Genomic DNA, 57,671 nt, shown 5'->3' with positions numbered 1-57,671 from the left:
AACTGGTCCAACTAGTTCTGATGACTTGACTGTAACGCCATAGCTTTCTGCTTCACTCTTGATAGTTTCAAAAACTCTGTGGATAGGTGTTAATTCATAATTAACTAAGTTCATTGATACTTGAGTGCATTTTTGATCTTCGATTGGTAGAGCTATAGCTCTTACTGCTGTGTATCCGCCAGTCTTTGCTCTAACTGATCTCATAACAGCTTTAGCGATTTCCATATCTTCAGTATTTAAATAAACGTTAAAAGCAATAAGTGGGAATCTTGTTCCAGTTACTGTTGCTCCGCTCTTTGGATTGAATTTTCTTTCGCCTTCGTCTGGTGTCCAATTTTCAGCGTCTTTAAGTCTTTCTTCAAGGCTTTCGTACTCGCCTTTTCTTAGCTTAACTAGTGATTTTCTGTCTTCTCTAGTAGCTGAGTCTTCATAGTAAAATACTGGAACGCCTTTTGAGCCAACATATTTACCAAATGCATGAACTACTTCGTTCATTTCATCTGTACTCATGTCCTTAACTGGTACCCAAGCTGCTACGTCAACAGCTCCTTGACGAGGATGTGATCCATGTTGAGTAGTCATATCAACTCTTTCAAAAGCAACATCTACAAGTCTTTTAGCTGCTTCTAGAGTATCTTCAACTGAACCCTTAAAAGTGAATACACTTCTGTTGTGGTCACTGTCGTAGTTAAGGTCAACCATAGTAACCTTGTTATCTTTTAGCACGGCTTCTTTGATTGCTTCGATAGTATCCATGTTTCTTCCTTCAGAAACATTGATTTCCGCCATAATTGTTTTCATAATTTACCTCCTAATATTTAAGACTAGCATATAATTTAGTCTCATCTTTAGAAAAAAATCTAAAATTTGCCTCACCATCATTGATTTCGTAGGCAATTTCAACATCTTCTCCCAAAAGACACTGCTTTACATACTTAAGTCTTATGCTCTTTATATCTTGATTTAATATTTTTATAATTTCATCTATATATACTGCATTATTAACATGGTGGTATGAGTCAATATATTCTTTCTTTATACAAAAGCGTGATATATTAGCTTTTCCATCGTATTCTTCAAGCTCAAGGTCCTCATCATCAAAAAGCTTTTGAAAATCATCTCCAAAATCATTTGTCCTAATGGGTCTCATGCTGGATTTATCCACATAGATAATCTCACAAGTCGCCTTGATTATGCTCTTGCCACTCGCTTCAACGATAAATTGTCTATATGAAAAGAAGCGATTTACTCCAGATGGCGTTGTATGAACTGTGATAGCGTCATAGTCCATATTATAGAATTCATCCATAAAGTCTATGCGCCACTTATATATCATCCAAGCTACTTTATCGTCTTTAATCCCATGGGCATAAAGCTGAGCAAAGGCCGCATCGACCATAGACTCAACTGCTTTTTTTATACTTTTTTCCTTAAATTTATAATCTTTTGTATATACTTCCATGATATTCCTTATGTAAAGCCCTTAAAAAAGGGCTCTTAATTACTCATTTAAAGCTTTCATCAAGCGTTCTAGATCAAGTCCGTGAACTTGGCAAGCTTCTTCAATTGATTCCATTTGGCTTGAAGGGCATCCAACGCATCCCATACCGTGTTCCATTAGGATGTATGCTGCTTCTGGTTTTGCTCTTAGTAAATCTCCTATTAGCATGTCTTTTGTTATTTCCATAATATCACCTCTCTTTGTATATACCCAAATTGCTTTATTTATTTTTATTTATTTTCTAGTTTGTCAGCAACTTCATCTGCTATTTGACGAAGTTTCATGTAGTCATCCATAGTAGGCGCACTCTTTGTTTCAACTGTTGTTTCAACTTTATCCATAGCTGATGCGTCTCTAAATTTTTCAAGTGCTTTTAATGCTCCACCTGACCAGCTATATGAGCCGAATACAGCTATGATTCTATTTTGTAATTTGTTCATATCTAAAACATTGACTAAATCATGCATTAGTGGGAACAAATCGTTATTGTATGTGCATGAGCCAAGTATAAGCGCTTTATACTCCCAAATCTCGTTTAAGATGTAGGACTTGTGTGTCTTTGATACGTCAAACATCTTTATATTTTTAACGCCTCTTTCAGCAAGTCTTCTTGCGATAGCTTCAGCCATCATCTCAGTATTGCCATACATTGATCCATAAACAATTACTGCACCGTCCTCAGTCTCTTGCTTTGACCACTTGTCATAGCATGCTATAATCTTATCTGGATTTTCTCTCCAAACCGGTCCATGAACAGGGCAAACCATGTTTATCTTAAGATCTGCAAGCTTCTTAAGAGCTGTTTGAACTTGTCTTGAGAACTTTCCTACTATGTTTGAATAGTAACGTCTTGTCTCAGATCTATATAAATCCCAGTTTATCTCGTCATCGAAAATTGTTCCATCAAGCGCACCAAAACCGCCGAAAGCATCTTGTGAGAATAATATGCCTGATTTTTCTTCGTAGCTAACCATTGATTCTGGCCAATGCACCATAGGTGTCTTGATAAATTTAAGTGATACTTCGCCCAAGTCAAGAGTATCGAAATCATCAACAAGGATTAGATTGTCCTTAACACTGTAGAAGTTTTCAAGAAGTTCAAAAGTTTTCTTGTTACCAACTAGTTTAACATTTGGATAAAGATCGATTATAGTTTCAATCGCACCAGAGTGGTCTGGTTCCATGTGATGAATAACTAAATAATCAAGGTCTCTTCCCTCAAGCACTTCTTTTAGCTTTGTCACAAAGTCATCTACCTTTGTTATTTTTACTGTGTCAAGTAAGGCGGTCTTTGTTGACTTAATTATATAAGAGTTATATGAAACGCCTCTTTCAAGTGGCCATTGATTTTCAAATAATTGAGTTTGTCTGTCATTAACTCCGATGTAATATAAAAAATCATTTATTTTTACTGATAACGTGTTCATTAATATCACCCCAATTCATTATATAATAAAGGAAGAATTTTTTCAAGCACTTTATAAGCTTTAAGCTATTATTGTCATAGCTCTTGAAAAAAGAAAGCCTTCGTTATATAATAATAGAAAGATTATTTGTTAGGAGTAAAATTATGTTACTTAAAGATATATTATTGGGCATTTGTGATTATACTGGCGATGAAAGCATAGAAGACATCGTCTACAATAGTAAATATGCCCAAAATGGCACTCTCTTCGTTGCGCTTAGAGGCGCTCTTAGTGACGGCCACAAATACATTAAAGATGCTTATGAAAAAGGTGTTCGCGTCTTTGTAGTCGAGGACGATAGCATGGCACATGCTTATGTTGATGCCACTTTTATAAAAGTTAATGACACAAGAAAGGCTCTTGCCATCATCTCAAGAAACTTTTTTAATAAACCAGATGAAGATATCACAATGATTGCAATAACTGGAACTAAAGGCAAAACTACTACAGCTAATATCATATATGAAGCTCTTAAAAAGATGGGTGCGAAGCCTGGAATCATTGGCACTAACGGTGTTTTTTACGCCAAAAAAGAGGAAGCTGTTGATAATACTACGCCAGAGAGCTATGAGGTCTATAGAATTCTTAATAATATGCGCAAAGAAAAAATCACTCACTGCGTTTTGGAAGCTTCGTCCATCGGCCTCAAGATGAAAAGGCTTTATAGAATTAATTTTGATATCGGCGTATTTACAAATATTTCGCACGATCACATAGGCGGCATCGAGCACCCAGACTTTGATGATTATTTTTCTAGCAAGATGCTTTTGAAAGATATTTCCAAAAAATTTATCTATAATAAAGACGATGAAAAACTTAGAGAGACTATAAAAAATGGAATTAATTTTTCAATAAATGAAGAAAGTGATTATAAAGCCGAAAATATAGTTATTTCTGACGATATATTTAAGATACAGAGTGATTTTGATATAAATGGCAAAGTTTTTGAAGTAAAAAGCATATCTAAATATGATATCTATAATTATCTTGCAGCCATCAGTGTTTTGAAAGAGATAGGATACGATTGGAGCGAAATTATAGACGCGGTTAAAAATATTTCAATTCGCGGCCGCTTTGAAGAGATAAATGTTAATGATAGGCTCTACATCATTGATTATGCTCACAATTATATCTCTTTAAAGTCAATTCTTGAGACTTTGAAACATTTTAAGAAAAATAAAATAATTACTGTCTTCGGCTCTGTCGGTGGAAGAAGCGAAAAAAGACGCGAGGAACTTGCTGAAGTAAGCGATGAACTAGCTGATATAAGCATAGTCACATCGGACAATCCAAATTTTGAAGACCCATCTAAAATCTGTAATGAGATTGCTTCTTTTATAAAAGGAATTCACTATACTGAGCCCGATAGAGAAAAAGCGATTGAATTAAGCTATGAACTTTCTAACAAAAATGACATCATTGTCGTAGCTGGCAAGGGCCACGAAACTTATCAACTAATTAAGGGCGAAAAGGTCCACTACTCTGACAAGGAGTGCATTTTAAAATTAAAGGAGGCGCATGATGCATAAATTTAAACGAAGCATTATAAGTTTATTGATAGCGCTAATGCTATTTACAAACGCGAGCTTTGCAAAAGATTTAGACATAAAAAATACAAGAGCATATATACTCTACAATGTAGAGACTGACTCCATCATATCGAGCTCCGCGAACATTAATGAAACAGTGCCCATAGCCTCGGTATCAAAGCTTATGACCTTTTATATAGCACTAAATAAATTAAAGAGCGGCGATATTCACGAGAGCGATGAAATTGAGATAAAAAAAGAAGACTGCTACCCAACTGGCAATAGACTAGGAATAAAACCTGGAGAAAAATACACTCTTCATAGAATGCTTGAGATAATGATGACAAACTCGTGTAATGATGTTACAGCCGCCATAGCAAGGCACATAGCCGGCAGTGAAGCAGCTTTCGTAACTATGATGAATGAAAAAGCAAAAGAGCTTGGATATAGTGGCGCAATATTTTATAATGCACACGGCCTCCCTCGCCTACCTGACCTTAAGCAAAACTCAATGTGTGCGAAGGACGTACTTGATTTAACAAAGAGAATAATCAAAGAGCATCCTAACTATATTGACTATACCATGACAGTAGCGATCGATTACCCTGAGAAAGATTATCACGATGACAACACCAATCCGCTTTTTGGTCGTGAGGGCGTTACTGGACTTAAGACAGGAACTACGCGTGATGCAGGATTTTGCTTCGTAGCGACTTTTCATAGCCTTGGTGATGGAATAAAAACCGAAGATAACGAGATAATCTTTGTTATGCTTGGCGCTAAGACAAAGGCTTCAAGAGAAGAAAATTCTGCTTATGTATATGAATATGCCTTAGAAAATTATTCAAAAAAGATACTTCTATCAAAAAAAGCAAGCAAAATCGCAAAATATGGTCTTGATGATTATAAGGAAGAAATGCTTGAGATAGAACCAAAAGAAGACTTCGTTCGCTCGCTAAATAATGGCATTAATACCGAGACAAAATTTATTATGGACGCAGATCTTGATTATAGCCGTGTAAAAAAAGATGATAAAGTTGGCGAATATAAAGTTTACATCGATGGTGAAGAAGTTTTTAAGACAGATGCCATCGCTATGAATAGCCTAACAAAGAAGACCATCTTCGATAGAATATATGAGTTTTTTATGAATGTATGGAGCTTTGATAAAGTAAGTACAGCTAAATAAATTTAATAAAAAATAAAATTATAGTCAAAAATATATATGCAATGAAAAATAAATAGATGTAGAAAAAAGTATTTATGATGAAAAATATATTTATGTAAAAAAAGATAATTATATAGAAAAATATTTATACCGATAAATAAAATTAAGGTAGCTAGCAAATTGCCAGCTACCTTTTTTTGCGTCAAAACTATTTGTTATCTTTTAATTTTTCATTCATTAACTTTGCCACCTTTTTATATTTCATGTATTGCGCATACCATAATAAAAAAGCAATTCCAACAGGTACTATAAGCATCTTAAGTATGTCACCTAGTCCGTAGCCTTCTTGTATAAAGCCGAACTTAAGAAAAACTAGTATCATTATCCCTACCCCTGTGCACATATATATGACCGACTTAAGCGCTATGCTCATAGATTTAAGATCATATATAAGCGAAGGTATGCCGTATCCAAGACCTATTAATAATGCTCCAAGCATCGCCTTAGTAAAGCCATATGATCCAAGCTCAAGAACTCCACCTGAGCCCTGCTCTTTGCCTATAAGACCAAAGACCGTAAAAAATAACGCTATCGCTATCGAATATAACGTAGACTTAAATAAATTTTTTAACTTCATAGTAACACCTCATATTCCTAAATAATTTTTCAAAAGAGCGATATAGTTTCTCGTTACATAATCTTTCAGTGAGTTTTCAAGAAAGACTGTTAAGTTGCCACTTAAACCAGCCTCAACACGCTTTAACTTTTCTGCATTGATTATAACCTGCTTTGAAATGCGTATAAAATTCTTAGGTAGCCTCTCTTCGAAGCTTTTTAAACTGTCCTTAGATAGGTATCTATCACTTTCAAGATATATCGCTAGCCCCTCAGCCTCCACTCTTAAGAGATAAATCTCCTCTGGCTTTATTATGATTTTTACATCATCTTTCTTTACTATGATGGGTCTACTAACACTATCAAGCATAGCTACTAATCTATTAATTTCTTCTGTTACTTTGTCTGTACGTATTATTATCTCGGGCTCTCTATATACACTTGATACTTCAATATTAACTTTCACACTATATCCCCCTTTCTTGTTTTAATTATAACATGAGTTTCTATATATGTAGTTGTTTTTCTTCTAAGATACATTTATCAGTGCTTAAGATGCATAAGAAAAGCCCTGAATTACTTCAGGGCTTAGTCTATAAATTTATTTATTTCCTAAATCTTGTGTTACCTTTGCATCTTTTAAGTCTATCATGCCGTTGTCATACAAGTGGCATGCGCAGAAGTGTTCAGGCTTTAACTCCTTAAGTTCAGGTTCAATTTTGTGGCAGATGTCCATAGCATATCTACATCTGTTAACAAATTTACATCCTGGCGGAGTATTAATTGGTGAAGGTACTTCTCCCTCAAGCTTGATTCTATTCTTTGCTGATCCTGCATGTGGGTCTGGTACTGGTATAGCGCTCATCAAAGCTTGTGTATATGGATGAAGTGAAGCTTCATAAATTTGTGAGCTTTCTGCAAGTTCAACGATTGATCCAAGATACATTACTGCGATTCTGTCAGAAATGTGCTTAACCATGGACAAGTCGTGCGAAATGAACATGTATGTTAAACCAAGTTCGTCTTGAAGCTTGTTTAGTAGGTTAACGATTTGCGCTTGAATTGATACGTCTAGAGCTGAGATAGGTTCGTCGCAGACAATGAAGGATGGTTCTACAGCAAGTGATCTTGCTATACCAACTCTTTGTCTTTGTCCACCTGATAGCTCATGTGGGTATCTAAGAGCGTGTTCCTTATTTAGACCAACTTTGTCAAGCAATTCATTTATCTTAGCTTGTCTTTCTTCATGACTATAGTTGAAGTGAACATCCATACCTTCAGCAATGATATCACCAACTGTGATTCTTGGGTCAAGTGATGCATATGGGTCTTGGAAGATATATTGAGCATTCTTCTTAAAATCAATAGCTTCCTTACCTCTAAGTGAGTGAATGTCTTTACCGTTAAATAAAGCTTGTCCCTTAGTTGCTCTATACATACCAAGAACTGTTCTACCGCAAGTTGTCTTACCGCAACCAGATTCACCTACAACACCGAATGTTTCGCCCTTGTAGATATCAAAGTTAACATTATCAACAGCTTTAAGAACTTTACCCTTGCCAACATTAAAATGTTTGCTTAAATTTTTAACTTCTATAAGTTTTTCAGTAAATTTAGCCATTAATATGCTCCTCCTCTCATTGCATCCCAATCAATATCTCCAGCTAATTCATGTTCAAGCCAGCACCAGTTGTGATGTGTTGGAGAAAGTTCAGTCTTTGGAGGATGTACCTTTTTACAGATTTCCATAGCTCTAGAGCATCTAGCTGCAAATGGGCATCCTGGTAATGGTAATAATAAGTCTGGTGGTGTACCACCTAGTGCTCTTAGCTCAACGTCTTTTGCGTGAACCTTTGGTATTGAGTTAAGTAGAGCCCATGTGTATGGGTGTCTAGCATTGTAGAAGATTTCATCTGTAGTTCCTTCTTCAATGATATCACCAGCATACATAACTTGAATTCTCTCAGCAAAGTTAGCAACAACGCCAAGGTCATGTGTTACAAGTATGATGGCTGTATTTAATCTCTTCTTAAGATCTTGAAGTAAGTCAAGGATTTGTGCTTGAATTGTTACGTCAAGAGCTGTTGTTGGCTCGTCTGCAAGAAGAAGCTTTGGATTACATGAAAGTGCAATCGCAATCATAACTCTTTGTCTCATACCACCTGATAATTCATGTGGATAAGCTTTAAGTCTATTCTTTGCTTCTGGTATTTGAACTAGTTCAAGCAAATCAGTAGCAACCTTGTCAGCTTCAGAGCCGCTTAAGTGTCTGTGTATCTTTAATGCTTCTTTAATTTGATCGCCAATTCTCATTGTTGGGTTTAAAGAAGTCATTGGGTCTTGGAATATCATAGATATATCGTTACCTCTAAGGTCTGTTAACTCTTTAGAGTTCATAGCTAAGACATTCTTACCGTTAAATATAATTTGTGATTCTTTTTTTATTTCACTACTATCCTTTGGAAGTAGTCTCATTAGTGATTTTGCTGTAACGCTCTTACCGCATCCACTTTCACCTACGAAAGCCAATGTTTCACCTGGATAAAGGTGGAAGTCTAAACCTCTAACAGCCTTTACTTCTCCAGCGTAAGTATGGAAAGAAACGTTAAGATTTTTAACATCTAATAGTTTTTCTCTGTTTTCCATCATTAGCCTCCTACTTTCTTAGTTTTGGATCAAGTGCGTCTCTAAGTCCATCACCAAGAAGTGTAAAGCATAACATTGTTATGGCTATCATTAGTGATGGGAAGAACATTTGATGTGGTAAGTACATGAAAGTAGCTGTCGCTTCAGAACACATAATACCCCATGATGTTGCAGGTGATTGAAGACCTATACCTAAGTATGATAGGAAGGCTTCTGAGAATATAAATCCTGGAACGTCAAATGTAATACCTACTATAAGTATAGGCATTGCGTTTGGTATTAAGTGCTTTGTAATTATCTTCCATGAGCTAACGCCAAGTGTTCTAGCTGCAAGAACGTACTCTTGTGCTTTTATTCTTAAAACTTCAGCACGAACCATACGAGCTGTACCTGTCCAGCCTGTTATAGTAAGGGCTAAAAGCAAAGTCCATAAGTTTCTTGTTTCAAGTCTGATTTGTAATACGATAACAACTAGTAAATATGGTAAAGATGCTAGAATTTCTAGTATTCTCATCATAGCCATATCTACAATTCCACCAAGATATCCAGATATAGCGCCATATAATAAACCAACTATAGTTGATATCAAAGCACCGGCAACACCAACTATAAGTGATGTTCTACCAGCAAAGAAAACTCTTGTGAATATATCACGGCCGGAGCTGTCTGTACCGAACCAGAATTGTGAGTTTGGTGTTATATCTTTTAATTTTGATTGAATTTTTGTAGGACTATAGCTGTTAAAGTATGGTCCAAATATAATTAAAAATATAAGTAATCCTAATAGCACAAGTGCTAGCATAGCTACTTTATTTTCTTTTAATCTTCTCCATGCATCTTGCCAAAAAGATATTGAAGGTCTAGCAATAAGTTCTGCTTCTTCATCGTTTTTTGGTATCCTTTTGAACATCTCAGGAGTAAGTTTTAAATCTTTTTCTTCCATGTTTACCTCCTGATTAATCTTCTGTAAGTTTGATTCTTGGATCGACTATAACATATAGTACGTCTACAATAAGTGTTGCAACAACAAATAAGAATGCAAAGAATATTGTAGATGAAATAATCATTGGATAGTCTCTATCTTGGATTGATGTTACTAGGAAGAAACCTAGTCCTGGTATAGAGAATATCTTTTCAATAACGAATGAACCAGCGAAGATACCGCCGATTTGTGGTCCAAGTATAGTTAGTGACGGAATGAAGGCGTTTTTAAATACGTGTTTCCTTACTATATTAAATTCACTTACGCCTTTTGCTCTTGCAGTCAAGATATAGTCTGAGTTGATAACTTCTAGTACAGAAGATCTCATGTATCTTGCATAAGTAGCTATAGTACCAAAGCTTAGAGCTATAACAGGAAGAACCGCGTTCTTAACTGAGCCCCAGCCCATAACTGGTAATAATGCTAATTTATTTGCAAAAACATATTGTAATAATGTTGCTAGTACGAATGAAGGTAGTACTATACCTATAATTGCAAGGAACATTACTAGGTAGTCAGGCCACTTGCCTCTATTTAAAGCGGCAATTATACCTAAAACCATACCTAAAACAAAGCCTATAACTAAGGCAGTTCCGCCTAAAGCACCTGATATAGGTGCAGTTTTAAAAATTCTGTCAGCAATCTTTACACCTGGATATGTAATTGATTCGCCAAAGTCTCCTTGAGTCATGTTTTTAAGGAACAATCCGTATTGTTCATACAACGGCTTATCCAAACCATACTTCTTCTCAAAGTTAATTCTAACTTGTTCTGGTAAATTCTTTTGTACTCTTGCTGTCAAAGGATCCCCAGGAATAGTATGCATTAGATAAAATGTTGCAGTAGTGATTATAAAAAGAGTGATGAATAAGTAAATAACTCTTTTTACGATATACTTTATCATATTATCCTCCTAATTTCTTCTTATAATCTAAGAAAAGGGGAGAACTCCCCTTTTCCTAAATTAAATTTTGTTAAAATTACTTTCTTCCGCTTGTGAATATTCTTGACATACCCATTGTTGAGAAGAAGCTGTAGTTAGCGTTTCTGATGTATGATCTTCTAAATACGTTAGCAATTCTGTGAATTACTGGGCTTAGAGCTGCGTCATCATATAGAAGAATCTTTTCTGCATCGTGGAATAATTGAACACGTTTATCAGCGTCTTGTTCAACTTTAGCTTCGTCTAATAGCTTATCAAATTCTTCGTTCTTGTATCCTGTAGGATAAGCAGCTGTTTGTGAATGACAAGTTTCTAGGAAGTTTGATGGGTCGTTGAAGTCTGCACCCCAAGCTAACCATGCAATATCCCAACCTTTACCAGTTTGAACGATATTGATAAATTGTGACCAGTCTTGGTTATCTACTTCTACTTTGCATCCTAATGCTTCTTCTAGACATTGTTGTACGAATTCTCCAGAAGTTCTTCCTTCTTGAGATGTATCTGAACCCATAAGCTTGATAGTAACGCTTGATGGATCTCCTAAACCTGCTTCCTTAACGCCTTCTTCAAATAAAGCCTTTGGATCTGGATTGTCTTCAGCTAATTTCTTAACCCAACCTTCTCCTAGCTTGTTGAATTCTTTACCTTGGCAAGTTACTGCTGGTGGTACGAAGTCAAATGCAGCTGTTGGAACACCGTTGTAGCAAGAATCGATTAATTCTTGTCTGTCAAGTGCTATAGAGATAGCTTGTCTAACCTTGTTATTTCCAGTATTTGAATCTGCGTTGCAGTTAAACATGAAATATGTTGTATCAGGGTTAGCTCTTACTGTGCTGTAGTAGTCAGGGTTATTTAAGAATTCGCCTTTCCACTTAGGATCGCCTACACCTGCGTAGTCGATTTGACCTGCTTTAAGTGCGTTGAAAATAGTGTTTGAGTCTTTGATTATAGATACTTTATATTTGCTTAATTTTACATTGTCCTTATCCCAATAGTTATCGTTCTTAACATAGTTTTGTTCAGAGTTGATAACCCAGTCTTTTAGAATGAATGGTCCACATTGTGGAGCAGTTTCTGGACTTGTTGAGTAAGTGTCTTGGTATTGTTCAACTAAGTCTTGTCTTTGTGGGAAGAAAATTCTTGTTGTTACAATATCGATAAAGAATGGAACTGGATGTTCTAGAGTGATTTCTAGAGTTTTGTCATCTTTAGCTACTACGCCTACTTCTGAATAATCAGGTTCTTGACCTTCAGCTAATTTAGTTTTGTTAACTTTTTCAGCTCCCTTGATATAGTATGTGTTGTTAGCATATGGACATGCTGTTCTTGGATCTATACATCTCTTGATACCATATTCATAGTCTTTTGCAGTTACTGGAGTACCGTCGTTCCATACGTTTCCTTCTCTAACATGGAATGTATAAGTAAGACCGTCCTCAGAAAGATCCCAGCTTTCAGCTCCAGCTGGTACATATTCAACTGAACCCATTTGTCCTTTTACGTCTTGAATTCTTACAAGTGGTTCAAGAATGTTAAGTAATATACCGTTACCATAACTATCGCTTCCCTTAGCAGGGTCTAATGTGTTTGGATGAGCTGTATCAAATGTGTTTATATATTGATCAGCATCTGGTTCACCGTCTGTTGGCATTTCAGTTAAAGCGCCTGTATCTGCAGGAGCTTCTTCCTTGCCTTCTTCTTTTCCTTCATCTGTTGTAGCTGGTTTGTCAGCATCAGCTGGTTTATCAGCTGGCTTACAGCTTGCTAGTACGCTTATAGCCATTACTAAAACTAGTAATAAAGCTAAAAACTTTTTGCTTTTCATTTTAATTTCCTCCTTAAAATAAAATTAGTATCTACATTGACTATTATAAACTCTCTTATCATAAAAGTCAAGTTTTTTGAATAATTATAAATAAATAAAGCCTCGATATTGAACTAATAAATTCATATATCAAGGCTTTATAGACATTCTTATTCTATAAAAATATTTCGTCTACCGTAAATATTATTTCGTTTAGCGTAAAAATTGTACCATGTATTGTTTTAAAATTGTTTCTAATTTATGTTTTATTTCATCTAGATCAAGTTCTCTAGTCCTCTTGTTTACATCATCTAAGAGGTCCCATATAGCAATGATTACCTTGGATGCGTTTGAGCTGTACATTCTTTCAACGATATCAAGTGTTGTGAAATTTTTCTTCATTGTGTAGTCTTCTATCCTTAGCTTCATATCGCTTGATGAATTTAAATACTTATCTAGCTCTTTCATATCAAAGTCTGAACTGTAATATACAGTAGTCTTGTCAAGGTTAAGAGGCAAACTCTTTTCATCTGCATTTATATCAAAGGCATCTTGTATTGTTTTTGACTCAAAAACTTTGCCTTCTTTCATTATTTTTTTAATAATTTTTGAATTGCATCTAATATAATCAGTAAAAACTTTATCTATTATATCATTTTCTTTCAAAACAGCAAAAATTTCTTCTATAGGGTTTTTATCTGCGCTTATAGTGTCCGCGTCCATGGTTTTTGCGTCAACTTTTATTGTTGTTTCGTAATCTTCTATGTCAACTAATCTAATGTAATCAAATAATTTTGAATAGTATCCGTATTTTTCTTTTATATACTCATAGCTGTCAAAGGCGATGAAGTCAAAGCTATAAACCAATCTTTTGTCAATTTTATTTAAGTCCTTATCCTCTTCGATTGCTTTTATGGCATAATTAAGCGGTCTTAGCTTGTTATCAACTTCGAAGTAGTCTTTCTTTGCCCAAGCGTCTGAAGAAAATTCGTTTAGATAAAATGATAAATCACATAAAATTTTCACGCCTAAATCATTTGCATAATTTTTTAATTTTAAATACTGTCTATATAAAAGGAACTGAAGAAACTCTTGGAATTTTGCTTCTTCTTCTATATCCGCATCTAAATTATCCTTATACTTATTAATATTTATCTCTTCTTCAGAAAAATCTTCGAAAGAATTCTTCTTATTATATATAGTCATAAATAAAGCAAAATCTTTTAACCAATACTCGTTGTCTTTAATAAATTCTTGATATATGGCTTCTTTAGTAAAGTCTTGATAAGCTCTTTTATATACAAGCCTAAGCGCTTTAATTTTTTCTGCCTTGATTAACTCTTTGTCATGAGCATCAAATTTTTTCTCGGCTTCTGCATCTAGCTTAAATATTTCTGCAGTGCTAAGTAGACCCATGTTGATGAATTCATCAAGGTCTGCATATATCGGGTCGATGGCAAACTGGGATATGGTTTTATAATTTCTCAAATCTGAATCCATATACATGATTGGCTCTATATGCCAAATTTTTTGAGCTGAGCCATGTAAAAAATCTACTGCCTTCATGGCGTCTTTAAATGTGCCGTGCTTATATTTGCTCTTAAGCATACTTATTGGTAATAGTACACCTGCTTCTCTAAGTGCGTCCAAAAAATCACCTTCTACTTCATATCGTTAATTAAATCATCTATCGCCTTTGACGGATTGAAATAATATTTTGTGCTTCTGATGCTAGCAAAGTTCCAGCCAACTCTTTCCAAAATATCTCTCTTTTCCATTTGGTCGATGATTGTTTCGTCGTCTATATCAAATTCTGATCCTTCTGCTTCTACTATAAATTTCTTATCATCTTTTATAGCAAGTAGTGCTATATTATAAAGACCTGCCTCAACATTAGTTTTTACTTCTATGCCTCTTTCTTCAAGCTCTTTCTTGATATCTTCTTCAAATGATGACAGTTCATATCTATTTCTCTTGTCAAAGACCATCTTGTCCTCAGGATTTATGAAAAATTCAATTAAAGTTCTTCTGATGTCGCCAAGTTTTAGATCTTTCTTGTAATCAAGCGATGTCACTAAAACTACTTGATCCTTGGCTCTTGATACAGCTACGTTGTATTTTTTCTTGTTCACATCGTAGGCGCCTTCGTTTAAAACTTTAAGCGTTTCATCTTTATCGTTTGAATCAACTGTACTTAAAAATATTATATCTCTTTCATCACCTTGGAAAGCCGCTGGTCTACCGCATAAAATATTTAGCCTGTCATAATCTTGTAGACTTAATTTTTCTATAAGAAGCTTATCTATAAACTTAGCTTGATCCTCGCTAGCAAGTGATATAACGCCGATTGTTTTGCCCTCATAATCAGGCTCATCTTTTATCCTTAGTATTTCATCTGCAATATAATTTGCTTCTGCTTCATTCACTCTATCTTCATTTCTAATGCCATCTAATTTGACTAATTTTAGTGCAGGCTGAACTTTTGTCGATGATGACTCTCTTAGTGGCTTTATTATACCATCATAAGAAATAAAATTTGAGTAAGCGGCTATCATTGGAACGCTTCTAAAGTGCTCTTTAAGAGTCAAAACTGGGAAGCTTGTCTTAAGTATATCGTATAGAGATGAGTTTAAATCATATAAATGGCTGTTTGCCACCTTGTCTTTAATGTACATATCTATAAGATTTCTTTGTTTGTCTTGATCAATGCCGACTGCTTGTGGACTAACTTGTTCATCGTCACCGACTATAATCGCCTTTTTCGCCAATTGAAGTATAGGTATAGATGAGATATCTGCTTGAGATGCTTCATCAATGATCAGATAGTCAAATTTTTGATTGTAATCAAGACTTTCAAGTGCCTTGTCAATGGTCATGATCCAAGCAGGAACAGCTCTTTGGCACTTCTTAAGAAGTTCTTTTGCTTCTTTCTTTAAGCCAATCGCTTGCTTGCCAGTGCCTTTGCCAATCTTTTTCATAGTTAGCTGCCAGCCTTGTAATGCTTGCTTTTTCTCTATATCGTCCTTAATCTTAAGCATAAATGAGTGCCATGCCATGTTTGAAGCGAGCTCTTTAGTTATGTCATAAAGCTGCTTTTTGTACCAAGTCATCATCTTTTGATATTTTTCATAAGGCGTTCTATTTATCTTTGAGATAATGCCATCAAATTGCTTGTAATACCAATTTTCTTCGATATTTTCAGGTGCGTCCTTAAGGCCATGAATATCAAAGCGATTATATATAAACTCTTTCCAAGTTGGCGCAACAACTGCTAATTTGTCAAGAAGCTCGTTTCTCTTCTTAAGTATTTTAATTTTTTCGTAAGTCTTTTTAAGATTTTCAAAACTATCTCTATAGCTATCGTAGTACTTAGTCTCAATCGCCGTATTCATTAGTAAAAGTAAATCAGACTTATTATCTTCATCTACTTTTAATTTATCAAGTGTATCATCAAGCTTTGCCTTAGCTGGAATATATTTTAAATCATATTCATCAGCTAGCTCAATGTATTTTCTTAAATCGTTTTTAATTAGATTCATCTCTTTGATAAATGAATCATGTGGTGATAAAACTTTGTTATTGACAAAGATGCTATTCACGTTGATGCCCTTGTCTTGCATTAGCTTGAACAAGGACTGAATGTTTTCGTCATAGAACTTCATTAGCCTTGTAATTAATGGTAAATAGCTTAATAGTTCTTTATTTTCAATTAACTTTTCTCTGTCAAAATCAGCATTTGTCTTATATATAAGTTCATCGAAAAGTGCTTTTAGCTCGGAAATCTTTATATCTAGGTTTATATTTACTATAGCGTCGTCCATATCCTCGACAGTTACTAGGCCTTGGCCGTTAATACTAACGCTTGCCAAAACTTTTTTCCACGAATTTTTAAACATGGCGGATATACCCTTGATCTTTTTGCCTTCAACAAGCCTTGCTCTCATCTCTTCGAGTGACTGTCTTAGCTCTTTTTGATTCATATCACTTGGGTATATAAGTCTCTTGCCTCTTAAGTGCTCAATGTTTCTATCGTAGTAGTCATCAAGCTCTGTGATTAATTCTGTTAATCTAATGTAGCTCTTCTTGTCAGCATTGCCTGCCTTGGCGCTAACAATTACTTTTATTTGCCAATCTTCTAGCTTGTCAAGACTATTGATATAATCAATTTTTTCATATATATCTCTAAAATCTTCATCTGCCTTGCCACTATAAAGAGCGTTTTGATCAAGGTAGACTTTTTCCTTTAAAGTGATATTTCTTCTAATCTCTTCCTTAAGAGTCTTTGCTCTAAGTAGTGCAGCATCCATCACCTCAATCGTCTTTTCAAGATCTTCTGGATTAAGTATAGTATTTGGATCAGGTAGACCAATGTTTAGTTCTTTTTCGTCCTCTCTCGTAAGAGCCTCGTTTGAGTAGTATAAAAAGTCTATGTCGCCTTTTTGTATAGGAGGCTCTTCATATAGCTTCACTTCGCCCGGTATCTTGTTTAGACCCACATGGTCATGCAAGAATCTCGCTGCATCTATAGGACTAAAAACTTCTTCTCCAATAGTAATGCTCTTTAGCTCAGATGATTTGATGCTAAAGATTTTCTTTCTTGTTTCATTAAGTCTTTCTATAAGAATATTTCTATCCATATTAAGCTTTTGTATCTTTTCTTTAAGCTCTTCAATGGAGTGATTGCTTATATAATCAGTAATTGAGTCGATGGATTTTTCCATGTCCTCGTTATTGTCGTCAATAGTTGATACGCAAAGGGCTCTGATCTCTTCTTGAGTCATGCTCTTTAGTACCGATAAAGCTTTTTTCGTTTGTGATGCGACTAAAACAGTTTTGCCTCTAGCTAAGATATCGCCCAATAGGTTCGCTATGGTATGAGTCTTACCTGTTCCTGGAGGTCCTTGCACCAAAACAGTATCGTAGTTAGCAATTCTTTCAGCTACTTCAAGTTGCTCCTTGTTCGCTTCTTTAGTGAATAAAACGCTTTGCGAGATGCCTTCGATGTTTCTAATCTTGTCGTCAAGCGTCTCAGCTCTCTCTTCTGCTTCCTTTTCCTTGATGTTTACGCCGCATAGATTAAGTAGGCTCTTGTTTACTTCTGAACCTTTTTCTATGGATTCAATCATTTCATCAAGATTTTGTATAAAATCAGTTTCTTTATTTCTTAAATATAATAATGGTCTATTGATTATGGTAAAGGCTTTATCTGTTTCACTCGCATTTGTCTCTTGATAAGATGAGTCCGTATGAAGCCTTTTTGCCATAGATTTCATTAACTCACCCATTGACGCCGTATCAAATGGGTGGTAATAGTTCATGGATATGTGCTCCATGATATTTTTTAGCTCTAAATGATTTATATTTTCAATTAAAGATATTAGTTTTATATCAAGAGTCATGTCTCTGTTTGTATCGCGTATAGCTATACTATCTTTTCTTGAGTCAAAATCAATTGCCGCCCTCTTTATTAATATAGGATGATAAATGTTCTTATCGTATTTTGAGATTAAAATACCATTGGCAAAGACTAATTCATACAAATGAGATTCGTTCTCAAGCTTGTAATATAGCTCTCTGAACTCTTTAAATAAATTTTGCACTCTAATATCCTCTTGCGTTTTTTGCGAATAAGGTCTAGTAATTCTAAGAATCACATCACTTGTTGAATCACTTCCGCAAGAAAAATAAAGGAATTTATTATTAAGATTGATCTCATCCAAATACTTATTCCAAAGCTCGTCCTTAACATTTAGTATAGGCTTGTATTTATCGTCAATAGTTTGCCTAATGTATTTAAATAATGAAATTACTCTTTGTCTCTCGTCCATTTCTTCTCCTATCTATGCTAATATTGCAAATAATAAATGTGCTGAAAATCCGGCTACTAAGCCGCCTATAGTGTGTGCGAATATTGATTTACCAGCCAAGTCATTATATCCAAGTGCATCCATCATCGCTATGTGTGTTGAAAGATATCCTGACCAGCACATGCATATAGCTGTGAACACTGCTACGTCTGAGGCACTTGCTGCTCCTGTGTTGATTAGTTCAGGTACTAGACCTATGGCAGCTCCAGCTGAACCAAGTGCTGTGATTGGAACGGCTATGCACTTGCCTGATGTAAAACCAAATATCGGTTTAATTATAAAACTTAGTTTATCAGCTATTAATGGTAATAGCTTTACTCCTTCCTTTGCAGCTCCTGTATAAAGGCCATCTGGTCCAGGTCCGTTCGTTAATATAAGTACCACTGTACAAATAAGTATAACGCCCGGAACTATTGACATACCCATGTCAACTCCAATTTTGCCTCCATCAAGTAGAGCGTCTATAAATCTATTGAATGTTGATCCATCTCTAACAGGTCTTAGGTCCATGGTAGTTTTTTCTGCGTCAGCTTCACCCACAGCCATTGCTTCAAGACCAAACTTTTTCTTTGTAAATAGCATCATGATCCTAACGCTGACAATTGAGCCAATTATAGCTCCTAAATTACCTATAAGCGCTGCTTTGATGCTGCCATTAATTTTTAAGCCCATCATAGTAGTAGTCGTGATAAAGCCCATGCCAAAGGCTGTGCCAATATTTGTTAGCGCTGGTACTTGATATTTTTTAAAATATCTCAAAAAGTTTTTATCCTTAGCTAGAGCAAGTATCGATGGGTTATCTGATAAATAACATGTCAAAACGCCTACAGATGCCGCCCCTGGTAAATCGTAAATTGGTTTCATTAGTTTTGAAAGAAGTTTATTAATTAAGGATATGACACCAAACTCGCTAAGTATTGAAGATAATCCTCCAGCCACAACAGCTATCGCCATGATATAGAAACAAACTTCCATAAGCAAGGCATAAGCCGTGTTCATAAAGGTATTGATTAAATTGATGGCTCCCATCTTTGATGAAAGATAGTAGAAAAAGGCAAATAGTGCTGCCAAAAAGATAAATGTTTCTAAGCTAATAGCTTTTTTAAATTTTCTCTCCATAATTTTTTCCTGTTAAAATTTATTTTATGATGTCTAGCATTACGTCGTCAACTCTATTAAATGCACTTCTGCATAAAAGGCCAACATTTTTGATAGTGTCTTCAATATTACCTGAAACTACTCCGACATTTTCTTTTGGAGTGCATCCGTTAAGCGCTAGAAACGCGCTAAGTACTGCTTCGCCTGCGCATGTCGATAGCTTTAATGCACAAGTATTTTTTGCTCCATCGCAGATAAGTCCAGTTAGATTTGCAAACATATTTGAGCAAGCGCCCTCGATTTGTTCGTCTGTTCCACCCATCATCATGGTGATGCCAGCTGCAGCGCCAAGTCCAGCTGCTATAGCGCATCCGCACATGCCCGATAATTTTCCTGAGAATGTCTTAACAAATCTGTTAATCGCATGACCAAAGTATATAGCTCTAATCATGTCTTCTTTTTTTAGATTAAATTCTTCATATATTAAATATATAGGTATGATAACGTTTATGCCTTGATTGCCACTTCCGCCGCTAGTCATAACCATACAGTTTCCGCCACTCATCCTCATATCAGCAGCTGCAGCTGTTAATATCCTAGTTTTAGTGTAAGCATCGTTAGAAATTATGTTTTTATTTTCCATCTTCTTAAGGCTTTGACCAAGAAGGTTTGAATTTTTAAGCTTTAGCCCTTCATTAGCTGCGTGCATATTCATTTCAACGCCTTCTTCAATGAAGTCTAATTCTTCTAGTGGTGTCGATAAAACAAGCTCTTTAATCTTTTTAAGAGTAAGTTTTGACATGAACTCCTTCATTTCGTTACTTGACTCCTCTAGTTTATTTTCATAAAGAACTTTATCATCCACTTTTATGTATTCTACGTTAGTGTGACCCTTTTGCAAAAGTCCTTCTACACATGTTTCATCAAATTTAACAAGCATCTTTACATAGATGTCCGGTGTTTTTTCATCATAGCTTAGCTTGATATTTAAAGCTTCTCTAAGTTCTTTTGCTCTAGATATCATCTCATCATTAAATTTAGTTAAAACAAGAAGACCATCGTCCTTATTGCCTCCGCTAAGACCAAGTACAGCAGCAAGATCAAGACCGCAAGTGCCAGTATTTGGTATAGTAACGCTCTTGCCATTCTTATAAATATTCTTACTAACAATTACATCAATCTCTTTTGCCTTGGCGATGTCTTCTTTTATGTAATCATTCATGAAAGCTCCTAAGTAACACACAGCGATAGGCTCAGTGCAGCCAAGAGCAGGCATCGTGTCTTCTTTGATAATATCAAGAAGCTCTTTTTCCTCATAAGTCATAGTATCACTCCTAAAAAATAATCTCCAAAATGATTATAACACAAAAAACTCTTTAGTTCAATGATTTTAAAAAGGAGAAAAAGATATTTTTTATAAAAATTTATGCTCTTGACTTTCGTATGCTAAAAGCTTATACTGTAATTAGTGGACTATGCTTTATATAAAATTAAAGGAGGTATATTATGAGTGAAAAATATCCATTAAATGTTCCTACTCCAACGCATTTTACATACGTGGTAAAGGACCTACCAAAAGTTACAGTTGAGGAGCGTGAAAAAGCTCTTAAGGCTACTCACTACAACGAGTTTGCGTTTCCATCGGGGCTATTAACTATTGATATGCTATCTGACTCGGGTACAACTGCCATGACTAACACTCAATGGGCATCTTTATTTTTAGGCGACGAGGCTTATGGCAGAAATACTGGCTACTACGTTCTTCTTGATACTTTTAGAGACATCTTTGAACGCGGCGGAGAAAAGAACTGGAAAAAAACTTTAGATCTAGTTAGAACTGATTGCCGAGATGTTGAGAAGATGATGAACGAGGTTTATCTATGTGAATACGAGGGTGGCCTCTTTAATGGCGGCGCTGCTCAAATGGAAAGACCTAACTCCTTTATCATTCAACAAGGACGTGCGGCTGAATCGGTTCTTATGGAGATAGTTAAAAATATATTGACTGAGCGTCATCCTGGTAAGGTTTTCACTATACCATCAAACGGTCACTTTGACACAACTGAAGGCAATATCAAGCAAATGGGTTCCATCCCAAGAAATTTATATAACAAAAAACTTTTATATGAAATACCTGAGGGCGGCAAATATGATAAGAATCCATTCAAGGGTAATATGGACCTAGAAAAACTTGAAGAGCTAATCAATGGCGTCGGCGTCCAAAATGTTCCATTGATATTTATGTGCATAACAAATAATACTGTTTGCGGTCAACCTGTTTCTATGGCGAACATTAGAGAAGTTAATAAAATCGCTCACAAATATAATATACCACTAATTTTTGACGTAGCTCGTTGGGCAGAAAATTCTTATTTCATCAAGATGAATGAAGAAGGCTACGAAGATAAGTCCATAGCCGAGATAGCAAGTGAAATGTTCTCATACTGCGACGGTTTCTGTATGTCAGCTAAAAAAGATGGCCACGCTAATATGGGTGGTATGCTTGCCTTTAGAGACAAAGGTTTATTCTGGCAAAAATTCTCTGACTTTAATGAAGACGGCTCCATGAAGATGGATGTCGGCGTAAGACTTAAAGTTAAACAAATTTCTTGCTATGGCAATGACTCATATGGCGGCATGAGCGGCCACGATATCATGGCTCTAGCTGTTGGTCTATACGAGAGCTGCGATTTTAATTACATGGACAGCCGTGTTAAGCAAGTTGAGTATCTTGCTCAAGGCTTCTACAAAGCAGGCGTTAAGGGCGTTGTGCTTCCTGCTGGTGGTCATGCTGTTTACATCAACATGGATGAATTTTTCGATGGCAAGCGCGGTCACGATACTTTTGCTGGCCAAGGATTTTCACTTGAACTTATTAGGCGCTACGGCATAAGAGTTGCTGAACTTGGCGATTTCTCTATGGAATATGATTTAAAAACTCCTGAGCAACAAGCTGAGCTAGCAAACGTTGTGCGTTTTGCAATTGATAGAAGCAGACTTAGTCAAGAGCACCTTGATTATGTAATAGCCGCTGTTAAAGCACTTTATGAAGACAGAGAAAGCATTCCAAATATGAGGATACTTTGGGGCAAGAACCTACCAATGAGACACTTTCACGCATTTTTGGAACCATATAAAAACGAAGAAAAATAATTTATATAAAAGAGGCGAAAATTTTATCTTTTCGCCTCTTTGTGTACATACAAAAAAGAGATGTGAAATAAAAATCACATCTCTTTATCTTATGCTTATAAATTTTCCGTCTTTAAAAATTTTTCTCACATATTTTTCAAAGTCTTTTTTGCTAAAGTCTAAGACTCTTTCACATTTTATGCACTTGAGCCTTATTTTCCCATCCACTGAAATGATTTTAAATTCATCACTTCCACATGGATGAGACTTTTTCATCTTAACAATGTCATCTAGCCTATACTCAAGCATTAGTAATCAAAGACCTCGCCTTCAATTTCCTTGTCTTCGATAAGTTTATTTACTTTATCGAGGTCATCCTTGCTAAAAACTATTGACAAGCCGCAAGATAAGCTAACGTGTCTTGGTGTTGGTATCATCTTGTACTCTATAGCTTCACTCTTAAAAACTCCTTCTGCAAGTATTGCGTGGTGAGTTGAGTTGAAGCTTAAAACATATTTTTTCATTATGATAAAACTATATTTCTATCTGCTTTTTCTAATGTTTCGTAAATAGTATACATATTAGAAATTTCGCCAACTGCTAATTTTTCTTTTAAGCCGTAGAAGTCAAGACAAGTTCCGCAAGAGATAATCTTAACGCCATTGTCTGCCATGCTCTTGATATCGTCAAGCACTTCGCTTCCTTCACAAGTTAATTTAACTCCGCCATTGAAAAAGACAATAGTTTTTGGTAGTGGAGCTGTTTGTGAAACAGTGTATAAAAAGCTCTTGATTAATATAGCACCAAGTTTTTCATCGCCGTGACCCATAACGTTTGTGCCTACACCTATAACAAATGTTTCGTCATCAGATTTTAGTTCAACTGCATGATCTTTGTTTATAGTTACCTTGTAATCTTCGCCAACTGCTTCAACTGTAGCCTTTAAGCCCATGGACTCAGCTAATCTTGATAAATTTTCAGTAGCAACTTTATTATCAACAAGTGTGCAAACTACTCCTGTTTCCATTGCATCCAATTCTTTCTTTGTTAATATAACTGGTTTTGGACATTCTAATTTTCTTGCATCTATTTCCTTCATAAATACCGCCTCCTAATTATAATTTATACTTAAAATCATCTTATGTCAAGATATATTCATCTATTATAAATAAATCTAATAGTTTAGCTTATTTTCATTGAATAAATTGTTATATTTTCGTCAGACACTATTGCGATAAAGTCACCACTAATATAAATATTTCTGATGTCCTCTTGCATATCTTTCATATAGTACTTGCCCTTAAACGGTATATAAATTTCTCTTTCTGAGTAAACGATGTAGTCATTATTATGCTTAAGTAGGCTTCTTACATTTTGATTAAATGTGTGTTCTTCCAAAACTTCTGCCTTATTATTAAGCGTCATAAGCTTGTCATCACAAAGAAGATAAACTTTTCCTTCATCTATGGCAATGTCTTTAAGAGTGTTATACTCTTTTTTAAAAACTATGGATGACTCTTGCATATAGTAAAGTCCCTTGTTTGTTGCGACTATCTTCATATCTTTAAGATTGCCGATAAAGGCAATGACTTCGTCGTTAAATTTATAATAAAGTTTATTCTCGCCTTTTCTGTTAATTTCTTTGTACAAAGATGCTTTGATATCGCTCGAATATGGGTCAAATGACGCTATCTGCATAGTTTTGAAATCTTTATCAACATTGTATGTCAAGATTGGGTTCAATGCCTTATATCTAAAGCGTTCAGTGAACTCATCGTCATAAGTACGAAGCGTTTCATTGAAATTATCGCTTAGCCAAGCTGTGAATCTGCCGTCCTTTTCATCTATAAAAGAAATAGCTTCATCAAAATTAAAGCTTTTCACATCTTTTAGGTCATCATAGCTCAAAATATTGACAACACCATTAGGAGCGTCAGTTGAATAGATGTACTTGTCCTTAAAAAGTACGTTTGCAGTTTTCGCCTCAAAGTCTCTTCTCATAACGTCTTCGTCGCTTAGGCCTGTCATAACAAGTGTACCATCTTTATGATAATAAATATGACCATTTCTGAAACAAACTCTCATGTCAGAGGTTAAATTTCTTGTATAAACTTTATCAAGACTAAGTGTCTTCTCGCGATTGAAATTGAGTTTCATCATTAGATCCACAATTTTTTGAGGAAAGGCAAATGTTGCCGCAAGCACTAAAATTAAAACTATGGCAATGCTTATGAGTATTCTTTTGTAAATATTCATTTCCTTAAACATTTTAATAATAATCCACTTCTCCCATCTTGCCGTATGAAGCTAAATCATAAGGCGCAAAAACGCCTCTATCTGTAACAACTGCTGAAACAAGTTCAGGAGGAGTCACATCGAAGGCTGGATAATATCCCTTAACGCCCTTCATTACATGGCTCTTGCCCATAAAGGATGTCGCTTCATGAGGATCTCTTTTTTCTATACTTATATCGTCAATCGATTTGCCTAAATCAGGTATGCCTGTTACAAAATATGGTATACCCATGTATTTTGCGCAAATTGCTAGCTGCAAAGTGCCAACTTTATTCACAACGTAGCCTTCTTTTGTAATGCTATCGGCTGCCGAAGTAAATAAACTTATATTTTTTTCTTTCATCGTCCACGCGCCCATATTATCAGTGATGACTGTAACGTCCTCGCCTTGACTTCTTAGTACTGAAGCTGTTAGTCTAGCTCCTTGTAAGAATGGTCTTGTCTCTGGGCAATAAACTTTTATCTTTTTACCAAGCTCTTTTGCTCTAAGCATCATGTAGCCGACTATGGTCTCGCCAAAGCATTGCGTCATGATGGCGCCTTCGTCTGGCATTAGCTTTGCTAAATTTTTTGCCACCTCGTTTATGGCTGAGTATCTTCTCTCTAATGACTCAAGTGCTCCTTTAAATATTTCTTCGTAAGGAACTAAACCTTTTTCAATCGCGTCCTTGGCAATATCATAGGCCCTTTCAGTTACTTGCATCATTCTAAATGATGTTGTTTCTCTAGCATTGGCAAGAGCAAGCTTTGCTTCGTTCATGTGCTTAATAAATTTACCTTCAGTAAAATCTTTTGCTTCATAAGCAGCAAGTGCCATGCCCATAAAAGCGGCAGTATATGGCCCAGCACTTTGAGTAACCATATTTTTGATGGCGTCTCTCACTTCTTTGTAATTAGAGCAAATTTCGTAGCGCGTTTCAATTGGATATATTCTTCTATCAAGTATCTTGACCTTGCCGTCTTCAAACCAAGCAACGTTCTCATACTTAAGCATGAAACCAAGGTCTTTGTCCATCCTATTATTTTTGTCCATAGGACTTCATCCTCTCAATGACTGCATCTATATCGCTTTTCTTTAATACATGAACATCGTCTTCAAAGCGTACTATATGATACATCTTTGCGATATATTCAATGGTTCTTGCATTAGAGTAAGCTTCTTTCAAATCACTACCAAGCGCTAAAACGCCGTGATTAGCAAGTAAACAGCCCTTTCTATCTTTAAGTGCACAAAGAGCCTTCTCAGCTAGATCTTGTGTGCCAAAAACAGCATATTCAGCGCATTTTATATCTTCTCCGCCAAGATCAGCCATGATGTAGTGAAGTGCTTCAAGTGGCTTTCTAAGTGTGCTATAGCTAGTTGCATATATTGAATGCGTATGAACTATGCTCTTAATATCAGGTCTGTTTTTATAAACAAGTGCATGTAGAAAAGATTCTGTTGATGGCTTATTCTTGCCCTCTAAAATATTTAAGTCCAAGTCCATGACTACAAGATCATCGAAATTCATATTGTCATAAGGTATGCCAGATGGTGTGATAACCATCGCCTTTTCATCTGGGTCATATATACTTAAATTGCCAGCTGTGCCAACAGTTAGCTCATCTTTAATCATCTTTTTAGCATATTCTATAAGTAATTTCTTATCTTGTATAAACATCTAGTCACCTTCTATATTTTTAATATCTTCTTGATCATCGTCTGTGTATGATTCTTGTACATAGTTCCTGTCAATCTTACCTGTGTCTTTAACTTCATCAGCGAATGTCAATATAACTTTACCAAGGTTTTCGCCTTCCTTAAGCTCAACCTTTAGTGATTGCTTAAGAATGAATCTATCGATGACAACGCCTTTGCCTTGCTCAGTTATAATTATTGCGCCTATCTTTGGCATTTTATCAACTAATTCATTGTATTGATCAGCCTCATAATTTAAACAGCACATAAGTCTTCCGCATAGACCAGATAATTTACTTCCGTTAAGAGTCAAGTCTTGGTTTTTAGCAAGATTTATGCTTATAGGTGAGAACTCACCTAAAAATGATGAGCAGCATGTTTTTCTACCGCACTTACCAACTGATGGTATGCATTTGGCTTCATCTCTAACGCCAACTTGTCTAAGCTCAATACGCATTCTAAATATTCTTGCTAAATCCTTAACTAGCTCTCTGAAGTCAACTCTGCCCTCAGCTGTGAAGAAAAATATAACTTTATTCAAATCAAGAGTGAAGTCAATATCTAGTAAATTCATTCCAAGACCATACTCTTCGTTCTTTTGAATAAATATCTCTCTTGCCTCTGCCTTTCTTATGTCGTTGTCCCTCTTTTGAGCGATGTCCTCTTCAGTCGCCTTTCTTATGATTGGCTTAAGAGGTATACCAAAGTCGTCAAGGTCTATCTCCTTATTAGCGACGACAACATCACCTAGCTCAAGTCCTCTAACTGTCTCGACTACAACCTTGTCATCAGTAGTAAATTCTTGCTCCATAGGATCAAAATAAAATATTTTTCCTATGGGCTTAAATCTAACGCCTATTATTTTTTTATTCATATAATCACCTATCAAATTTTTCTACCATATTTAAAACTAAAGTCTCTAGGTGCAGCCTGAAATTACCGCTGTTACCTAAGTATCTCTTAGTCTCTTCTATCATGTCAATGCTATCTACCAAATCATATAGCGCAAGCCCTTTAAGATTTTTAATCTCATCTTTATAGTCAAGATTAACTATCCTATCAGCACTCGAGGCTATATCCTTGATAAAAATTTCAAAGTATGTAAGTATTTTTTCAATATTTTCTTTATTTTCTTCAAAAAAATCAATTTCTTTAACGCTCTCATAACGCTTTTTATTTAATACTTTAATGGCTGCATCTATGCTCATCTTTCTAAGCGTCATCTCTTTTTCATCTTCTATAAAAGATTTAAGCGCGCTTATATCACCCATGGATATGGATGCGTAAAGCTCTTTATTGTCTAGCTTTGGATAATTTTCATTGATATAATCCATAAGCTCATTTTTATTAAGAGGCATAACTCTAATCACTTTGCTTCTTGAGATGATGGTGTCAAGAATCATGTTAAGGCTCTTAGTAACTAAGATGACTACAACATAACTTGGCGCCTCTTCAAGTGTTTTTAAAAGAACGTTTTGACTCTCAATTTGAATATCTTCTGCTCCTAAGAGCATATAAACTTTTCGGTCTAGCTCAAAAGGTCTTATATAAACATCTTTTGCTATGGACTGAGCATCCTCTTTCTTGATTTTTTCGCCCTTGCCAAACAAGGCAAAATCTGCCTTTTTCTCTGGGATTTTAGAATTAAGAAGAAGCCCTGCAAATTCCATCGCAAGGCTTTCTAGATAATCACTGTCTTTGCCTTCAAAAATATAGGATGATACAATTTTTTTATTATTGATATCGTTATAAAGTATTTTTTTTACTTCATCATTTCCAAATATTTTCTCAAACACAAATTTTCTCCTATACTCTTAAAAATTCTTCTACGTTTAATACAAATAATGTTGCTCCACCAACTTTTACTTCAAGTGGATAAGGTACAAAAGTATCTCCAGGCATAGTAACAGTAAGTAAAGATGTAGTTATCTCTCTTGTTTTGCAATTATGATCAACAAGTTCTTTAACTTCATTTACTTTATCGTCTTCAACACCTATTAGTAATGTAGTGTTACCAGATTTTAAAAATCCGCCTGTTGAAGATAATCTTGTCACTCTATACTTTTTTTCTGTAAGTGAATCCATTAGTGCATTTACGTCTTGATCTTGAACAATTGCTACAATTAGTTTCATACTACCACTCCTTCATTAATTTTTTTACTTCATCTAAGGCTTCGTGAGCAAGGCTCTCTTTATCCTTAGTACCATCCAATTTGATTAGCTTCATGTGATTTTCTTCATAAAGCTTTAAGTAGGCTAGGTGAACCTTTTCTTGGAAGTCCTCTCCCAAAGACTCTATCCTATCTAGTTCACCAAGCTTTTTAAGTCTTTCATAAGATTTTTTTGCATCCAAATCCATAAGTATAGTTAGGTCGGGTCTAAAGCCTTCTAAGAAAAAATCATTTATCTTCATGACCTCATCTACGCCAAGTCCTCTCACTATGCCTTGATAAGCAAGTGATGACAATAAAAATCTATCTAGTATGACAGAAGTGCCTTTACGTACATTTGGCTTAATCACTTTGTCATATAGTTCAGATCTTGAAGATGCGAATAAAAGTGCCTCTGTATGATAATCCATATCCTTATTAGCCTTATCAGCTAAGATATCTCTTATCTTCTCGCCAATATCAGTTGAGCCAGGCTCTCGCGCATTTATATAATCAAGGCCCATCTCATCAAAATAGCCTGTGATTGCGTTTATAACAGTACTCTTGCCGGTTCCGTCTTGTCCTTCAAGAGCTATTACTAGTCCCTTCATTAGTCAACTACAACCAATGAGTCTTGGTCTTCGCCAAGTAGGCCAACAATATTTAAGTCTGATTCCTTAAGGAATTGTATGTGATCAAGTATCTCTTCAGTAATCTCTTCGCCAGGAACAAGTAGAGGTACTCCAGGTGGATAAGGGATTATTGGTGATGTTACTATCTCTCCAAGTGAATCCTTTAAGCTAATTATCTTCTTTGATGAGTAATATGCATCCGCTGGTCTAATAATAATCTTTGGATCAGGCATATTAACTCTTATATGCTTAACCTCTTCATAAGAAAGATTCTTTGAAAGGTCTCTAATTGCTTCAAGAAGCTTTTCATAGTCTTCGTCTTCGTTCATAAGCGTTGCAAATATTAGAGCGTAGTAATAATCACTCATTTCAAGTCTAATATTGTGTCTTTCATAAAGCTCTTTTCTAAGTCTTGAGCCCTTAACGCCTTCAAGCTTGAATAATATTTTAGTATTGTCCTTTGATTTGATAGTTTTATCAAAGTCATCGCCTTCAAAAACTTCAACTCTGTCAATCTTTTTAAGCTCTTCAATAAATTCTAGACACTTAGTTACATTGTGATGAAGTTTTTCTCTGCCTTCACCGTCCATGTATGCACAAGCTGTTTCGTTTGATAGTGTGAATAAATATGATGGTGAAGTTGTTGTATATAGCTGGAATCTATCTCTAAGTTTATTTGTATCAATTCTTTCAGAACCAACATGTATCATAGATGTTTGTGTAAAACCAGTAAGTGTTTTATGAGTTGAGTGTATAACTATATCCGCACCGCATTCAAGAGCTGACTTAGGTAGTCTGTCATCAAATTTCATGTGAGGTCCGTGAGCCTCGTCAACCATAAGTATCTTACCATAGTTATGACAAATTTCTGCTATCCTTTCAAGGTCTGAAGCGATTCCGTAGTAATTAGTGTGAGTTACTACAACAGCCTTTACCTCAGGATTGTCAAGGATTAAGTCTTCTATCTCATCTGGGTCAACGCCAGTTAGAACATGATAGTCATCGTTATACTTTGGATATACATAAACAGGATTTAATCTATTTAGTATCAAAGCGTTATATACGGATTTGTGGCAGTTTCTTTGAACAATGATGGTATCACCTGGCTTAGTTATAGTTGAGATAGCAATGTATATGCTACCAGTAGAACCATTAACAGCGTAGTAAGTGCTCATAGCACCAAATACTTTAGCAGCTTCTTGCTGACTCTCAAGTATAACTCCTCTTGGTTCAAGCAAATTGTCCATGCCATAAGTTTCTGTCGTGTCAATAGCTGGGATGTAATCGCCCCAGTTAAATAGTGTGTTCTTTCCTTTATGTCCAGGCATGTGGAAAGAAACCGAATTTTCGTCTTTTAATTTTGATAATGCTTCAAAAACAGGTCTTTTCATTAAAAACTCCTTTACACTCTATATATTTCAGTTTTTTTGCGAATGGTTCTGTACCATGTGTATATCATAATTAATATCAATATTAAGCTAAGCACATAAAGAATGTTCTTTGCTCTAGCTATTCTTAAAATATTTGCAAGGCAATAGAATAATCCCGCTAAAAAGAATAAAAGTGATGCCCTCTGTATATTTACATTTCTTCTTCTGACAGCATTTTTAAAAACGCTTAAGAAAATTAATACATTTAGTATTAAAGCGATTATGGTTCTAAATACTTCCATAAAGGTGCTGATTCTGTCTTGGAACCAGCCATTTTGCGGAAGCAGTGTTAGTATCATCAGTATCGCACTTAATAAATAAATTATGTTTGATGCATCTGGCATCCTTCTCTTTTTTAGTGTTCTTGCCGCTAGATAATAAAATATTATCAAAAGTATTGGTATCATAAGTGAACTTATAAATAAAGAGATGTTTGTAAGCCTTATAATCTTCTCATCATCTGCTAAAAATAAAGCATAAGTCCTGATACCTAAGAAAAGGGTGACAAAGACCACATATGTCTTGGTAAATATGCTTTGCAGCTTAAAATCTTTGTCAGCATAATTATATTTATTTATAAAATTGTCCATAACAAATATTATTACTATATATAAAAATGTAAATATTGGTTCTAATATTTTTTGTAGCATTAAATCACCTCATATCAAGTGAGTTTTAATCACAAATTGGTAGCGGTTTTTCATTAAATCATAAGCCTTTTGAAGCTCTTCTTCATTCTCAAATAGACTAAAGACACTCGAACCAGAGCCGCTCATCATGGTTTTGAAGCCGCCCAAAGCACTCATTTCATCAAAAAGCTTCTTAACAGCTATGTATTTAGCAAAAACAAAGTCTTGCATATTGTTTTTAAACCTTTTAAAATCATCTTTTTTTATAAGATCTTCAATAGCTTCACTGCTTAAGTAATCTCCATCAAATGACATACCTTCATAAACATCTTTCGAGCTAATGTTTATGCCAGGATTAACTAAAAGCACCTTATATTTTTTAAGTCCTTCTACCTCTTTAATTTTTTCGCCTCTACCTGTGCAAACGGCAACCGACTTAGCAGTAAAAAAATTACAGTCGCTACCAAGCTTTAAAAGAATATCAAAATATTCTTCTTTTGTCAAGGATAAATCATAAAGCTCATCAAGCGCCCTAACTGTTTCATAAGCGTTTGAACTGCCACCAGCAAGACCAGCGCCCATAGGTATATTCTTCTTAAGCTCTATACTTAGTCCTTTTATATCTCTAAGCTCTTTTACTAAATCATAAGCTTTCTTCATGATATTATCTTTTATATCAATATTACTATTAATAATAAAATCTTCTGCCTTAGCAAAAATTATCTCATCATAAAGATTAATTTTAGACATAAGAGTGATGATGTCATGAAAGCCATCGTCCCTTTTGGATATGACTTCAAGATGCAAATTAATTTTCGCATAAGATTTTGTTTTTAACATGACCTTACATACTCCTCCACTCTTACATTCATTATAACACATTTTAAATTCAATGTATAGTTTTATTTTTATTTAAAATATTGCTCATGATATTGACGCAAAATTAATCTTATAAAAAATATTTTAAGCGTCATAATAATAATTATAAAATATATTTATAAAAATTTAATCATAATCCATAAAAAGGCAAAAAAAGTCCTCACATCGCTGTGAGGATATTTTTTAGATTATTTTTACTACTACTGTCGATGTTAATACATCTGAATAAGTATACGATATAACCTGATCGTTATTTTGTCCATCTTCTAGAGTAACTGTGAATAGATTTGGATATGCTGAAGTAATTACTCCCTGTGCCTCGACAAAGGTATTTCGGCCAACATTTGTCGTTAGATGCACTTTTTTACCTAAAATACTCTCAACACTTCTTCTAATTCTCTTAATCTCGTTCATAAGATGAATCCCACCCTTCATATACTTCATAGATTTTATCTACATCTATATATAGTATAGCATACTTAATAAATTTTGTCAATCATTTATATATATTTATTTTATAATTGTACTAAAGTAATTACAGTAATTAGTTTTTGTTCATGCTCGTAAACTTGATTTTAACGTCCATTTCCTTGCCATTTCTATTAATCTTTAGAGTGGCTTCGTCACCAAGATTGTAGCCGAACATTATTGACTTAAGTGTATTAACATCTGTAACTTCTTTGTCATCTACCTTTAGTAGTATGTCGCCTGCCATGATACCAGCTTTGTCAGCCGCAGTACCACTTGCAACGCTTAAGACGATAACGCCCTTATTTGTGTTTAATTTAACTCTTAGAGCTGCTTCATAATCTTTTGCATTATAGATAGAAACGCCTAGTTGAGCTGTTTGTGCCTTGCCTGTCTTTAAGATTGAATTCAAAACGCCTTTAATCATATTGATAGGTATGCTAAAACCAAGGCCTTCTGCGTTAGTAAGCTTAACTGTGTTAATGCCAATGACTTCGCCTTTTGAGTTTAGTAACGGTCCACCAGAGTTTCCTGGGTTGATGGATGCATCTGTTTGAATTAGATTATTTATAACTTGATTTTCTACTTTTATAGTTCTATCCTTACCAGAGATAACACCAGAAGTAACTGTTCTGTTAAAATCAAGACCTAGTGGGTTACCTATGGCGATGGCGATTTGACCGATTTGTACTTTGTCTGAATCACCAAGTTCAGCAACTGGAAGATTCTTTGCATTTATCTTGATTATGGCAAGATCCATGTCCTTATCCATCCAAACTATCTTTGCTTTATGTGTTGAACCGTCGTCAAGTAAAACGTTTATCTTGCCGCCTTTACTTTGCTTTTTATTATCTTTATTTTTGCTGTTGTAATCATAAGCGTTGTCATTGTCACTGTCATTGTTATTATTTTCTTCGTCATCATCATCTTCATCTACATCTTCATCGTCAGTTTTTCTTTGCTTATCGCCCTTTGATCCGCCACCAAAAGGAAATTCATTTCCAAATGGAAAATCATCAAAAGCGTTATTTTTTTCTTGAACTTCTGAGTTAACAACGTGAGCGTTTGTGATGATATAGCCATCTGAATTAACTATAACGCCTGAGCCAGTGCCCTTTCCTAAAGCTTGTCTACCAAAAAAGTCTCTCGAAATCACTTGAGTAGTTATACCTACAACAGATGGTATAGCCTTCTTAGTCGCTGCTTCAACTATTTCAGTCGGTTGATCAATTGTAATCTTTTGTGTATCATTCTTCGCTTCGCTGCGCATATAGTTATATACATCGTTTGCCTTGTTAAACATGTAAGCTCCGCCAAAACCTGTTAGCGTGCCAAAGAAAATCGCAAATATTATTGACCAGATAAGAACACCTGTTCCATAGCGCTTCTTTTCTTTTTTATTTACCTCGTTATAAGAAAATTTTGCTCTGCTTGCTTGAGGCCTATCATATTGATTTGCCCTCCTGTAAGTTTTTCTTTCATAAGTAAAATCATCATCAGATGAAAAATCATTGTCATTGTCATTATTATTATCATTGCTATTGCTATTGCTATTGTCATTGTAATTGCAATTGTCATCACAATTATCATTATTTTCAATAATTTCTTCATCATCAATAATTTCATTGCCAAATTCATCAAATTTCATAATTTATTCCTCCTTTTGTTTTTCTGTCTTTATTATAAACGTCTTTTGTGATAGAATGGTGATAAGGATGTGAAAATTTTAAAAGAGGTGATTAAATGAAATTTATTTCGTGGAATGTTAATGGTATAAGAGCCGTCCTTAAGAAAAACTTTAATGAGTTTTTGGATGACACTATGGCTGATATATACGCATTTCAAGAGACTAAAATATCAGAAGGAATACTTATAATGGAGCGTGAAGGATATCACGAGTATTGGAACTACGCTGAAAAGAAAGGTTATTCAGGAACCATGATACTTACTAAGACTGAGCCAAAAAATGTGACTTATGGTCTTGGCATAGCTGAGCATGATACTGAAGGAAGAGTTATTACTCTTGAATACGATGATTTTTTCTTTGTTAATGTTTATACGCCAAACGCTCAAAATGAGTTAAAAAGAATAAAATACAGACAAGAGTGGGAAGATGCTTTTAGAGAATATCTTAATGGTTTAAGAAAAACTAAGGGCGTTGTTGTTTGCGGCGACTTAAACGTAGCTCACAACGAGATTGACCTTAAGAATCCAAAAGAAAATAGAGGCAAGGCAGGTTTTTCTGATGAAGAGAGAGAAAAATTTAATTTGCTACTTGATTCGGGTTTCATCGATACATTTAGATACTTCTACCCTGATCTTGAAGATAAATACTCATGGTGGTCATACAGAACAAGAGCAAGATCGAGAAACGCTGGCTGGAGAATTGATTACTTCTTAGTATCAAAAGAGCTTGAAAGCAATATCAAAGACGCAGCAATCCTTGATGATGTCATGGGTTCAGACCATTGTCCAGTCTCACTTGATATAGAATTTTAGCCTCGATTTGACAAAAGTGCTTTAATTTTGTTATAATAGCATATATTAAAAAAATGAAAGGAGAAGACTATGAGAAAATTAATTAATTTTATTTTATTCTTATTAATAGTATCAAGTCTTTCTTTCGCTAAAGATGCTAAAAATCACGTATATGAGATTGATAACAATGGAGTCATTAAGACATATAAAACTTCATGCACTACAGTTAAAGAGCTTTTAGATGATCTAAAGATTAAAATTGATGATATTGACATCGTCATACCGTCTTTAGATACAGAGCTTAAGAGTGAAGGAAAGATTAGTATAATAAAGGTAGAGATTAAAGTCGTTGAAAAAGAAGTAGATGCACCTTTTAAAACTATTAAGAAGAAAAACAAAGAACTAAACCATAATCAAAGCAAGATTTTAGTTCAAGGAGTAAACGGCAAGAACAAAGTCAAATGCAAAGAGTATTATGCAGGTGACAAACTTATTAAAGAAGAGATAATTCACGTTGAAACTATAGTTAAGCCTATTGACCAAGTTTTTGAAGAAGGCACAAAAGATGTTTTCACTAACGATAGAGGCGACTTTACAGCAAGAAAATCTTTTAAAATGGTAGCAACTGCTTATGAAGCTGGCTTCCAATCAACTGGCAAGAGGCCTGGTGACAAAGGCTACGGCATAACTGCTTCAGGCGCAAGAGCTAAAAGAGGCACAGTTGCTGTTGATCCGCGTGTAATACCTCTAGGCACCAAGCTATATATCAAGAGCTTAACACCAGGTATTCCTGATTATGGCTTTGCAATCGCTCAAGATACTGGCGGCGCTATCAAGGGCATGAGAGTTGACCTTTTCATGGATACAGTTTGGGAGTGCATGCAATTTGGTAGAAGACCAGTAATGGTGTATATATTAAAATGATAAAAAAACTAATTAAGCTATTAATAAAAATATTTTTAGCTTTGGCAATAGTTTTGGAGCTCTTAGTTATTTTTAATAACAGCAAGAGACCTACTACTTCGCCTGAGTACATCATAGTACCAGGAGCAAGATGCAAGAACAATGAGCCGATGCTCGCACTAAAGTATAGGCTTGACGCAGCGTATGAGTACTATACTATAAATGGAGGCGCAAAGATAATCACTACAGGAGCTGAGAGTCAGGGCGAAAGCATAAGCGAGGCGATGATAGCAAAAAACTATCTTGTATCACTTGGAGTTGATGAAAGTGACGTCATCACCGAAGAGAACTCTAAAAATACTATAGAAAATCTTGAGTTTGCAAGCGACATAGCCGGTAAAGATAAAAATTATTTAATCGTGTCAAACGGCTTTCACATGTTTAGGCTCGATTTAATAAGTAAATACATCGGAATCAAGCACGAGCTGTACTCAGCCAAAACACCACAAGATATACTAGTCAAAAACTATTTACAAGAAGTCGCATCGATATTTTATTTAGCGTTTAAGATAGTGACAGGAAAAGTTTAATAAGATTATATTAGGCAGAACGATTTGGTTCCGCCTTTTTCATGCAAAAAATGGATAAGAAAGTAGATCCTATCCATTTATAAATCTCAAATATTATTACTTGTCAAAAATATTTAATTTATATAGCAATGCTCTTTGTAAAATACTTTTCGTCAATGTATTTATGGTCAATAGTAATAATTGTTTTTGATCTTAAATATTTCATAGTGTCATCAAATATCTCATAGAATAGCGTCTCGTCAAGTCCTGTGCTTATCTCATCAAAGATATATAGCTCGCAGTCCTTGTATAAGGCCCTTGCTAGTAATACTCGCGTCTTCTCGCCGCCAGATAGAGTGCTACTATCAAAACCAATATTATTTAAGCCATATTTTTCAATAACTTCATTTAGTCTACATATCTTTATAATCTCATTGAGTTTGTCCTCGTCAACTTTAGATTTGAATGTGATATTATCAATGATTGACATGTTAAACAATTTATTCTCCTGAAAAACTGCTGATAAAGATATCATTTGATTTTCTTTGCCATCGACATAAACATGACCTGAAGTCGGCTTATACATATTAGTAATTAGTTTTGCGATGGTCGACTTACCCGAACCAGTTCTGCCGTTAATCTTTAATTTATCATTTTTATTTATAATCAAATTAAAATTATTTAGAATCTGATTATCTCCATATTTTAGTGAAACGTCCTTAAATTGAATTTCGTTAAAGTCTTCGATTAAATCAATATTTTCTCTATCTATGCTGTTGAAAGTCTCATCTATTCTTTTAACTGAGTTTTTAAAAGCGGATATTTCTTTTTGATTTTCTATGATATTAAATATTGGATCAGTGATCATCGATGCATATAATATGATGGCGATTAGCGCTCCTACAGAGAGACTGCCTTGGCTAACACGCATACCTCCAATAAAAATTAGAGTTGCCATAATCAGATTAAACAATAAACTTACAAGTGCTTGAGAAACATTTTTAATATTTACAATTTTTTTGTCAAGCTTAGTTAATTCATGATTCTCTTCGTGAAACTCACTTGTAAAAACTTTCTCTTTATTAAATAGTTTTATATCTCTAGCTCCAACAATAATGTCAAAAAATTTATTAATTACGTTAAGTCTTTGAATTTGGCTCTTTTCAGATGCTGTCTCTGAACTCTGTAAAATCTTTTGAATCACTACTGTCGATATGGCAGATATGATAATCATCGCAAATAGCATTATATAGTCATAATTTATAATTATAATGGAACCAATTATAAAGCTTGATATCGAAAAGCCTAAATCAAATATTAATGATATTAGTTTATCATCAAGCGATTTTAAATCGTCGATAATAACATTAAAGACGTTACTGCGTCCAGCTTGCTCTAATTGTTCAATCTTTGTACTAAGAATACTTTCAACAATCTCATCTTTTATATCTCTATTCAAATTCAATTCAAATTTCGATCCGAAATTTACAAGAGCTATTTTAAACATATTGACTAAAATATAAACAAGCGAATAAAGTATTATGTATTTAATAAATTCGCTCTGATTTCCCAATGTTAAATAATCTATAACTTTTTGAATAAAAACCATAGGAAATATGCTCAAACTACCTACGATTATACCTGTAATAAATAGCAATAAAATTTTAGAAAAATTCTTTTTATATTTATCTCTTATCATAATTGCCTCCTATATATATATCATTAACTATTTTTTGCCAATATATATTCTTGCTTGGTATATACATCTAAAACTTTGCCTTCTTTTATTCGAATTATATAATCAAAATAGTCAATATTATCTGTGCCAAGATCGTGCGATACTTCGATATAAATCTTACTATTGTAATTGGAGATAATTTTATCACGAACAAGTTTTTTAGTATAAATATCAATAGCTGACAATCCTTCATCTACTAAAATAATATCTTTTTTAGCTAAGGCACAGGTCAAGATGTTCACTACTTGCTTTTCGCCACCGCTTAGTTCATTACAATTATTTGAATTTACTAACCTATTAACAATAGTCTTAGGTAATTTGTCCAAATAAGAATAAATGTCTTTTTCATCATATGCATTAAAATGTGTAACTTGTTCAAGAAAAGGTACTGAAAAAACATGTGAGTTTTGAGTAATATAAAAAACTTTTTCTGAAGCAAATTCAGACAAATTATTACTTATGCTTTCATTGTTTATATAAATGTCCCCTCTATCGTGCTCAATTTGTCCAACAATGGTCTTTAGTAGTGTTGACTTACCACTGCCACTTTCACCTATTATTAGATATTTATTTCCTGATTTAAATTCAATATTTACTGGACCTAAATAAAAATCATTTATTGCATATTCTAAATTTTCTAATTTCAAAGAAGATATTTCATTATACTCAGGCAGTATGCAGCTATCTTCTTTTTCATTTTCTAAATACTCATTTCCTATTTCTTTTGCTTCTCTAACGATTTCCTTGCAAGAGTTTATTGCATTTACATCGTTTAAAATATATTTAATAGGATAAATAAAGCTTTCAATATAAGCAAATGTTGCAACCCCTGCTCCAATGGTAATTTCACCCCTAATAAGTAAATAGCCTACCATTATAAATGCTGTAAGACTAACTAAATCCATAACAAAACCGTTAACAATATTAACAAAAGTTTTAAATTTGCCAAATGCTAATTTTTGGTCTTCTGTTTCAGATAGTCTTTGGTAATGATATTTCGTTATTCCATGTTTTGATGCTTCATCTAGTCCCATATGTCCCAAGTAAAAATCGTTTAAAATGTCAGTATAATTACCAAAACTATCTTGATAAAATTTTCTTTTTTCTGCTAATTTCTTAGCAGTTATTTTAGGGACTATTACACTTATAAGCGATGCTAAAATAATAGCAATGGCTATCCTATAGTCCACAAAAACAACTAAGGAAACTGTATATATAAGTAATTGAACAATAGATTTAATTATATCGACATATGTTGATAAATATTCATCTTCTATGATTTCAACATTATTATTTGTTATAGTTAAATATTCACCAACGCTTTTTTCTTTAAAGACGTAGTTAGGTCTTCCGAAAATTGACTTGAAAATAATGTCTTTCGTATACTTAACGAATTCCTTATCCCTCTTCCATTCATTGTATTGTGATATAAATTGAAATATAGCGCTACCTAATATTAACGCCAAATATGTAAATCCCAAATTTATTAATAAATTTTTAGTATTATTACCTATACCGTTAAACAATTCTTTTTGAACATATGGTATTAACGCTATACACATAGTATATAATAGTGAAAAAATAAGTTCTATTATAGTTGATGTTTTTATTTTTTCCAAAATTTTGATTTTAAATTTCATAATTGCCTCCTATTATATATAATGTTTTGCTTATTAATTCTCATTGTAATAAATATATTATATCACATTTTTTTCAAAACCAATATTTTACTTATTTTTTAAATCTATTAAACGACACTTAGCTTTATTTGTGCAAATAAAAAACTCTTGAGACACGACCCAAGAGTTCTTCATATAATTAAATCTATTATCTTCTTCTTCCAAAAAACATATTAACTATCCAAATTAGTACAACTGCGCCGACAACGCCAACGATTACATCATTAACGAAGCCTCCTTTTGCCTCAAAGCGTGCGATTTTGGCAATCCATCTACCAATGCCGCCGCCTATGATTCCAGCTAATATATTTTTGATCCAGCCCATTTGTTTATCAACCTTCATTATTAATGAAGCAATCCAACCTGATAAAGCTCCTACTATAATTGAATACATAGTATCTCCCCCTTTTTATACTATTACCCAAAAACACAAAATTATTTACAAAATAACGTATTTATGTTAATATTCTCTTGAGGTGATTAAATGATTGACATAAGTAGAGCGAATAATTTAAGTAAAGAGGATAAATATAAGCTTGCCATCGAGATGATTAGGCGCCAATTTCAAGAGGAAACGAATTTTATAGCGAATCTTGCAAATACGGCTGCCATTATATATCACTTGATTGATGGCGTGTCATGGTCGGGATTTTATTTATACGACGGAACTAATCTTGTACTTGGTCCCTTCCAAGGCAAACCCGCTTGTAACAGGATAATGCTTGGTAAGGGTGTTTGCGGCACTGCTTACTCAAATAAAAAGACTATTGTCGTCGATGATGTTAATAGCTTTGCTGGCCATATTGCATGTGATTCTCTGAGCAAAAGTGAAATTGTCGTTCCTATATATAATATGACTCGCGGCGTTGGCGTTTTGGACATTGACTCGTATGAATATAGTAATTTTGATGCCACTGACAAAGAGTATTTAGAAAAAATTGTTGACTATATTGTAAAACATAGTGATACGTCACTTAGATAAAAGAAGTATAAATATTTTCTATAGCTATAGCACTCAATATTTAATAAATCAATATATCTTGATTATTTATTAAATTTCTGTTACAATATCGTCTGGAGGGATAAACTAATGAAAAGAAAATTTTTAGTATTGTTATCAATTTTAATCATGGCTTCACTAGTAATAGTTGGCTGCGGTAAAAAAGATAACAACGAAGAAAAACCAGCTGAAGAAAACACTCAAACTGAAACAGCTGAAAACACAGAAGAAAATAAAGAAGAAGAAAATAAAGATGCTCAAAACTTTGAAGGCAAAACTTTAAATGTTGTTGCTACAAGTGATTCTTATGTACCTTTATTTGATAAGTTTACTGAAAAAACTGGTGCTAAGGTAGAATTCTTATCTATGTCAAGCGGTGAAGTTATTTCAAGAACTAAGGCTGAAGGCAAGCCAATGGCTGATCTTTGGTTCGGAGGCGGACTTGACGCTTTCATGGCAGCAAGAGATGACGGTCTTCTAGAAAATTATACTTCTGATGTAACTGCTACTGTTCCTGAAGAATACAAGGACAAAGACGGCGCTTACATCTCTAAGGGTATCACTGTTGTTGGCTTCATCGTTAACAACGCTATCCTTGAAGAAAAAGGCTTAGAAGCACCTAAGACTTGGAAAGATCTTGCTGATCCTAAATACCAACACTTAGTTATCATGAGTAACCCAGCTATATCAGGAACTAACTATGCAGCTCTTAAGGGCTTACTAGACATCTACGGCGAAGAAGAAGGCTGGAAAGTATTTGAAGGCATCAACAATAACATTGACTTCTACTCAAAGAGAGGTAAAGACCCACAAGAAAAAACTGTTCAAGGCGAATTCGCCATCGGTATAATTCCTGCTGATAAAAAAGCATTTGACGCAGCTAAAGACAATAACTTAACAGTTATATATCCAGAAGATGGCGTTTGCTGGGTACCAGAAGGAGTTGCTATATTCAAAGGTAGCGAAAACGTTGACGTTGCAAAGGCTTTCATCGACTTCATGTTAAGTGAAGACGCTCAAAAGATGATCGCTGAAATCGACGGAAAAGACTCTAACCAACTTATCGTTCTTGGCATCCAAGGCTACGACCTAGGTTTACCAAAGGACAGACTAGTTAAGGAAGATCTATCAACATTCGGTTCAGACAGAGAAAGAATATTAGAAAAGTTTAACGAAATTTCAAAAGGTAAAACTGAAGACAAATAAGTTAAATAATACTATAGTGTGATAGTTTTTACTGTCACACTATTTTTTTACATATTAGGCATGGTCCTAAATTATTGATATAGAGGAGTTTTTTTTATGAAAAAGATTAAATCATCTAAGTTAATAGACATAGCACTAGCATCTGTGCTATCGGCACTAGTCGTGATCTTTATACTCATTCCCTTCTTGGCAGTTTTTAAAGAGAGCTTTTTTGTAGATGGATCTTTTTCGCTTGAACACTATCAAAAAATTCTCTCAAACAAAAAACTTATCATAAATACATTTAAGATGGGCGCCTTGACAACCATAGTCGCGACACTTTCATCATCTTTCGTAGCTATATATTATTATCTATCGAAGAAAAAAATAAAAACGCTAATCATACTTATACTTTCAATCACGCTGATAAGTCCTCCCTTTGTCTCGTCGCTAAGCTATATAACTCTTTTTGGCAGACGCGGGATAATCACTTACAAACTCTTGGGTCTAAACATGAACCCTTATGGCATGTGGGGCATAGTATTTATGCAGGCTCTATCGGATTTATCGCTAAACAGTCTTTTGCTCATAGGTTTTCTTCAAAGTCTTGATAAAAATATAATTAATTCGGCAAGAAGCTTAGGAGCTAGCACTAATGACATAATCATGGATATAATTGTTCCAGCGATGAAAAATGGTATCAAAGCTGTCATGATGCTTAGCTTTTTTAGAAGTGTAGCAGATTTCGGCACTCCAGCCATAATCGGAGGCAATTACGAAGTTTTAGCTCTTGAAAGTTATTTCGAGGTAATTGCCAATGGCAATCTTGGCAGAGCAGCTGCCATGAACGTGTTTATACTAGTTCCAACACTAATTATATTTTTATTTTCATCAAAGATAGTTAAATCAGGTACACTCGCAAGCGGCTCAGCAAGTAAAGAAGAGGTTCCTCTTAAAAGAAATGGTATTTTGTATTATATTATAAGTGCCTTTGCAATATTTTTTATTTTTTGGATAGTATCTTTATATGCGTCAATAATTTTAAACGCTTTTACTAAGATGCGTGTCGGCGAACTTGTATTTACTCTTGATAATTTTAAAGATACCAAGGTTTTTATAGGCGGCGTCGCACTTAGAAGTATTATTTATAGTATAATTTCAGCTATTGGCGGCACTTTTATAGGTCTTTTGATCGGCTATTATTTAATAATTAAAAGGTATAAATATATGAAGGTCATTGATACGATAGCAAATCTGCCATACATCATACCAGGAACATTCTTTGGTCTAGGTTATCTATTGTTCTTCAGGTCGCCTCCTATTGCAATAACTGGAACAGCGGCGATAGTTGTGCTTAACGTTTTATTTAAGCAGCTGCCATTCTCTACAAGGGCATCGGGTGCAGCAATGCTTGACATTGACACGAATATGCTTAACTCGATTAGAGACTTGGGCGGCTCATCCATAAACGAAATTACTGACGGAGTTTTGCCTCTTTCAAAAAATTCTATAATGATTTCGATGATAAATGCATTCACGACAACCATGACAACTGTCGGAACAATAATCTTCCTTGTTTATCCTAGCAAAAAACTGATGACGCTCGTTATGTTTGACGTTATTCAAAGCGGAAAATATGGTGTTGGCTCAGTTATCGCCTTCTACATCATACTAATTTGCCTTGCTTTTAACGTTAGTTTAAGGCTATTGATGAGCAGAAATTTTAGAGAAAATATTAAAAATAAATTTAAAAAAATATTTTTAAGAAAGGATGTGAAGTAAATGTTTTTAGAAGTGAATAATATTTCCAAAAAATATGATGACAAATACGCGATAAAGGACGTGAGCTTCTCTTTGGAGGAAGGCAAGTTCCTTTGTTTACTTGGACCGTCTGGCTCGGGTAAATCAACTATACTTCACTCAATTGGGGGCTTTATCAAGCACGATGGAGACATAGTTTTGGCTGGCAAGAGTATAAAAGACCTTTCACCTGAAGATAGAGACGTTTCGACCGTTTTCCAAAGCTTCGGCCTCTTCCCTCACATGAATGTTTTAAAAAATGTTATGTATGGACTTAAATTTAAGGAAAAAGATAAAACAAAAAAAGAAAAAGAAGCTGAAGCTAGAGAAGTTTTACGCGTCGTAGGACTTTCTGGATACGAAAAAAGATATCCATCGGAGCTATCAGGCGGAGAAAAACAGCGTGTTGCTCTTGCAAGAAGCCTTGTAGTTAGACCAAAACTCTTACTTATGGACGAGCCACTAAGCTCGCTTGACGCAAAACTTCGCACTGAAATGCAATTTGAAATAAGACGAATACAAAGAGAGTTTAACATAACAACCATATTTGTAACTCATGACCAAAAAGAAGCCTTTGTTATGGCGGATGAGATCATCATCATTAATCACGGCGAGATAGCTTCCCAAGGCGCTCCAAAAGATATTTACAATCATCCAAAAAATGAATTCACTCTTGATTTTATCGGCAATAAAAATATTATCAAGGATAAATATGTAAGGCCTGAAAAAATTCGCCCTGATGCAAATGGCGAAGAGTTTATTATTAAAGACATAACTTTTAATGGCGAGACCATTGAACTAGATATAGAAAATAATGAACATAAACTTGAGATGCTGATTTTAAACGACGACGTCGACTATAAAATTGGCGATAAAATTAAGGTTAAATATGAAATGGAGGACATAGATGAGAGTACTACACGTCTTGACACAGCTTCCTGCTAAAACTGGTAGTGGTGTTTACTTTGCAAATTTAATATCTGCCTTTAAGGCGGCTGGCACTCAAAACGCTGCCATATACGGCGCTGAAGAAAAGCACAGAGACTTAATCGATGTAGATGCGGATGTGATAGAAGAAGTTTTATATGACACAGATGAAGTGCCTTTCCACATCTGCGGTATGAGCGACATCATGCCATATAAGTCGACTGTATACAGCGAAATGAGTGAAGAGATGATAGATACAATGCTTAATGCCTTTCGCAAGAGACTTGTTAAAGTGAAAAATGAATTCAAGCCAGACTTAGTTATCTCTCACCACCTAATGTTTTTGACAGATCTTGTTCGTGAAATTTTTGATGATGTAAAAGTCGTTGGCATCAGTCACGGAACTGACATGAGACAAATTATACAGCACGAAAGATTTTTAAATAGGCTTACTCATCTTAAGGACCTTGATCAAGTTTTGACCGTAACACCAGCTGAGCACGAGCAAATTGCGGATATACTTGGCATAGCTAAAGAAAAAATTCACTTAGTTGGCGGCGCTTATAACGACAAAGTCTTCTACCCTAATAAAAATCATAAAAATGATGGCAAGATAAGACTCATGTTCGCTGGCAAAATCGTTGAATCAAAAGGCATTTTTGCCCTAGCAGCGACACTTCCATATTTAGAAAAAAATCATGACAATGTTGAGATGCACATCATAGGAAACGCATCAGATGAAGATAAAGAAAAGATGATGATGGAGGCAAATTACTCTAAAAATTTATATATAAGAGACGCTGAAAATCAATTGCTTATGGCAAAAGATTTAAGACGCTCAGATATATTCATCTTGCCGTCATACTTTGAAGCCCTTGGTTTAGTTGCGATAGAGGCACTTGCCTGCCACAAATTAGTAGTCGCTTCAGAGATAGACGGACTAAGACAATTGCTTGGCGAAAAACTTGTAAACAGCGGAATAATCGAATTTACAAAGCTTCCTCGTATACGTGACGTCGATAAACCATATACAGAGGACATTCACGCCTATGTCGAAAGACTTGCCGCAAATATAGAAAAGCAAATAGCTAGACTAGATGATAATTTATTCACAGAAGAAATTTCAAGAGATTTGCATGAATATTCTTGGAAAAACCTTGGTAAACGTATTTTAAGTATAATTAAATAGTTACTCACACATAAAAAAACGCCTCATTATCGAGGCGTTAATTTTTTATCTATAAAATTATTTCTGTTCCTTCTCTTAATACAGCTAAGTAAGCTTCATACGAGAACACTTTATTTCTTTCCTTATTATTATCTTGCTTAAGTATATCCAAATCCATAAGCGCATCAACAATTGATTTTACAGTGTTGTAGGCAAGCTCAAGCTCTTCGGCTGCACCCTTTATATCAATTATAGGTTTTGCTAGGAGATGTCTATAAAGCTTCATTATATTTATCTTTCTTCTATCACTTATGTTTAGGCTATTTATTTTATCTTCATCAGAATTTTTAAGCTCAATAAGCTTATCGGCGCTCTCTATCGCTGATTTTGATGAAATATATACACCACGCACAAAAAATTTAATCCATTGCTCATAGTTACCGCTATCTCGAACCGCCGTCATCCTATCATAGTACTCAATTCTATGTTCCTTTAAATAATACGATAGATACAAAGCTGGCGTCTTGATAGTGCCCTTATATAGTAGATATAAAACTATAAGTAACCTGCCTATCCTGCCATTGCCATCTAAGAATGGATGTATGCTTTCAAACTGATAATGCACAAGAGCCGCGTTTATCAGCGCATCGTATGGTGCATCGTCATTTATAAACATTTCTAAATCTGACAAAGCTTCTTTCATATCGTCAATATTTGGCGGTATATACCTTGCAGTAGTGATATTTGAGTTCTTTGAGCCAATCCAATTTTGGCTGCGTCTAAACTCGCCTGGATTTTTCTCATTGCCTCTTACGCCCGAAAGCAAAATCGCATGCGTCTCCAAAAGCAGTCTATTGCATAGTGGCAATGTATTTAATCTATCTATAGCGTAGTTCGCCGCCTTTTCATAGTTAACTACTTCTTCAACGTCTTCATTGATGCTCTCATCGCGATTCACTTCAAAGATGTCCTCAAGCGTTGCCTGAGTGCCTTCAATTTGAGATGAAAGGAGCGCTTCCTTCTTCACATACATCGATATAAATAAATTCATATCAGGAATTTTCTCTGCCCTATCGTCCAAAATGGCAAGCATCTTATGTGCATCTATTATTAAATTGTTAAGCTCGTTGTCAATTGCAATAGCAGGCTCTGGTGGCAGTGGACTTGGTCTGAATGAATAGTACTCGCTTATCCCAGAAAGATTTTTTATTAATTTACCCGCTCTTTCTTTACTCATATGATCAGCTCCAATTTGAAATAGTGATTACATTATATACTTCTTATTTCAAAAAGTCAAGAGTTTCTGAAATAAGGATTGTATTTTTGCTTACTTATTTCAAATAATCAACATTTTCTGAAATAAGAATTCATTTTTTGCTTTCTTATTTCAAATCAAAACAAAAAAACAGAGTACGAAAATCATACTCTGCTATGTGTTTTAATAAAATTTCTTTATAAATTTTATATATAAATATTTTTCTTTTATATTTCTTTGAAAAATTATTCTTCTAGTGCTTTTACTATGCCATCTAATTCATTTTCGATAAGTATATCTGCTTGGCCAAGGTCTATGTACCTTGTGTTCTCTGGTTTTAGTGCTAGTGCCGCATAATCTTTCACGCCAAATTTTTCAGCTAGTGCCGCTGCTTTTGGCGCGCCGAAGATGTAGTGCTTCTTTTGGCACTCGTCGCAGATGAAGTAAGCCATGTTCTCAACTAATCCATATACCTTGATATGCATTAAGCCAGCCATCTTAAAGGCTTTTTGAACTATCATATCAACAAGCTCTTGGCTCGATGTAACTATAACTAGTCCGTTTAATGGATACAATTGATATATACTTAGCTGTATATCTGATGTTCCTGGCGGCATATCAACTAAAAGATAATCAAGTTCGCCCCAGTTAACGTTTTGGTAGAATTGTCTTAGAACGCCCATCAGCATAGGTCCTCTCCAAACAAGTGGATCTGTTTCGTGCTCCATAAGTAAGTTCATTGACACGACTTTAACTCCATTAGCCGCTTCAGCCGGCTCAATGTTTACGCCGTCTTCAGAATAAATCATGCCATGAAGGCCGTAAGATGCTGGTATTGACGGTCCTGTAAGGTCCGCGTCAAGTATACCTACCTTGTAGCCTTTTTTTGCTAAAGCGTTCGCAAGTAGCGTAGTTACATAGCTTTTGCCAACTCCGCCCTTTGCGCTCACGACACCTATTACCTTATTTATCTTTGATTTATCATTCGCTTGTAATTTTTCAAATGCGCATTTATCTTTGCATGCCTTGCAATCACTATCACAGCTCATCTAATCCCTCCTATAGTCTATACGCTATAGATAAAAACGCTTTTACGCCGTTCTCTATAGCCTCGTCATTAAATTCATACGCCTCGTCGTGAATGTCCTTATGATCCTCGCCCACACCAAGTAGGAAGAATAATTCTCTCGCCTTACGCCTATAGTAGCCGAAGTCCTCACTGCTTCTGATTATCTCTTTTCTCTCTTCAAATGGAAGTCCATCCGCATCTATAGCTTTCGTAAAAGAATCATAAAGCTCTTCGTCGTTCACGACCGATAGAAACTCATCCGTACTATTTAATTCTACCACAAAACCCTTTTCTTCTAAAGTGTTTTTATATTTATTTTCAAAAATATTTTTAAGTTTTGCTAGGTCATCGTCGTTATATGCTCTCAAGGTTAAATCTAGCTCCAAATTTGCTGGCGACACGCCAAAATTTTCTCCGCCAAGCTTTACGCCAACAACGGTAATGAAGATGTTATCAGAAAATTTTTCGCCTTGAAGATTAAAATCTTTGTAAGCGTCTTTTTTAATAAATGGCTCTATATCTTTAATAATTTCGCTGCAAGCGTATATCGGATTTAGTGAATTTTCTGGTATAGACGCGTGCGACTGCCTGCCAAGTATATTTAATTTTAAGCCGAATGACGATAAAAACAAGAGTCCATTCTTTGTAGATATAGTTCCTGTCTTGATTCCAGCGTAGTTATGAAGACCATAAGCCTCGGTAATTCTGTATTTATCAAAAATCTCAAGAGCATCAAGCGCTCCGTAACCAGTCTCTTCAGCCGCTTGAAATAAAAAATATACGTTCTTATCAAGCTTAGCCATATCCATTGAAAGTATAGTGCCAAGCATTATCGCCATGTGTCCATCGTGACCACAGCCGTGAAAACGTGTCTTTTTGCTATTTACAATGCTGTCCATATCACAGCGCAAAACTATTGACTTTTTGTCCTCGCCCTTAAAATATCTATAGAGTAAATAAGATTTGTCCTCAAGAGGCTCAAGACCATTGACATCTTTTAAAGCATTTTTAATAAAAGCTCTAGTCTTATCCTCTTTAAAAGCCTCCTCGGGCATCTTGTGAAGCTCTTTTCTAAAACGAATAAACTTTTCTATATCCATTATCTATTTATAGACGCAGCCATAAGCTTAAATGTGTGTCTATCTCCTCTTAAAGTTCTTGAAAGTTCAAAAATATTCTCGCAAATGGCAAGGCCACCGTAACCAGAGTCGCCTATATGCTGAATGTCAGCGCCTAAAATTTTATTTCTAAGTGCTATGTCCCTAATGACTTCCTTTGGTGAACTTTCTTGCGAAGTGCCAATGGTAGTCATCACAAGAGCGCCGTTTTTGTGAGCAAGCTCTACAATAGCTCTAACGTCTTCATCGAAAACGCCTGGACATGTGCCAACAGCTGGTACAGAAAGTACATCAGCGCCGGCAATTAAAAAGCCTTCATAAACATCATGGTCAGCAATCTTTTCATCAACGCCCGATGAATGCATCTTGCCAGCAAAGATAAGTCCGTGGAAATATTTTTTCGCAAGTTTTATCGCCTCGTTAATACCCTCGTTGTCAACGCCAGTGCCAGGGTTTCCAGTAAACATAACGAAGTCGAAGCCCATCTCGTCAAGCTTTTTAATATTTTCTTCGCTCGCCTTTCTTCCCTCACTGATATTTTTCTTTTCACTAAACATATTCTTGTCTTGAACTGGTTCTAGATTTAAACCGATAGGTCTCTTGACAAGATTTTTTAGCTTTTTAATAATATCGTCACCACTATAATCAAGTCCCTTGATTTTCTTTTCATTCACATCAAAGAAATTTAATAAAATTAGGTCAGCGCCAAAAGACTTAGCAAGCTCAGACGATGTCACACCATAAGTCGCAGGCTCTTGAACCACAACATTCTCAGACAAAACTATCCTCGCTTCACAAGACTTAATCGCTTGTTTCAACTCATCTTTATTTAAATTAATGATCTCGTCACCACTAAGATCAAAAAATCTCTTTAACATATAATCACCTCTTATATATATGTACCCATTTAGATAAAAAAATAGGTGAAGATTTCTCCCCACCTACAGTAATATTATCTATATTGCAACTTTTCTTTCTAAATATATAGTCTCTACATTATTTAATTTATTCATAATGTCTTTATCATGTGTAATCATTATAATTATCTTGCCATTATCGTATAACTCAGATATAAGCCTTGCAATTGCTTCTTTATTCTCAAGGTCTAAGAAGTTTGTTGGCTCGTCTATAATATACACGCTCTTATCTGTTAATAGTGATAGATCAAATTGCGCCTTCTTCCTTTGTCCTGACGACATCTTAGCTTTGTCCTCAAGCACGCCATACTTTGATATCAAGTAATCTGCAGGTATATAAACTATGTCTGAGTATGAAAAGTCTTTTAATTCTTCACCGTTAATATATATCTTGCCCTTATATCTTTTGTTATAATTAAGTATTGCCTCGACTATAGTTGTCTTGCCAGTACCATTGTCCCCGCAGATTATATTGATATGTGATGCATCAAAGCAAGCGTTGACTTTTTCGTTCAAAATAGTATTATCTTTACTTAAACACTCAAAATCTTTTAACTCTATAATTTTTATCTTATCATCTTTATACTTAGCAGCTTCTATCTCTAAAAATTCAGCAAAGTTATTGATGGCTGGTTTATCACTTAAATACTCATTTCTTATATCAAATAACTCTTGCACTGGTCCCCAAAACTGAGAAACATAGAGCTGTGAAGCAAAAAATGCACCTATACTTATACTGCCATTGAAAACAAAGTAGCCTGATAGTATGGTCATCATTAGTATAACGCCATTTAAAATAAAATATATCATCCAATTTTCAACTAAGGATTGTAATTTGAATTTTTTAAACAAAGTGTTCTTATACTTTTCTAAATAATCTTTAATATTAAATAGCTGCTTCTTATCTAAAAGTCTTTCAGACTTGTTTATCTCGTACTTATCCAAGATGTAGCCATTGATATTTTGTGTATTTTGAATATTTTCTTCAGAGTAATCAGAAATTTTATCGCCAAGCTTGTATGAAACGTAAGCACCGACTGGCACGCTTATAAGCATGACAAAGGCAAGTGGTACCGATATAGTAAGCATTATCACAAAGATGAAGACCATTGTCAAAAATTGAAAAACTACATTGACTGGCGTCTTGAATATGTATTTACTAACAGCATCGAGATTATGTGTGATCTCTTGATTGATCTTGTCACGGCTAATATTATTAGTTTTGAGATTGTATCTTAAAAGATTGTCATCAAGCTTTTCATATATATTGATGGTCGAGCGAGTACTTGCCTCTCCTTCAATGATATCGAAAAAATACATAACTCCCTGTCCTGCCACAAACAAAATTATATTGTATATAGCATATAAAATCATTTTATCAAAGTCCTTCGCAACTGATGCATCTATAAATATACCAGATAGATATGGACTTAAAAGAAAAGTTATTTTATATAGTATATATATGATGATGTAGCTAAATAAATCTTTATTCGAAATATATTTTCTTAACTTCCACATAGTTTATCACCTCCAAGCCTATATATATGATATCATGAGCTTAAATAAAGTGCAATACCTTTATTTATTCAATAAAATAGGTGAAGATTTCTCTCCACCTATAATTAATTTATTAAGCACAAACTTCATTCATAAATATTACGCCATCGAACTTCTTTAGATATTCTTCGTCGTAATCGTGTGTTATAACTAGTCTTAGTACGCCGTCTAGGTTTGTGATTATCTTCTTTACTTCTCTTGCGTTGTCTGGATCAAGTCCTGTCGTTGGCTCATCTAGTATAAGTATCTTTGGTTTTCTAATCATCGCTCTAGCTATAGATATTCTTTCTTTTTCTCCGCCAGAGGCTTGAAGCACATCAAGGGTACCTTCTTTTTCTTTCTTTGCTAAGCCTTCGAGATTTAATTTCTTAATTATCTCTTTGTATTCTTCGCTCTCTTCTTTTATAGAGCTGTCATACATTGTGATATTGTTAAATAAGCTGTCTTTAAATATCATGGCTTCTTGTGGTACTACTGCGACGCTTTCAAACAAGCTTTTTTCTGATATCTCGTTTAAGTCTTGTCCGTAGACTGTTACTTCACCTTTGTATCCGTCAAGCTCTTTTGTTAATAGCCTTGCAAATGTTGATTTACCGCTACCGCTCTCGCCTATAACAGCATAAGTGCCACCATCGGCTAGTTCATATGAGAAGTTTTTAAATATATCTCTATCGCCAAAGGCAAAACTAAAGTTTTTAACGCTTACTCCGTCCTTTACTTTTCCTGCTTCTAATGCTAAGGCTCTGCCCTTTGGAAGCTCTTCGTTGTTCTTAAGCATATTTAAGAATTTATCTCCAACGCCCTTAGTCGACTTTATATTGTTATATGTCTCTATAGCATTTCCAACTGCGTCTGAAACTGATGTTATGAAGAACATTGACATAATTAGGTCACCTGTAGAGACTGTTCCTTTTAGTATTAATAAAGCGCCTAAAGATAAAATTACTAGTTGGCTCAATAAACCTACTCCACGCATCGATTGATTAAAGATATTCATTTTTATATTTGATTCTTTTATTGTTGATAAGTTTTTACCTAAGACTTTTAAATAGCGATTTATAAAAGTTTCTTCATTGCCTGATTGTTTTATAGGGTGTGATCCAAAAACAATTTCTTTTATTCCGCCAAATTTTTCTTCATTTGACTGAGAAACTTCCATTTGCAGCGCTTGCAATTTTTTAGTAACAAATTTACTTATGAAGAATGGTAAAAGTGAAAATACTAAGCTAAGTGCACAAAAGTATGGACTAATTAAAAATAAACCAACTAAAAAAACTATGGCTTGTATTACATAGCTTGCAAAACGACTAAGAGTTAAAAAATAATCTCTTCTTAGTATGTTTAAGTCCTCGTTCATTAAATTTATGTAATAATCATTTGATTTCTTATCATATATAGCCGTTGGCATTAAAAATACTGCTCTGCAATAATCTCTGTTTAATGATAAGGCAACGTTATTTGAAAAATTGTTGCTAGAATTAAGCATAAGATAAGAAGTAAAAACCCATAGAACAATAAATAAAAGTGCAAATAATGAACTTTCTTTAATGACTTCAAAGTTTCCTGCTCCTGCTGCGTCAACAACTTTACCCATATTTCTTGTTAAAAAATAAAATGATACAGTGCTTAGTAGTGCAAATAAAATTGATAGAATCAAATATTTTAAATTTGCTTTAATATACTTTTTCATAAAGTGCCTCCTTCATTAATTACCTCGGTTAATTTACGACTATAAGTACATTATACCCCCCATATAATATTTGTCAAGTTCATATAATTTATTTTCATGCTAAAGCAAAAAATGGAGCCTCATCATAAGGCCCCATCCATATACATAATATTAAATTCTATAAGTTTTTATCCATTTGGAAAGTTAATTTTGAAGTGAACAAAGCTCTTGTAGCGTAATCTTGTAATTGTTTCTTTGTTTCTTCGATGAAGTAAGTTGCTGTCTTTTGGTTTTCTTCTGTCAAATATTTCATTAGTTTTTTGTCGTCTAAGCCCTTAGCTCCTTTTTGAATTTCCATAACTCTTTGTCTGCCATAGATTGCCATACGTTGTAAAAATTCATGTGTATCTCTATTAAATAATTTGTAGTGTTCTTCTGCGTAGTATGCGAAGACTTTTGCTAGCCAGTAAGCGTTGTCGATGTCCATCTTTTCAGGAACTGTTCTGTATTCTTTTGGTGTGTCTTCAACGTAGTTAAAGAATGGTACGTATGGGTTGAATGCTGTTGTTCCGAAGGATAACCAAGTTACTCCTCTAAGTTTTTCATCTAGGTCTGGATATACTTGTAAGATGTGTGAGTGAGCTGTTCTTGAAAGTGAGATGCATCTGAATCTCTTCTTTTCTTGCTCTGTTCCTTGCCAGCCTATTGGGTCAAATTCTGTTTCATTATAGTGTGAACCTAAAACTTTAGCGCAGTCTTCAACTGAAATCTTTCTTGTAGCTTTCTTAATAAATGGTATGTCGCCGCAAGTTGGGCCCAAGTCACATGAGGATAATAATTTATGTGCGTACCAAGCTCTAGGTGTGTTATAAACTCTGTCTAGCTCTCTATATGTGCCGAAAACTTTTCTAAAGTTAAATCCTTCGAAGTCTGGATTTAAGTTATTTTCTTTAACAAATTCTTCCATGCCTTCTGACCACATATAATTTTCTTTATCATTAAAGTCTATCTGTTCGATGCATACGTGGTTTGGAGCAACTGCGTAGCAATCATCAGGTATTCTAACTGCTACCCAGTGATGTCCTGTAGGTATCTCCATATACCAAGCTTCGTCTTTGTCCGCGAACAAGATACCGTTTCCTTCAGCTGAACCATATTTCTTGATAAGTTCACCTAAGAATTTAATTCCGTCACGAGCTGATTTCGCATATGGTGTAACTAAATCATTTATAGCGTCTTCTGCGATACCATCAAGTACTAGTGGGTCAAGAGCCAAAACTCTTTCGTTACCATATAAGCTTTCTGTTGAGCTAACTGCAACGCCTAGTTCGTTAAAACCTGCTTCAGCATATTGGCCTGGTTCGTTCTTATCATCTGATGGGATAGCTGTATATCTCATTGCGCCTTTTGGCAATTTAACTTTAACCTTTGTGTTATCTGATTCATAAGTGCTTCCATTTGGTTTATCTTCATGAACCACAAATTTCTTTAAGTTAATGGCGTCATGATAATCTTCATTTCTCGCGATGATGATAGTTCCATCTATAGACGCTTTTTTACCAACTAATATAGTTGTACACTCTGTTTTTCTCATTAAATAACCTCCTTTATTTACACACATAGTTTTGCCTATATATTTATTATACAACCAAATATATTAATACGTCAAGCGAAATATCCCTTTATCTTGATAATTTTTTAAAATGGCCTAGACGTAAAAAGAGTAGGCATAGATGCGCCTACTCTTGTAAATATCTTATATTGTACCTACTAGGTCCATGCCTGGTGTAAGTGTGTCTTCGCCTGGCATCCAGTTTGCTGGACAAACTTTGTCTCCGTGTTCGTTAACGAATTTTGAAGCTTCTACCTTTCTTAGTAATTCCTTAGGGCTTCTGCCTATACCCATGTCATGGATTTCATAAGCAGTGATAACACCGTCTGGATTGATTACGAAAGATCCTCTGTATGCTTGACCTTCTTCTTCGTTTAAAACTCCAAGCATTCTAGAAAGTTCAAATGCTCTGTCAGCAAGCATAACGTATTTAGCTTTTGAAACTGCTGGAGATGTTTTTTGCCATTCCATGTGAACAAATTCAGAGTCAGTTGAAACTGAATATACTTCGCAGCCAGCTTTCTTAAAGTTTTCATATTCTTCAGCAAGTGCTTCTAGTTCTGTTGGGCATACAAATGTAAAGTCTCCTGGGTAGAAGAAAAGTACGCTCCAGTGACCCTTTAAGTCTTCATTTGTTACTTGAAAGAAGTCCTTACCAGCTTGAAATGCGTTTACCTTAAATTCGTCTAATTTTTTACCTATTAAATTTGTCATTTTTACCTCCTTATTATAAGCTTTTTTCGCTCAGTTCATATATACCCAAAAGATATAAATAAATAACAAAAATATTATATCAACTTTATCCATTTTATGGTAAAATATATATAAGAATTTTAAGGAGGCGCATACAATGATTAATCTGAGTGATTACAAATATAAGTACTTAATTTTATATATATACGCCATATTTTTATTTATAACAGGCTTTGCCTATAATACACCCGATGAAATTTATGCCAGTTTAAAACTAATATCCGTCTCATCCGCATCGCTTGTGACAGACTATATGAAACTTGCAAACATCGGCGCCGCCCTTGTTAATAGCTCCATCGTAACACTATTTTCAATCATGATGATGAATATTAGAAAGATAGATTTAAAAGGGATACATATAGCAGCAGTCTTCGTTGTATCAGGCTTCTCCTTGTTCGGTAAAAACCTATTCAACTCAGTACCGCTTATGTTTGGAGTCATGACATTTACAAGGCTATATAAGATAAAGGTCGAGGACAATATCGCAAATGCTCTATTCGTTACATCACTTGCCCCTATGGTGACAAACGTCTACCTCTTAGTCGGTGGAGCCTTTGGCGTGGTCTGCGCATTTTTCGCAGGCTTTTTAGTAGGCTTTATATTTACGCCGCTTTTAAAACCATTCAAAGAGTTTCATAAAGGCTTTAACCTTTACAATGGCGGCTTCACAGCGGGTATCATCGCTATGTTTTACTCAGGATTTTTAAAAACCATAAATATAAATCTCCCACAAAAAAGTATAGTCTTAAGCGGATACAACGATAAATTCATGCCGCTAATCATGCTAACATCAATACTTTTCATAGCCTTGGGACTTTGTGAACAAGATGCACTAATAAATTATTTTAAACTGCTTAAAAGAACTGGACCCATGCTTCAAAATTACGAGGCAGAATTTGGTAGCGGTGCTTGCCTAATAAACGCAGGCACACTAGGCATAGTATCAACACTTTATGTTCTACTTGTCGGCGGCGAGCTAAACGGGCCAATCATCGGCGGTATACTGACAATCATGGGCTTTGCCTTCATCGGTAAAGACATAAGAAATGCTCTACCAATATTTTTAGGCATATACGTCGCGAGCCTGATCAACGTCTACAACCCGCATGATACAGCACTTTTACTTGCAAGCCTCTTCGGCACAACACTTTGCCCGATCTCAAACTACTACGGTAGCTTCGCAGGCTTCTTGGCAGGCTTCTTGCACATGGCGCTTATAAACAACGTTGGCGGCCTTCACTCAGGACTTAACCTTTATAACAATGGCTTCTCAGGCGGCTTTATCGCCGCTTTCATGGTACCACTACTAGATACATTCTATAAAAGGCCAAAGTATTTGCAGGGTAATAAGGAACAATAGTA

General features: G+C 34.8%; 53 protein-coding genes (1 of these 53 only partly in view). 12 read left to right on the top strand and 41 right to left on the bottom strand.

Translation table 11 applies throughout. From position 1 onward, the window contains the following. The 4 genes in view from ftcD to AC2UOP_RS04700 are tightly spaced (at most 44 nt apart) and all read right to left on the bottom strand, a layout consistent with a single transcriptional unit that may run on beyond the window. Window positions 1-801: the 5' portion of a glutamate formimidoyltransferase gene (gene ftcD, locus AC2UOP_RS04715; RefSeq protein WP_019214018.1), read on the bottom strand. The gene continues 81 nt to the left of window position 1, outside the view; 801 of the gene's 882 nt are visible here — the first part of the coding sequence; the start codon lies at window positions 799-801; its stop codon lies off the left edge, out of view. Window positions 802-811: 10 nt separating this feature from the next. Next, the gene (locus AC2UOP_RS04710; protein ID WP_070600428.1) at window positions 812-1,462 is read right to left on the bottom strand and encodes an acyl-ACP thioesterase domain-containing protein; all 651 of its coding nucleotides are present in this window, start codon (window positions 1,460-1,462) and stop codon (window positions 812-814) included. Window positions 1,463-1,501: 39 nt separating this feature from the next. Beyond that, window positions 1,502-1,687 carry a DUF1858 domain-containing protein gene (locus tag AC2UOP_RS04705; protein ID WP_019214020.1) on the bottom strand — a complete coding sequence of 62 codons (186 nt, stop codon included), beginning with the start codon at window positions 1,685-1,687 and terminating at the stop codon, window positions 1,502-1,504. A 44-nt stretch (window positions 1,688-1,731) separates the two neighbouring features. Further along, window positions 1,732-2,928, bottom strand: coding sequence for an FprA family A-type flavoprotein (locus tag AC2UOP_RS04700; RefSeq protein ID WP_484832811.1), 1,197 nt, complete (start codon window positions 2,926-2,928; stop codon window positions 1,732-1,734). A 143-nt stretch (window positions 2,929-3,071) separates the two neighbouring features. On the opposite strand from AC2UOP_RS04700, the gene AC2UOP_RS04695 reads away from it, so the two are divergent. Continuing rightward, complete coding sequence (locus tag AC2UOP_RS04695) at window positions 3,072-4,496, top strand: UDP-N-acetylmuramoyl-L-alanyl-D-glutamate--2,6-diaminopimelate ligase (RefSeq protein WP_484832810.1); 1,425 nt, start codon at window positions 3,072-3,074, stop codon at window positions 4,494-4,496. Next, window positions 4,489-5,685 (top strand): D-alanyl-D-alanine carboxypeptidase family protein, encoded by a 1,197-nt coding sequence (locus tag AC2UOP_RS04690; RefSeq protein ID WP_484832809.1) that lies wholly within the window; start codon window positions 4,489-4,491, stop codon window positions 5,683-5,685. The genes AC2UOP_RS04695 and AC2UOP_RS04690 overlap by 8 nt, the downstream gene beginning before the upstream one ends. 187 nt (window positions 5,686-5,872) lie before the next feature. Here the strand turns inward: AC2UOP_RS04690 and AC2UOP_RS04685 are convergent, their stop codons facing one another. From AC2UOP_RS04685 to AC2UOP_RS04635, 11 genes are all read right to left on the bottom strand, one after another. Then, complete coding sequence (locus AC2UOP_RS04685; RefSeq protein ID WP_484832808.1) at window positions 5,873-6,301, bottom strand: DUF3021 domain-containing protein; 429 nt, start codon at window positions 6,299-6,301, stop codon at window positions 5,873-5,875. Between the two features lie 9 nt (window positions 6,302-6,310). Further along, window positions 6,311-6,745, bottom strand: coding sequence for a LytTR family DNA-binding domain-containing protein (locus AC2UOP_RS04680; RefSeq protein WP_484832807.1), 435 nt, complete (start codon window positions 6,743-6,745; stop codon window positions 6,311-6,313). A gap of 135 nt (window positions 6,746-6,880) precedes the next feature. Continuing rightward, a complete protein-coding gene (locus tag AC2UOP_RS04675) occupies window positions 6,881-7,900 on the bottom strand; it encodes an ABC transporter ATP-binding protein (RefSeq protein ID WP_484832806.1) in 1,020 nt (339 codons plus the stop codon). Beyond that, entirely contained in the window at window positions 7,900-8,925 is a 1,026-nt protein-coding gene (locus AC2UOP_RS04670) for an ABC transporter ATP-binding protein (RefSeq protein ID WP_019214028.1), read from the bottom strand. The genes AC2UOP_RS04675 and AC2UOP_RS04670 overlap by 1 nt, the downstream gene beginning before the upstream one ends. A 10-nt stretch (window positions 8,926-8,935) precedes the next feature. Beyond that, a complete protein-coding gene (locus AC2UOP_RS04665) occupies window positions 8,936-9,868 on the bottom strand; it encodes an ABC transporter permease (protein WP_019214029.1) in 933 nt (310 codons plus the stop codon). A 13-nt stretch (window positions 9,869-9,881) separates the two neighbouring features. Then, window positions 9,882-10,811 carry an ABC transporter permease gene (locus AC2UOP_RS04660; protein ID WP_019214030.1) on the bottom strand — a complete coding sequence of 310 codons (930 nt, stop codon included), beginning with the start codon at window positions 10,809-10,811 and terminating at the stop codon, window positions 9,882-9,884. Window positions 10,812-10,887: 76 nt separating this feature from the next. After that, window positions 10,888-12,675: a peptide ABC transporter substrate-binding protein gene (locus AC2UOP_RS04655; protein ID WP_484832805.1), complete on the bottom strand. Its 1,788-nt coding sequence runs from the start codon at window positions 12,673-12,675 to the stop codon at window positions 10,888-10,890. Window positions 12,676-12,867: 192 nt separating this feature from the next. Then, window positions 12,868-14,304 carry a 4-alpha-glucanotransferase gene (locus tag AC2UOP_RS04650; RefSeq protein ID WP_484832804.1) on the bottom strand — a complete coding sequence of 479 codons (1,437 nt, stop codon included), beginning with the start codon at window positions 14,302-14,304 and terminating at the stop codon, window positions 12,868-12,870. Window positions 14,305-14,315: 11 nt separating this feature from the next. Next, window positions 14,316-18,482 (bottom strand): AAA domain-containing protein, encoded by a 4,167-nt coding sequence (locus AC2UOP_RS04645; RefSeq protein ID WP_484832803.1) that lies wholly within the window; start codon window positions 18,480-18,482, stop codon window positions 14,316-14,318. A 12-nt stretch (window positions 18,483-18,494) separates the two neighbouring features. Next, window positions 18,495-19,640, bottom strand: a complete 1,146-nt coding sequence (locus AC2UOP_RS04640) for a CD0519/CD1768 family membrane protein (RefSeq protein WP_019214034.1) — start codon at window positions 19,638-19,640, stop codon at window positions 18,495-18,497. Between the two features lie 19 nt (window positions 19,641-19,659). After that, complete coding sequence (locus AC2UOP_RS04635; protein WP_484832802.1) at window positions 19,660-20,943, bottom strand: L-cysteine desulfidase family protein; 1,284 nt, start codon at window positions 20,941-20,943, stop codon at window positions 19,660-19,662. A gap of 182 nt (window positions 20,944-21,125) precedes the next feature. On the opposite strand from AC2UOP_RS04635, the gene AC2UOP_RS04630 reads away from it, so the two are divergent. Next, on the top strand, window positions 21,126-22,772 hold the full coding sequence (locus tag AC2UOP_RS04630) for a tryptophanase (protein WP_106018573.1): 1,647 nt from the start codon (window positions 21,126-21,128) through the stop codon (window positions 22,770-22,772). Between the two features lie 84 nt (window positions 22,773-22,856). Here AC2UOP_RS04630 and AC2UOP_RS04625 read toward each other — a convergent pair whose 3' ends face one another. The 15 genes from AC2UOP_RS04625 to AC2UOP_RS04555 all read right to left on the bottom strand — a co-directional run bounded on the left by AC2UOP_RS04625 (window position 22,857) and on the right by AC2UOP_RS04555 (window position 34,560). Beyond that, the gene (locus tag AC2UOP_RS04625; RefSeq protein WP_484832801.1) at window positions 22,857-23,060 is read right to left on the bottom strand and encodes a DUF951 family protein; all 204 of its coding nucleotides are present in this window, start codon (window positions 23,058-23,060) and stop codon (window positions 22,857-22,859) included. Further along, window positions 23,060-23,275: a putative Se/S carrier protein gene (locus AC2UOP_RS04620; RefSeq protein ID WP_484832800.1), complete on the bottom strand. Its 216-nt coding sequence runs from the start codon at window positions 23,273-23,275 to the stop codon at window positions 23,060-23,062. The genes AC2UOP_RS04625 and AC2UOP_RS04620 overlap by 1 nt, the downstream gene beginning before the upstream one ends. Further along, the gene (yedF, locus tag AC2UOP_RS04615; RefSeq protein WP_019214047.1) at window positions 23,275-23,850 is read right to left on the bottom strand and encodes a sulfurtransferase-like selenium metabolism protein YedF; all 576 of its coding nucleotides are present in this window, start codon (window positions 23,848-23,850) and stop codon (window positions 23,275-23,277) included. The genes AC2UOP_RS04620 and yedF overlap by 1 nt, the downstream gene beginning before the upstream one ends. An 83-nt stretch (window positions 23,851-23,933) precedes the next feature. After that, window positions 23,934-25,007: a hypothetical protein gene (locus tag AC2UOP_RS04610; protein ID WP_484832799.1), complete on the bottom strand. Its 1,074-nt coding sequence runs from the start codon at window positions 25,005-25,007 to the stop codon at window positions 23,934-23,936. A gap of 13 nt (window positions 25,008-25,020) precedes the next feature. After that, window positions 25,021-26,079 carry an S-methyl-5-thioribose-1-phosphate isomerase gene (locus tag AC2UOP_RS04605; RefSeq protein ID WP_484832798.1) on the bottom strand — a complete coding sequence of 353 codons (1,059 nt, stop codon included), beginning with the start codon at window positions 26,077-26,079 and terminating at the stop codon, window positions 25,021-25,023. Further along, window positions 26,066-26,707, bottom strand: coding sequence for a class II aldolase/adducin family protein (locus AC2UOP_RS04600; protein ID WP_484832797.1), 642 nt, complete (start codon window positions 26,705-26,707; stop codon window positions 26,066-26,068). Before AC2UOP_RS04600 ends, AC2UOP_RS04605 begins: the two co-directional genes overlap by 14 nt. Next, on the bottom strand, window positions 26,708-27,598 hold the full coding sequence (locus AC2UOP_RS04595; protein ID WP_070600464.1) for a PSP1 domain-containing protein: 891 nt from the start codon (window positions 27,596-27,598) through the stop codon (window positions 26,708-26,710). Between the two features lie 4 nt (window positions 27,599-27,602). Continuing rightward, entirely contained in the window at window positions 27,603-28,520 is a 918-nt protein-coding gene (locus AC2UOP_RS04590) for a hypothetical protein (protein WP_484832796.1), read from the bottom strand. Window positions 28,521-28,530: 10 nt separating this feature from the next. Continuing rightward, window positions 28,531-28,857, bottom strand: coding sequence for a cyclic-di-AMP receptor (locus AC2UOP_RS04585; protein ID WP_019214053.1), 327 nt, complete (start codon window positions 28,855-28,857; stop codon window positions 28,531-28,533). Window position 28,858: 1 nt separating this feature from the next. Next, the gene (tmk, locus tag AC2UOP_RS04580; protein WP_484832795.1) at window positions 28,859-29,485 is read right to left on the bottom strand and encodes a dTMP kinase; all 627 of its coding nucleotides are present in this window, start codon (window positions 29,483-29,485) and stop codon (window positions 28,859-28,861) included. Then, a complete protein-coding gene (locus tag AC2UOP_RS04575) occupies window positions 29,485-30,897 on the bottom strand; it encodes an aminotransferase class I/II-fold pyridoxal phosphate-dependent enzyme (protein ID WP_019214055.1) in 1,413 nt (470 codons plus the stop codon). Before AC2UOP_RS04575 ends, tmk begins: the two co-directional genes overlap by 1 nt. An 11-nt stretch (window positions 30,898-30,908) precedes the next feature. After that, the gene (locus AC2UOP_RS04570; protein WP_484832794.1) at window positions 30,909-31,586 is read right to left on the bottom strand and encodes a hypothetical protein; all 678 of its coding nucleotides are present in this window, start codon (window positions 31,584-31,586) and stop codon (window positions 30,909-30,911) included. A gap of 9 nt (window positions 31,587-31,595) precedes the next feature. Beyond that, a complete protein-coding gene (gene ispE, locus AC2UOP_RS04565; protein WP_484832793.1) occupies window positions 31,596-32,405 on the bottom strand; it encodes a 4-(cytidine 5'-diphospho)-2-C-methyl-D-erythritol kinase in 810 nt (269 codons plus the stop codon). A gap of 222 nt (window positions 32,406-32,627) precedes the next feature. After that, window positions 32,628-32,858, bottom strand: coding sequence for a Veg family protein (locus tag AC2UOP_RS04560; RefSeq protein WP_019214058.1), 231 nt, complete (start codon window positions 32,856-32,858; stop codon window positions 32,628-32,630). A 130-nt stretch (window positions 32,859-32,988) separates the two neighbouring features. After that, window positions 32,989-34,560: a S1C family serine protease gene (locus tag AC2UOP_RS04555; RefSeq protein WP_484832792.1), complete on the bottom strand. Its 1,572-nt coding sequence runs from the start codon at window positions 34,558-34,560 to the stop codon at window positions 32,989-32,991. A gap of 95 nt (window positions 34,561-34,655) precedes the next feature. On the opposite strand from AC2UOP_RS04555, the gene AC2UOP_RS04550 reads away from it, so the two are divergent. From AC2UOP_RS04550 to AC2UOP_RS04540, 3 genes are all read left to right on the top strand, one after another. Then, complete coding sequence (locus tag AC2UOP_RS04550) at window positions 34,656-35,411, top strand: exodeoxyribonuclease III (protein ID WP_484832791.1); 756 nt, start codon at window positions 34,656-34,658, stop codon at window positions 35,409-35,411. 69 nt (window positions 35,412-35,480) lie between these two features. Then, window positions 35,481-36,314 (top strand): G5 and 3D domain-containing protein, encoded by an 834-nt coding sequence (locus AC2UOP_RS04545; protein WP_484832790.1) that lies wholly within the window; start codon window positions 35,481-35,483, stop codon window positions 36,312-36,314. Further along, window positions 36,311-36,883, top strand: a complete 573-nt coding sequence (locus AC2UOP_RS04540; RefSeq protein WP_019214062.1) for a YdcF family protein — start codon at window positions 36,311-36,313, stop codon at window positions 36,881-36,883. Before AC2UOP_RS04545 ends, AC2UOP_RS04540 begins: the two co-directional genes overlap by 4 nt. 118 nt (window positions 36,884-37,001) lie before the next feature. On the opposite strand, the gene AC2UOP_RS04535 is transcribed toward AC2UOP_RS04540, so the two are convergent. From AC2UOP_RS04535 to AC2UOP_RS04525, 3 genes are all read right to left on the bottom strand, one after another. Further along, window positions 37,002-38,561 carry an ABC transporter transmembrane domain-containing protein gene (locus AC2UOP_RS04535; RefSeq protein WP_484832789.1) on the bottom strand — a complete coding sequence of 520 codons (1,560 nt, stop codon included), beginning with the start codon at window positions 38,559-38,561 and terminating at the stop codon, window positions 37,002-37,004. 23 nt (window positions 38,562-38,584) lie between these two features. Beyond that, complete coding sequence (locus AC2UOP_RS04530; protein ID WP_484832788.1) at window positions 38,585-40,240, bottom strand: ATP-binding cassette domain-containing protein; 1,656 nt, start codon at window positions 40,238-40,240, stop codon at window positions 38,585-38,587. A gap of 187 nt (window positions 40,241-40,427) precedes the next feature. Continuing rightward, window positions 40,428-40,673 carry a GlsB/YeaQ/YmgE family stress response membrane protein gene (locus AC2UOP_RS04525; protein ID WP_484832787.1) on the bottom strand — a complete coding sequence of 82 codons (246 nt, stop codon included), beginning with the start codon at window positions 40,671-40,673 and terminating at the stop codon, window positions 40,428-40,430. A 90-nt stretch (window positions 40,674-40,763) separates the two neighbouring features. On the opposite strand from AC2UOP_RS04525, the gene AC2UOP_RS04520 reads away from it, so the two are divergent. From AC2UOP_RS04520 to AC2UOP_RS04500, 5 genes are all read left to right on the top strand, one after another. Further along, complete coding sequence (locus AC2UOP_RS04520) at window positions 40,764-41,261, top strand: GAF domain-containing protein (protein ID WP_484832786.1); 498 nt, start codon at window positions 40,764-40,766, stop codon at window positions 41,259-41,261. A gap of 108 nt (window positions 41,262-41,369) precedes the next feature. Next, window positions 41,370-42,485: an ABC transporter substrate-binding protein gene (locus AC2UOP_RS04515; RefSeq protein WP_484832785.1), complete on the top strand. Its 1,116-nt coding sequence runs from the start codon at window positions 41,370-41,372 to the stop codon at window positions 42,483-42,485. 96 nt (window positions 42,486-42,581) lie between these two features. Beyond that, window positions 42,582-44,246, top strand: coding sequence for an ABC transporter permease (locus AC2UOP_RS04510; protein ID WP_484832784.1), 1,665 nt, complete (start codon window positions 42,582-42,584; stop codon window positions 44,244-44,246). Beyond that, window positions 44,247-45,209: an ABC transporter ATP-binding protein gene (locus tag AC2UOP_RS04505; RefSeq protein WP_484832783.1), complete on the top strand. Its 963-nt coding sequence runs from the start codon at window positions 44,247-44,249 to the stop codon at window positions 45,207-45,209. Then, a complete protein-coding gene (locus tag AC2UOP_RS04500) occupies window positions 45,172-46,380 on the top strand; it encodes a glycosyltransferase family 4 protein (RefSeq protein WP_484832782.1) in 1,209 nt (402 codons plus the stop codon). Before AC2UOP_RS04505 ends, AC2UOP_RS04500 begins: the two co-directional genes overlap by 38 nt. 49 nt (window positions 46,381-46,429) lie before the next feature. Here AC2UOP_RS04500 and AC2UOP_RS04495 read toward each other — a convergent pair whose 3' ends face one another. The 8 genes from AC2UOP_RS04495 to AC2UOP_RS04460 form a co-directional block, all read right to left on the bottom strand. Further along, complete coding sequence (locus AC2UOP_RS04495) at window positions 46,430-47,596, bottom strand: Fic family protein (RefSeq protein ID WP_484832781.1); 1,167 nt, start codon at window positions 47,594-47,596, stop codon at window positions 46,430-46,432. Between the two features lie 263 nt (window positions 47,597-47,859). Next, window positions 47,860-48,663, bottom strand: a complete 804-nt coding sequence (locus tag AC2UOP_RS04490) for an Mrp/NBP35 family ATP-binding protein (RefSeq protein WP_249242398.1) — start codon at window positions 48,661-48,663, stop codon at window positions 47,860-47,862. Between the two features lie 10 nt (window positions 48,664-48,673). Continuing rightward, window positions 48,674-49,783, bottom strand: a complete 1,110-nt coding sequence (locus AC2UOP_RS04485) for a M20 metallopeptidase family protein (RefSeq protein WP_484832780.1) — start codon at window positions 49,781-49,783, stop codon at window positions 48,674-48,676. After that, a complete protein-coding gene (locus tag AC2UOP_RS04480; protein WP_484832779.1) occupies window positions 49,783-50,679 on the bottom strand; it encodes a DUF7916 family protein in 897 nt (298 codons plus the stop codon). Before AC2UOP_RS04480 ends, AC2UOP_RS04485 begins: the two co-directional genes overlap by 1 nt. Before the next feature lie 78 nt (window positions 50,680-50,757). Next, window positions 50,758-52,236, bottom strand: coding sequence for an ABC transporter transmembrane domain-containing protein (locus AC2UOP_RS04475; RefSeq protein WP_484832778.1), 1,479 nt, complete (start codon window positions 52,234-52,236; stop codon window positions 50,758-50,760). 112 nt (window positions 52,237-52,348) lie between these two features. Next, entirely contained in the window at window positions 52,349-53,965 is a 1,617-nt protein-coding gene (locus tag AC2UOP_RS04470) for an ATP-binding cassette domain-containing protein (protein ID WP_484832777.1), read from the bottom strand. 157 nt (window positions 53,966-54,122) lie between these two features. Continuing rightward, entirely contained in the window at window positions 54,123-55,538 is a 1,416-nt protein-coding gene (locus AC2UOP_RS04465) for a C69 family dipeptidase (RefSeq protein WP_249242403.1), read from the bottom strand. Between the two features lie 162 nt (window positions 55,539-55,700). Beyond that, on the bottom strand, window positions 55,701-56,270 hold the full coding sequence (locus AC2UOP_RS04460; RefSeq protein ID WP_019214074.1) for a redoxin domain-containing protein: 570 nt from the start codon (window positions 56,268-56,270) through the stop codon (window positions 55,701-55,703). A 136-nt stretch (window positions 56,271-56,406) separates the two neighbouring features. Here AC2UOP_RS04460 and AC2UOP_RS04455 point away from each other — a divergent pair, with 136 nt between their 5' ends. Then, window positions 56,407-57,669 carry a DUF1576 domain-containing protein gene (locus AC2UOP_RS04455; protein ID WP_484832776.1) on the top strand — a complete coding sequence of 421 codons (1,263 nt, stop codon included), beginning with the start codon at window positions 56,407-56,409 and terminating at the stop codon, window positions 57,667-57,669. The last annotated feature ends 2 nt before the right edge of the window (window positions 57,670-57,671 follow it).

The sequence above is a fragment of the Fenollaria sp. genome, from assembly GCF_057222035.1.
This window is presented reverse-complemented; position numbering and strand designations above follow the sequence as displayed.

What these genes read in the sequence shown, in the direction of transcription:
- AC2UOP_RS04710 (WP_070600428.1), bottom strand. Translation starts at nt 1,462, where the DNA reads ATGGAAGTATATACAAAAGATTATAAATTTAAGGAAAAAAGTATAAAA.
- AC2UOP_RS04705 (WP_019214020.1), bottom strand. Translation starts at nt 1,687, where the DNA reads ATGGAAATAACAAAAGACATGCTAATAGGAGATTTACTAAGAGCAAAA.
- AC2UOP_RS04700 (WP_484832811.1), bottom strand. Translation starts at nt 2,928, where the DNA reads ATGAACACGTTATCAGTAAAAATAAATGATTTTTTATATTACATCGGA.
- AC2UOP_RS04695 (WP_484832810.1), top strand. Translation starts at nt 3,072, where the DNA reads ATGTTACTTAAAGATATATTATTGGGCATTTGTGATTATACTGGCGAT.
- AC2UOP_RS04690 (WP_484832809.1), top strand. Translation starts at nt 4,489, where the DNA reads ATGCATAAATTTAAACGAAGCATTATAAGTTTATTGATAGCGCTAATG.
- AC2UOP_RS04685 (WP_484832808.1), bottom strand. Translation starts at nt 6,301, where the DNA reads ATGAAGTTAAAAAATTTATTTAAGTCTACGTTATATTCGATAGCGATA.
- AC2UOP_RS04675 (WP_484832806.1), bottom strand. Translation starts at nt 7,900, where the DNA reads ATGGCTAAATTTACTGAAAAACTTATAGAAGTTAAAAATTTAAGCAAA.
- AC2UOP_RS04670 (WP_019214028.1), bottom strand. Translation starts at nt 8,925, where the DNA reads ATGGAAAACAGAGAAAAACTATTAGATGTTAAAAATCTTAACGTTTCT.
- AC2UOP_RS04665 (WP_019214029.1), bottom strand. Translation starts at nt 9,868, where the DNA reads ATGGAAGAAAAAGATTTAAAACTTACTCCTGAGATGTTCAAAAGGATA.
- AC2UOP_RS04660 (WP_019214030.1), bottom strand. Translation starts at nt 10,811, where the DNA reads ATGATAAAGTATATCGTAAAAAGAGTTATTTACTTATTCATCACTCTT.
- AC2UOP_RS04655 (WP_484832805.1), bottom strand. Translation starts at nt 12,675, where the DNA reads ATGAAAAGCAAAAAGTTTTTAGCTTTATTACTAGTTTTAGTAATGGCT.
- AC2UOP_RS04645 (WP_484832803.1), bottom strand. Translation starts at nt 18,482, where the DNA reads ATGGACGAGAGACAAAGAGTAATTTCATTATTTAAATACATTAGGCAA.
- AC2UOP_RS04640 (WP_019214034.1), bottom strand. Translation starts at nt 19,640, where the DNA reads ATGGAGAGAAAATTTAAAAAAGCTATTAGCTTAGAAACATTTATCTTT.
- AC2UOP_RS04635 (WP_484832802.1), bottom strand. Translation starts at nt 20,943, where the DNA reads ATGACTTATGAGGAAAAAGAGCTTCTTGATATTATCAAAGAAGACACG.
- AC2UOP_RS04630 (WP_106018573.1), top strand. Translation starts at nt 21,126, where the DNA reads ATGAGTGAAAAATATCCATTAAATGTTCCTACTCCAACGCATTTTACA.
- AC2UOP_RS04625 (WP_484832801.1), bottom strand. Translation starts at nt 23,060, where the DNA reads ATGCTTGAGTATAGGCTAGATGACATTGTTAAGATGAAAAAGTCTCAT.
- AC2UOP_RS04620 (WP_484832800.1), bottom strand. Translation starts at nt 23,275, where the DNA reads ATGAAAAAATATGTTTTAAGCTTCAACTCAACTCACCACGCAATACTT.
- yedF (WP_019214047.1), bottom strand. Translation starts at nt 23,850, where the DNA reads ATGAAGGAAATAGATGCAAGAAAATTAGAATGTCCAAAACCAGTTATA.
- AC2UOP_RS04610 (WP_484832799.1), bottom strand. Translation starts at nt 25,007, where the DNA reads ATGAATATTTACAAAAGAATACTCATAAGCATTGCCATAGTTTTAATT.
- AC2UOP_RS04605 (WP_484832798.1), bottom strand. Translation starts at nt 26,079, where the DNA reads ATGGACAAAAATAATAGGATGGACAAAGACCTTGGTTTCATGCTTAAG.
- AC2UOP_RS04600 (WP_484832797.1), bottom strand. Translation starts at nt 26,707, where the DNA reads ATGTTTATACAAGATAAGAAATTACTTATAGAATATGCTAAAAAGATG.
- AC2UOP_RS04595 (WP_070600464.1), bottom strand. Translation starts at nt 27,598, where the DNA reads ATGAATAAAAAAATAATAGGCGTTAGATTTAAGCCCATAGGAAAAATA.
- AC2UOP_RS04585 (WP_019214053.1), bottom strand. Translation starts at nt 28,857, where the DNA reads ATGAAACTAATTGTAGCAATTGTTCAAGATCAAGACGTAAATGCACTA.
- tmk (WP_484832795.1), bottom strand. Translation starts at nt 29,485, where the DNA reads ATGAAGGGACTAGTAATAGCTCTTGAAGGACAAGACGGAACCGGCAAG.
- AC2UOP_RS04575 (WP_019214055.1), bottom strand. Translation starts at nt 30,897, where the DNA reads ATGAAAAGACCTGTTTTTGAAGCATTATCAAAATTAAAAGACGAAAAT.
- AC2UOP_RS04570 (WP_484832794.1), bottom strand. Translation starts at nt 31,586, where the DNA reads ATGCTACAAAAAATATTAGAACCAATATTTACATTTTTATATATAGTA.
- ispE (WP_484832793.1), bottom strand. Translation starts at nt 32,405, where the DNA reads ATGTTAAAAACAAAATCTTATGCGAAAATTAATTTGCATCTTGAAGTC.
- AC2UOP_RS04560 (WP_019214058.1), bottom strand. Translation starts at nt 32,858, where the DNA reads ATGAACGAGATTAAGAGAATTAGAAGAAGTGTTGAGAGTATTTTAGGT.
- AC2UOP_RS04555 (WP_484832792.1), bottom strand. Translation starts at nt 34,560, where the DNA reads ATGAAATTTGATGAATTTGGCAATGAAATTATTGATGATGAAGAAATT.
- AC2UOP_RS04550 (WP_484832791.1), top strand. Translation starts at nt 34,656, where the DNA reads ATGAAATTTATTTCGTGGAATGTTAATGGTATAAGAGCCGTCCTTAAG.
- AC2UOP_RS04545 (WP_484832790.1), top strand. Translation starts at nt 35,481, where the DNA reads ATGAGAAAATTAATTAATTTTATTTTATTCTTATTAATAGTATCAAGT.
- AC2UOP_RS04540 (WP_019214062.1), top strand. Translation starts at nt 36,311, where the DNA reads ATGATAAAAAAACTAATTAAGCTATTAATAAAAATATTTTTAGCTTTG.
- AC2UOP_RS04535 (WP_484832789.1), bottom strand. Translation starts at nt 38,561, where the DNA reads ATGATAAGAGATAAATATAAAAAGAATTTTTCTAAAATTTTATTGCTA.
- AC2UOP_RS04530 (WP_484832788.1), bottom strand. Translation starts at nt 40,240, where the DNA reads ATGAAATTTAAAATCAAAATTTTGGAAAAAATAAAAACATCAACTATA.
- AC2UOP_RS04525 (WP_484832787.1), bottom strand. Translation starts at nt 40,673, where the DNA reads ATGTATTCAATTATAGTAGGAGCTTTATCAGGTTGGATTGCTTCATTA.
- AC2UOP_RS04520 (WP_484832786.1), top strand. Translation starts at nt 40,764, where the DNA reads ATGATTGACATAAGTAGAGCGAATAATTTAAGTAAAGAGGATAAATAT.
- AC2UOP_RS04515 (WP_484832785.1), top strand. Translation starts at nt 41,370, where the DNA reads ATGAAAAGAAAATTTTTAGTATTGTTATCAATTTTAATCATGGCTTCA.
- AC2UOP_RS04510 (WP_484832784.1), top strand. Translation starts at nt 42,582, where the DNA reads ATGAAAAAGATTAAATCATCTAAGTTAATAGACATAGCACTAGCATCT.
- AC2UOP_RS04505 (WP_484832783.1), top strand. Translation starts at nt 44,247, where the DNA reads ATGTTTTTAGAAGTGAATAATATTTCCAAAAAATATGATGACAAATAC.
- AC2UOP_RS04500 (WP_484832782.1), top strand. Translation starts at nt 45,172, where the DNA reads ATGAGAGTACTACACGTCTTGACACAGCTTCCTGCTAAAACTGGTAGT.
- AC2UOP_RS04495 (WP_484832781.1), bottom strand. Translation starts at nt 47,596, where the DNA reads ATGAGTAAAGAAAGAGCGGGTAAATTAATAAAAAATCTTTCTGGGATA.
- AC2UOP_RS04490 (WP_249242398.1), bottom strand. Translation starts at nt 48,663, where the DNA reads ATGAGCTGTGATAGTGATTGCAAGGCATGCAAAGATAAATGCGCATTT.
- AC2UOP_RS04485 (WP_484832780.1), bottom strand. Translation starts at nt 49,783, where the DNA reads ATGGATATAGAAAAGTTTATTCGTTTTAGAAAAGAGCTTCACAAGATG.
- AC2UOP_RS04480 (WP_484832779.1), bottom strand. Translation starts at nt 50,679, where the DNA reads ATGTTAAAGAGATTTTTTGATCTTAGTGGTGACGAGATCATTAATTTA.
- AC2UOP_RS04475 (WP_484832778.1), bottom strand. Translation starts at nt 52,236, where the DNA reads ATGTGGAAGTTAAGAAAATATATTTCGAATAAAGATTTATTTAGCTAC.
- AC2UOP_RS04470 (WP_484832777.1), bottom strand. Translation starts at nt 53,965, where the DNA reads ATGAAAAAGTATATTAAAGCAAATTTAAAATATTTGATTCTATCAATT.
- AC2UOP_RS04465 (WP_249242403.1), bottom strand. Translation starts at nt 55,538, where the DNA reads ATGAGAAAAACAGAGTGTACAACTATATTAGTTGGTAAAAAAGCGTCT.
- AC2UOP_RS04460 (WP_019214074.1), bottom strand. Translation starts at nt 56,270, where the DNA reads ATGACAAATTTAATAGGTAAAAAATTAGACGAATTTAAGGTAAACGCA.
- AC2UOP_RS04455 (WP_484832776.1), top strand. Translation starts at nt 56,407, where the DNA reads ATGATTAATCTGAGTGATTACAAATATAAGTACTTAATTTTATATATA.